Raw genomic sequence first — 57,671 nt, 5'->3', positions numbered from 1 at the left:
TGGAGTTTTTACGGGCAATCCATGCCCTTATGAACCGTGGCAGTTTTTTATTGCTTCTGCCCAACTGCAAAGTCGAATTATCAACGCTATCCATAACAAGGGCGGTAACGCCCTACTGTGTTGCAAACCGCTCGCCTATACTCACGCAACACGCAAATTCCCTACGGGTAATTTGCAGAAGAATAGCAAGCACTGCCTGTGTTCCCTCACAGGCACCATTTCCGCAAGTTTCTACCAAGTGAAAACTTGCAGAAATTGGCTTGCATGGGGCATATCCCCCTGTCCCCCTAAAAGCAAAAAACAACCGCCGGCTACGGCATATTTGAAAATCTTTTATACAAATAAGGAAAGGACTGATACTGCAATGGCAAACCGAGAAAGACAAAATGAACTTAAAATCTATCTCAGCGATGACGAGCAATACATCTTAGATCAGAAATGGAAAGCCTCCGGCATGAAGAGCAAATCCGCATTTATTCGGCATCTGATTTTGTATGGCTATGTCTACGATGTAAACTACGAACACCTGCGGGAATACAACACCACGCTCGCCCGTATCGGCAATAATCTGAACCAGATTGCCAAGCGGATGAATGCTACTGGCAATGTTTATAAAGCCGATGTAAACGAAGTAAAGGAGCTGATGAAACAGGTATGGCAATCACAAAAATCCATGCTATCCAGGCAACCGTCCATAAGGCAGTAAACTATATCTGTAATCCCCAAAAAACAGATGAAAGTATTCTCATTTCTTCCTTCGGATGCAGTCCTGAAACCGCTGCCTTTGACTTCAAATTTGCTCTGTCAAAAACAAATCAGGCAGACCCCAACAAAGCCTTTCATCTGATACAGGCTTTCGCTCCGGGAGAGGTATCTTATAAGGAAGCACATCAGATCGGTGTGGAGCTTGCCAACAAGCTGTTAGAGGGGAAATTTTCTTATATCGTTTCCACTCATATTGATAAAGGTCACGTTCACAACCACATCATTTTCTGTGCCGCAGATAATGTGAATCACGAAAAATATCATGACTGTAAACAGACCTACTACCACATTCGCCGCCTGAATGATGAGCTGTGTTCCAAGCATCAGTTATCCGTCATTTCTCCCACAAACCAGCGTGGTAAAAGTTATAAAGAATGGACATCCGGCAGAAATGGCACCTCGTGGAAAATCAAGCTCAAGCAGGACATTGATGAAGCAATTCAAAACGCTGATACATATGAACAGTGCATGGAGCTGATACGGGCAAAAGGTTATGAAATCAAAGGCGAAACCATTGGAGGAAACGCCTTAAAGTACATTTCCTTCCGCCCCCTTGACCGGGAGCATTTTGTCCGTGGCAGCTTAAAGTCTTTGGGTGCAGAATACACCAAAGAACGGATTAAGGAACGGGTAGAAACAAAGGCTTTAGCACAGACACAAAAACGTGTCCCATTCCCTGCCCGAAAGAAACCTCTTATCAAGGATTATTCTTCCCGAACGCTCATTGACACCTCGGAAGAAAAGTTCACGCAAAGCCCCGGTCTGCAGCATTGGGCAGCGATTGAAAATCTCAAAATCGCTGCCAGCAGTTACAGTAAAGCAGGTTCTATCATCGAGCTTGAAAAACAGATTGAAAGTAAGTCTGTTCTTGCAAAAACCGCACGGAACAGTCTTGTGGAAACAGAACGTCAGCTAAAGGATTTAGGACAGATATTGAAATACGCTGAACAATATCAGAGCAATCATATCTATCACATCCGTTACCGGAAATCGAAAGACCCTGACGCTTATCTCCGCCACCATGAAACAGAACTCCTGCTCCATGACGGTGCAGAAAATATGCTGAAACGCTTTGGAATCAGCTTAAAACATTTTGATATTGATAAGTTTCGTAATGATTACAATGCTCTGTATGCCAAGAAAGAAGCCTTGCAGAAAACCTATAAATCTGCTGAAAAAGACATACAGGCTCTCAACCGAAAACTGGATAATCTGAACCAGTATCTTGACCGGACTCCGGGACAGGAACAGACCACAAACCACAAACCGGAAAAAGACTTTACAACGCTCTGATTTCCCCACAAAAAAGGTGTATCGCGTTGAAGTTTTATACTTCTTTGCGATACACCTTAGTGTGTAATATGCTGCTATCTCAAAACTTTTCACTATTCTTTTTCTATGTATTTTCCCATACTTTACATCCATGTATTACGCTCCATATCTACACTGTATTCTATTGCAATTCACTCGTTTTAATAGGTATTGTAAACTACTATCGAGGTGAATTATAATGCATGACATAAAACAAATTCTTGCCATTGCAGTGCGTGAAGCCCGTACCGAACTCGGACTTTCACAAGAAAAGCTGGCTGAAACTCTTAATATGGATACCCGCACCATACTAAATATTGAAGCCGGACGTGGTAACCCCAAATATGATAAGCTGTATCCTTTGATTACATATCTGAAGATACCCGCCGATAAGATTTTCTACCCAGCCAACGCAAACCAACATCCAAATCTCCAAAAACTCCTGACCCTGCTGAATGACTGCACGGAACAGGAGGCTGCGGATTTATTGCCTATGGTTCGTTATCTGCTTGATCTGCTGCACAAGCAAGACCATCCAACTCTGTAAGAATGCCAATAGACTCCTTGTGACTCTATTGGTTTTCTTATTTTCAAAGCACTTTATTTACAATTTCAATCATCCTGATTCCACTCCTTTTTTTAATTCTTACTTATGTAATATTTGAATTATTACATAAGTAAGATTTCAAGTCAATCTATTTTCTCTTAAATTGACAACTACACAAATAACATCTATAATATTTTTATTACAGCCGTAAGATTTAAGGAGGGATTTGAAATGAGCGATTTACCACAGATTTCTGAAGCTGAATTTGAAGTTATGAAAATCGTATGGAAACATGCGCCGATCAGCACCAATGAAATAACTGATAAATTATTACAGACTACGAGCTGGAGTCCAAAAACAATACAAACTCTAATTAAACGTCTAGTGAACAAGGGCGTTCTGACTTATGAAAAACAAAGTCGGGTGTTTGTTTACACTCCAGTTGTGAAAGAAAGTGAATACATCGGTCAGGAAAGTAACTCTTTTCTAGAACGATACTACGATGGAGACATCACTGCCATGCTGTCTGCATATATAGAAAATGACAGACTGTCCGAAACGGAAATAGACACTCTCCGCTCTCTTCTTTCCAAGAGGTCAAAAAAAGGAGGTAATTAACATGGCTGATTTTATGATACGCTTTTTAATATGCAATGTATTTATCAGCGGTATCATCGGAATTCTTTTGATAGCCAAGCGGATATTCAAAGGCAACCTATCCAGCCGGATGCAGTATAATCTGTGGTTCCTGCTACTTGGATTGTTGGTAGTTCCTTTTATACCGTTCCGTTTAATTGGGTTTCCGCAAATTCTCTCGTGGCTCAGTAGCCTGAAAAGTTCTCCTACTTCTGGCACCAGAACCGCCATAGGAGAAGCTGTTGGGATCAATCCAGCCGGAAATGCAGACTGGATGAATGACTTTGCCCTTTCGGTAAATAGTGAGACTCCATCCAGCATCGGATACATACTATTTGGAATATGGCTTGTAGGCATCCTTGCAATGATTATATTGGTAATCAAGTCCTCTATCCGCTTACAGAACTTGAAAAAATCTGCACTTCCCCTTCAGAACCCGGAAGTCCGAAAACTATATCATCGATGTATGAAAGAAATGGGAATTAACAGAAATCTCCATGTTTACAGTACTGCATTTTTGAAATCTCCGATTATTGTGGGGCTTTTGAAACCTTGTATTTATCTGCCGATTCATCTCATCTCAGATTATAACGAATCGGACATGCGATACATGCTGTTACACGAGCTACAGCACTATAAGCACAAAGATGCTATTGCCAACTATCTAATGAACTTTGCCGGAGTAATATATTGGTTCAATCCTCTTGTCTGGTATGCTCTGAAAGAAATGCGTAATGACAGAGAGGTTGCCTGTGACACCTCTGTTTTAAAGATGCTTGAGGAGGATGATTATGCAGATTATGGTAATACACTGATCAATTTTGCGGAAAAGATTTCACTTACTCCATTTCCGTTTGCCGCCGGTCTTGGTGGAAACATGAAGCAGATGAAACGGAGAATTATCAACATTGCATCTTATGAGAAGCCGACATTTATAAAAAGAGTAAAAGGTATGACTGCATTCATGTTGACTGCTGTCCTTCTCCTTGGATTCGCACCTTTTATTTCTACATACGCAGCAGATGGAAGCCACTACCAATGGGATTCCTCTTCTGAGAATATTTCCTATGTAGACCTCTCCACATACTTCGGAGAATACGAAGGCAGCTTTGTTTTATACGATTTGGAAAACGATGCATGGAGTATACATGACATGGAGCATGCCACCTTACGGGTTGCTCCAAACTCCACCTACAAGATATACGATGCTTTGTTCGGATTGGAAGAAGGCGTCATTACACCGGAAAATTCGTTCATTGCATGGAATGGAGAAACCTATCCATTTGAAGCATGGAACGCAGATCAGACCTTACAGTCTGCAATGAACTCCTCTGTGAATTGGTATTTTCAAGCAGTAGACGAACAGCTTGGAACCTCTGACGTTTACAGCTATGTTCAAGAAATCGGATATGGTAACGAAAACATGAGTGGCGATTTCTCCTCTTATTGGATGGAATCCTCCTTGGAAATCTCTCCAATAGAACAGGTCGAACTTTTAACCAAGCTGCAGAATAACAGTTTCGGCTTCGCCCCTGAAAATATCAATGCAGTAAAAGATGCCATCTGCCTTTCAGCTTCCGATGCCGGAACATTCTACGGAAAGACCGGAACTGGCCGTGTGAATGGACAGGATGTAAACGGATGGTTCATCGGTTATATCGAAACTGCAGATAATACATACTTTTTTGCCACCAACATTAGTGCAGACAGCGATGCTACTGGCGGCAACGCAACTGAAATAACCATGTCTATCTTATCAGACATGAATATCTGGGTATCACAGAAATAACAAAAACGAGTAAAGGTTAACTGTAGAATTAACTTTTACTCGTTTTTTCGAGGCTTATAAATATTAAATGTTTTTCTCCCTTTTCGGAAAAGTGAGTTGTTAAATTACAGCTTTCTGTACATCATCGGGTGCTTTCCCGAATTAATGCCAATCATTTGTTTTCTCATCCGTAATCTCCAATGTCTCAGTATCTATTAGATAGAAATCCACAACCTTGGTGGAAGCTACTTCATTACCGGATTTGTCTTTGAATTTAATTTGATAAACATATTCTCTTGAACCATTTTCAACATAAGATTCATTAATAATAATGTAATGCGTTGCTATAGTTGAAATACCATCTTGCTCGTATACTTGCTCCGCAATATTAACGTAAGGATATCCCTTAGCCGAAATATTATATGCCAGAAACTCGCTGAGTTCATCCCCAGCCTTTACTCCTTGGTATGACTCGGTATTTCTGATATAAGTTGCAACAGCTGTTAGTTCCTTCTTATAGGACTGAAATTCTTCTGTCATAGGATAGCCGTCACTGTCTGTATCTATTGCTGTGTCATCCTCCTTCTTCTGTTGAGAAAATATATTTTCATTATCTATTCTCTCGTCTTCTGAATCATCAGTTATTTCAGTAGTATCATCCATTGCAGCATTTTCTTCTATCATACTATCATATTCGTAACCATCAACAAATGGATCAAATCCGCCTTTTCCAAAGTAATCAGTAAAAAGTACTTCATCACCTGTAATAAGTGGATTTCTGTATTCATAATAATCAACATATACCCGCAGAAAGGCTCTCACATAGGCAACACATTTTATTCCGTCTTTTTCAACTATATGCATCGGTTTATAAGTAAAAGCAAATATTAAAATGCAAATATAAGTCAAAGGTATGAGACAAATGGCTTCAACACATATTGCTACATATTTCACATAGTTCTTTCGTATTTTTAGCAATAATTGAAATATGCCCAACAATATTCCTATTGTTATGATTCCGATTACCGCATAATAAAACCATTCTATAAACTTCAGATGGAAAAGCGATAATATGCCGTGAGCACCTGCAAATAACGTAGCGGCTACAAGTGTATCTAAGAGTATATACTTAGAATAATGCTTTAAAATATCTTTCATCTGAAAGCCTCCTTGTCATGCAGACACAATTACAAATTTATATTTATACATTGATGGAGAGCGGGAACACAATTCCGAAAAGGGACATGTTTTTTCTTTTTTTAATTACTACTTTTTGCAATATTCATAAATATTAAATGGTTCTTCTCTTTTTTCAAATAAGATATCAGCTTCTTTAATAATCTTAATAAGTTCTTCTGTCTCTACACCTACTGTTTTTAGTACAAGTAACTTCTTTTCATTCGTTATGAGAAAGAAAAAACCTTTGTACAAAAAGACTCTATCTATTTCTTTAAGTTCACAGATCTTTTTATCTTCTAATTTTATTCCCTGAATATCAATTTCCACTTTGTTATATCTTGATTTATTCCATACAAATTCATGGACATTATTTTCAAATTTTTTTCCCTTAGATTGAAACCAAATAATCCAAATCAATGCAATAATAGAAATCCCCATTCCCACATAAAACATCGGATAACTCTTTACAAAATAGCAGCCGATTGATAACAAAAATAATACTGGTGTCATTATATAAATAATTTTCCTTCTATTATATTTTGTCTTAAGTAATTGATATGGCATAGCATATTCTAACGAAAGCATATCTGAAATTACACTTTCTATATTATCTGATATGAATATTTATAAATTATAAAAGTAACAATCATATAGATAAGAAAAAACAACATAACTCAATCAGTTTAGTTTAATACGATTCTTTAAATTGATAAAAGGATGGTACACAAAAAGATAAACTGCCCATATTGTGTGGACATCATATAAAAAACATTCTTGTTAAGATAATATTTGAGTTTCCAACGGAGTGGCGATGCCACTCCTGTTTTTCATTGGATGCTTTAGCTTAATAAAACCCCTAGTTCTACTAGGGATAAATAAAATACTTTAGTATATTTTTTTGAATGATAATTACTATGGATTTACGAATTATCAACTAAAGGATATACAATATTTAATTAACATACTGTATTCTCAATTATAGTACCTGTTTACAGGTTGCAGTGCAAACAAATACGATGATATTTTTTCGATGCCCCTTTTAGGGGTTGGCACGTAATATCCCTTCTAGGGGTTGCTCAAACCACTAGTTTACTAGTGGTTTTGATTGGATATACTTATGGTTATAAAAGATGTCTGACAGATATAAAATATCCTGTTATGTATGCATATAAGAAATATCCGTTACCCATTTTCTGTGTCGGCAAATTTCTGGCAACAACCCATATTTCTTCATAATTTGCTGGAATGTTTTCGGAAATCATAATATCTACAGCAAGATATCTCGAAGAAACGATACATCATTGATAATGTATAGCACACTTTGTGTCTATATATAAACTCATATTGCACTTGTACTCTCACATCCATTCTTCTAATCGCAGAAAATTCCGTAAAAGTTCATTTTTCATCTTCAGGCACTCAATTTCTTACTGATATTCTCTGATACTAGCTGGTTCTGTCTGTTTTTAGGACGTCCTCTGTATTTTAGCAGAAGCCCAGCAATAAGACGAGTCTATTCCCGATTATAGTAATTGATTCAGTTTTCAATTTGTCGAATCTCTAATTAAAAGTATTTTACAAGCTTACGGATTGGTTTTTCCTACTTTACACATAGCAATCAGCTTTGGTTCAATTATTTGATATGCGTGTATTTACTTTTTGCTATAATAAAACCTGCTCATATAATCAAGTGTTTTTTGTTGAAACCACAGGCTCCTTATGTGATTCTATTATTTTAAATAAGGGGGCTTTTTGTCATTGTCCGTTTTTATTGGTTCAGTTCACTTTTTATGCTCAGATACAATAGGAAAAATTATTTTAAATTTTGCTTGACTTTTAAATATTACTATTGTAATATTTAAAACGTGCTTCACACAATAGACTTATTGCTATATTTTCTCAACTAAAATTTTATATTGACAAATACATATAGAATTCATTTTATTTATAAAGAGAGGTGACAAAACATTTTCAAAATCTTAATACAAATATGTTGAGAAAAGATAAACTATGTTGGATTATAGTTCGTAAGCACAACTAAAATGAATGGTTTACTAAATTTAACCTAAATAAAGAATTATATATTGTGACAAATACAACTCTCATATCCTTTAAAATGGAAATACTACTATTTTATTATGGATTTGCAATGAAAAACTTGAAAGGTGGAGATAATATATTACAAATGCATAAGTTAGCTATATGAAATGATATAAATGCTTCAAAAATTCAAAATTCTATGTATAATCTATATTTTAGGAGGATAAAGTTATGAAACACAACAAAATTATCATAAGTATTTTAACGATCTTTATCATATTATTATCTGTTGGATGTAGTAATAAACAAGAAAACATTCCTGATAGCAATGAAAATGTTAATGCAGATTATGATTCTCTATTTCAAGAACTGGAAGAAAAATATGATGCTACATTAGGAATTTATGCACTTGATACAGAAACTAATAAAGAAATTTCTTATAATGCAGATGAGAGATTTGCATACTGTTCAACATATAAAGCTTTAGCTGCCGGTGCCATTTTAGAAAAATACTCTATTGAAGAACTTGATAATGTAATATATTTTGAAGAAGAAGATGTTTTATCTTATGCACCAGTTGCAAAAGATAAAGTAGATACTGGAATGACTATTAGAGAAATATGTGATGCTGCAGTTAGACAAAGCGATAATACTGCTGGAAATCTACAATTTACTCTTCTTGATGGACCTAATGGTTTTAAACAATCATTAAGTAAAATTGGTGATACTGTAAGTGAGCCTTCTAGAATAGAAACTGAATTGAATGATGCTGTACCTGGCGATATAAGAGATACTAGTACTCCTAAACAATTGGCTTTCAATTTGAAAGAATATGTAACTGGAGATATATTGTCAGATGATAAAAAAGAGATTTTTATAGATTGGATGTCAAATAATGCAACTGGTGATGAATTAATTCGTGCTGGTGTACCAAGTGATTGGATTGTGGCAGATAAAAGTGGTGCTGGTTCTTATGGAACACGAAATGATATCGCTATTGTAACACCCCCAAATAAAAAACCTATATTTGTAGCTGTACTTTCAAAAAAAGCAGAACAAGATGCAGAATATGACAATAAACTGATAGCAGATGCCACAAAAATCATCTTTGATTTAATATCATAAAAATTGATTCACTCAAAAATAAATTAATATACCAAAATACGATTACAAAAGTTTTATCTTAGAAACTCTCAAAAAGAACCATAGATAAGATTATTTTCAGATAATCATGGATGCAATACTTAGAAGATTTCACCCATATGCTATATATACCATCTAGCTGATGGCATGTCAATAACAAGTGGCTTTCTCACCTGTTTAACTTGTCAAAAACCCCTGAATTTTATCCAAAATTCAGGGGTTTTTTGACAGTCTGATACCACCATTATGGTGGTCAGGGGATCGACAAAACGTAAGCGCTTAAATCTTGGGTAGCTTTACTGTCTACGTTTTTAAACTCATAATGATAGTAAATAGATTTTTACTACACTCCGCTTGATAGGAGATAGAAATTTACTACATTTGGAGGTTTCATTATGAGTAATAAACGTGCTCCAGGGCGTTCCCTGGAAGAATGGATGGAACTGGTAACTGAATGCAGACAAAGCGGTCTGACAGATGCTGCATGGTGTAATGAACATGGGATATCTCCCAGCTGTTTTTACAATGCAGTTACCCGTCTCCGCAAAAAAGCCTGTCAGATACCGGATCCAGCCCCCAAAGCCAGCACTCTTGACCTTACATCCCATAAACAGGATGTAGTCCAGATTGCTATAGAACCGGAGTCTTCTCCGGCAGGATTGCTCCCAGATAATGGAAACAGACCTATGCACCTTGACAATTCACATACGATTGAAATCGAAGCAGACGGATTGCTTATACGAATGAGTAATGAGATCAAACCGTTACTTCTGAAGATGCTTATGGATACGCTTAAGGAGTCGTTATGTTAGCGGACATCTCAAGTGTTGATGCGATCTATATCGTCTGTGGCAGAACAGATATGCGCAAGTCCATTGATGGATTGTGTGCGATCATCCAGGAACAGTTTTCGATGGAGATCGACCATGCACTTTTTCTTTTCTGCGGTCGTAGATGCGACCGTATCAAAGCCATTTTAAAAGAACCTGACGGGATTGTTATGATCTACAAAAGACTGACCGCCCAGGGATCTTACCGGTGGCCCAGGAATAAATCAGAAGTCCGGAATCTTACATGGCGGGAGTTCGACTGGCTGATGTCTGGCATTGATATTGAGCAGCCAAAAGCAATCAAGGCAACGTAAAAAAGATGCACATAAAACGCTTGTTTTTTGCTGTATTTTCGTCACTTTCAAGTCCTGGTAAATCCGTTGTTTTGCTGGGAAAAGCCACTGTTTTCTGGTATAATGGAAACATCAGAAACAGGAGGAAAAAGCAGTGGCAGACAGTTCCAAAGATATCCAGCTCCGTGAGCTGAAGGACATGATAAACGATCTTAAAAAGATGATAAAAACACTTCAGGCAACTGTCGATGCTGCCAATAAACGGGAAGAGGCACTCACCCAGGAGCGGGACAATCTGAAAGAAGAGATAGACCTTCTCCGTAAAAAACTGTTTGGCACCTCTAGCGAAAAAAGGACCTTCGATATTCCGGGTCAGTTAAACTTTTTCAATGAGGCGGAACTGGAACAGGATCCAGAAGCTGCAAAAGCAGAGGATCTTGAAGCACTCCTTCCAGAAAAAACAGCCAAAAAACGAAAAGCAAAAGCTACAGATGCGGAACGTTTTAAGGGAGTTCCTGTTGAAAAAAAGTATCTGGAGCTTTCTGAGAAAGAGAAACTCTGCCCTGTCTGTGGTACCCCGCTGAAAGAAATCGGGGAAGAGTTTGTCCGCCGGGAACTGGTTTTTGTACCGGCAAAACTGAAAGTGTATGAATACTACAGTAAGAGCTATGAGTGCCCGCAATGCAGGCTTCAGGATATTCCGGTTATCAAAAAAGGAAAAGATGGCAGAGCCCATATGCTTTATGGAATGGCTTCTGCCGGAACGGTTGCCTGGGTAATGTACCAGAAGTTTTGTAATGGTCTTCCATACTACCGTCAGGAAAAAGACTGGAAACAGTATGGCGTAGAGATCACCAGAGCTACTATGGCAAACTGGGTGATCCGAAATTCTGAAGCATTTTTTCTTCCTATGTATGAATACTTCCACAGGAAACTTCTGGAACGAGGATTCGCGATGGCAGATGAAACGCCACTTCAGGTTCTGCATGAACCGGAACGCCGTGCACAGACCAAGTCATATATGTGGCTGTTCCGCAGCGGTGAAGACGGAGGACCACCTATTATCCTCTATAAATACTCGGAGACCCGAGCCGGGGATAATGCCGTAGATTTTCTTCACGGCTTCAAGGGTTATCTGATGTGTGACGGCTATAGTGGATACAATAAAGTTCCAGATGCCAAACGCACAGCCTGCTGGGCACACATCAGAAGATATCTGACAGATGCCATTCCCAAGGGAAAGGCTCTGGATTATACCCAGCCATCCGTACAGGGAATGCTGTACATTAACCAGCTCTTCCACCTGGAAGATGTGATCAGATCAAAGTATTCTTCCTTCGATGCTATCAAAAAGGCTCGTCTTGAAAAAGAAAAGCCGGTAGTAGAAGGCTTTTTGTCGTGGCTTGATCAGCAGAACCCTACCCGTGGAAGCAGAATGGATAAAGCTGTCACCTACATTCAGAACCGCCGCTCCTATCTGACTACCTATCTCGAAGACGGGCGCTGCAGTTTTTCTAATAATCTCAGTGAAAATGCGATCCGTCCGTTTACAGTAGGCCGTAAAAACTGGCTGTTCTGTGACACACCAAACGGAGCCCAGGCCAGCGCTATCGTGTACACAATGGCAGAGATGGCAAAAGCCAATGGAGTAAACGTTTATCACTATCTTACTTATCTGCTGGAAAAACTACCTGATGATAGAATGAGTGATGATGAATTAGAACTTCTGGCTCCATGGAACGAAACCGTCAAAGCTGAAATCGAACGTCGTGCAAACGAATCAAATCAATCATATGTGAATTGTCAAGGTGCTCCGGCTACTGAAAAGTAGTCGGGGATTTTTCTATCATACCTAAAAATTAAGCGCTTACGACAAAACTTAAAATTTCATTCATACAATACAAGCCCTTTCGGCAGGAACAAAAATCAATTTTGCCAATATGGTTTTATCATAATTCTAATTTTCTTCTTTTTCTGACTGCATCTCCGTAATACCTAAACCAAAGTATTTTTCAAAAAATGCTTTCAGTTTCTCAATAACACCTTGCTTTTTCTTGGCTCTGCCACTACCGCCAAAACGGGATACCGGAGGCATGAGCTTGTTAATTTCGGTTCCAGTCGTTTTCAATACTCCATCGCGGAACGCATTGGACACAAATTTTCTGGTTTCTTCTGGTTTGAGCTTTTCTGCCATAATAATTTTAGCAAGGTCATTTTCTTCCTGAGTAAGCACAAATCTGCGCCAGTCAGTTGTAACTTGTGTGTCTACATTGACACGATTGATAAAGGCTTCAATCAATTCTTTCTTGCTGCGAAGCTGCATACTGGCATCTACTGCCTTACGGATCGAAGTGAGAATTTCCTTATCCTCACAGTTGCCCTCATGATATTGCTCGACCAACATCAATATGTAGTCGATATTTGGATCTATATTAAATAAGTGGACACGATTTATAAACAGATGTACCATAATACTAGACACCAAAAGGAGGTATCTTTATGGCTAAAAAAATTATTATGATGAGGATTTCAAACGAACTCTTGTTGATCTCTATCATAATGGCAAAACGCAAGCTTCTCTAATCAAAGAGTATGGTGTTTCTCAAACTGCTCTTTCCAGATGGATCAAGCAATACTCCACTGTTGAAACATCTAATGGTGAAATTCTGACCGCTAAACAGATTCAGGAACTTCAGAAAAGAAATGCTCAGCTTGAAGAAGAAAACCTCATCCTAAAAAAAGCGATTGCCATCTTCACGCTACACTCAAACAAAGATTAAGCACAGTTTATAAGCTTCGATTACAGCACAATATCAAAACCCTCTGCCGTGTTCTCAACGTAAACCGCAGTACTTATTACAAACATTTTTATTCTCTGCCTTCTTCCAGAACCATTGAGAATCAGAACATCAAACAAATGATTCTACACATTTACGCTGACTACGATAAACGCATCGGTGCTTATAAAATTACATATATCTTAGGTCGTGACTATGGCATTTTCATCAGCGTCGGTCGAGTGTACCGCCTGATGCATTCCATGCAGCTTCCGCCTATATCCACAATAAAACCAAAATCCATTTCTCGCCCAAAAGAGTTGTCCGGCTGTTATGCTAATCACCTGCATCAAGCCTTTCATCAAAAAGCTCCCAACTTGGTCTGGACAAGTGATTTTACATATCTCAAAGCCGGAGGTAAGTGGTATTACCTTTGTATCATTATGGATCTTTTTCTAGAAAAATTATCTCTTGGAATATATCATCCAGACCCAATGCAGATCTGGTAATCCAGACCTTTCAGAAAGCATATCATACCAGAAATTGTCCTGCTGGACTGATGTTTCACTCTGATAGAGGATCACAGTACATAACCTTTGCATTTCGAAAACTGCTTGATGAACTGAATGTTGTCCAGTCCTTCTCGAAAAAGGCATATCCTTTTGATAACGCCTGCTGCGAAAGTTTCTTCAAATATCTCAAAAAAGAAGAAACCAATAGGCGTAATTTTCGCACCTATCGTGACCTATACCACTCTGTCTTCCAGTATATCAAAGACTTCTATAACTCTCGCAGACCACATGGTTCTTTAGGCTATCTGATACCAGACGAAATGGAAACAACATTCTGGGAACGACAAGGAATCTAGGCATTCCCAGAAAATATATTTAAAAATCGCGTCTTTTTCATTGACTATAGTTCAAAACCCTATATATATCTATCAAATGTTTCATTCTCCTTTTCAATAAGATTTTTTTCTGTATACTATGTAACTGTTAAAGTGAACAGTTCACATTCTCGGCTCACATTGAGCCATACCATAGCTCACGCCGAAGACAGACCTCCCCCTTTGGCGTTTTTCATCGTTTTTTGAGGGGGGGATTTTTTTGTTCTTTTTCAAATTCATTCAATAAAATAGAGATTGCTGCTTTTTCCGCCATTGTCACGAAACCGATTTTCTTTTTTGATGTATGCACTTCTTTCCAATTCTTGAATGGAACGCTTCACTGATGCCAAAGAAAGATGCAGATCTTTCGCTATGGTTTTCATGGAGGGATAGCAGCTTTTTGTTTCTTTACTGGCACGTTCACAAAGATATAAATAAACAGATACGGCTTTACTGGAAAGCTCTGTATCCTGATAGACCTTCATTTTGTCAATCATAACTTTTTTCCACCCCTTTCATGGTTTTCGATATGTTGCATAACGGCTTATCTTGTTCCTGCATTGGGCGTTTGACGGGCTGTTGGAGAGGATTTTGGGGCAGACCGTATTTTTTTGCAATGGCTTCCTCAATGGTCTTTTTATTTGCGTAATGCACCTTTCTCACCACTGCTTGACGCATTGGATATGTTTCATTCAGTTCGATTCCCCACTCAAAAAACAGCTTCAGCTTCGTTTTCATAGGCTTTACGCCTGTTCTTGTGACGATGAACGTATCTTTTGGCATGATTTTAAGCTCATCTGGCGTCATCAGTGGTCTGCCTGTCATTTGAAGTGACTTGGATTTATCTCTGCCTTGTGAGATACTTCCTGTCATAACTGTCCTATCCCCCAGCGTTTTGGACAGTACATTGGCTGCTTCGGAGTTTGGTGCAAAGCCGCCATATATGCAGACCTGACAGTTATCAATGATGATGTCCGCACCTTCTTTGCCATAGTTCTTTTCTAGCTGTGCCAATGATTGTATGATAGGCACAAAGCTGATTCGTCTGGAACGGCTGGCAGAAAACATCATTTCCGCAGATTGTATAGCTGGCAATGTACCGAACTCATCCAGGAAGAACATAACTCTGTTTGGCAGCTTGCCACCCATTTCATCAGCAATGGAAAGCATTTCTCTGTATAACTGCTGTACGATCAAAGAAATGAGGAAATATTTGCTGTCATCTTCCTCCGGCATAATCAAAAACACTGCTGACTTGTTCCTACAAAACTTTTCCGTATTGATTTTCGTTTCAAAGCAGAGCAGCTGTTCAATTTCAGAATCAAGAAAAGCATTCAGTCTGGACAATGCCGTTGACAGCACAGACGCCATTGCCTGGTCTGAAGTATTCAGGGCGGCACCAGACAGCCATCTTGCTTTATGTTCTTCTGGAAGACGTTCCATCAACAGCTTGAACTGACTTTTGCCTTTCACTTCCGATGGTCCCAATAAATCTTGAATCAATTTGAACACACTGATGATATGCCTTTCTTCGCCTTTTTCTTCTTTCTGTTCCTCTGGCTGAAACAAAATCTCTGCTTCAACATCTTTTTGAAGAATGGCTGTCTGTGCTTTTGGCAAAAAATCTATATCTTTGTCAATGCAGGCTTTTCTCATCTGTGCTATTTCCTTTTTTCGCTGCTCCAAAGCTTTCTGTTTTCGTTTTGCCTGTTCCAACGCAAGAGCGTAAGGTGAGCAGAACTCCGCAATCACCAATATCACAGCAGTGATCAAGCCTTCTGCCGAATCATAGAAGAAAGCATTTTGTCCTGCGTTGGCAGAATCAAATCCACCGGAATTCATAACGGTTTTAGATATTATCTTTGCGTACTTCTCTGCTTTTGCCTTTGCCACAAGGGAATCTGTCTGCAAATATTCATCCATGTAATGGTTCACCATATGAAGCATCTCCTCCGTGGAAGATACATCTTCCGTATCTTTCACAAGAGATTCATCCACAATACTATCTTCTTTTCCACAGGCACATACGAAGCATCCAATCAGAAATGCCATACTCAGCAAAATGCTTTTTTTCTTTAATGCCATAATATCATCCTTTCTTTCAAAGCAAATTTAATGTGCTTTTGCTATTGGCGGCAGTTCCAACTCTATTTGTTCTATAGAATTGGAAAGATACCTGAAAGTTCCGTCTTCAAATGGCTGGACCACAACCGTATTCCGAAAAGCGAGATCAGAATTATAATCCGGCCATACTCCATCCACGATAAGTGTAATCGTTCCATCCGCATTTTTTGTATAGTCAACTACTTCTCCGAAAGGTGGGTATGGGCTGGCATAAATCATCTCATATTCATAGCTATTGCTGCCCTCATCATATCCACAATGCTCTCTCAACTGTTCTACCGATACCGGAAAATAAGTAGTCATTATCCTTTCATATTCCTCTGCCGGAATCTTCCAACCCTCAGTTTTCAGATTTTCCCCCGTAGAAATCCTATAAACATCTTCATACATACAAGGCATCAGAATGTCCTCCACATTGCTGCTATCCCAATCTGTAACGAGCAGATTGTAATTCACATAACTTAGTCCTGATATGTATTTCTCCGTTAATTCCTGGCAGTCTTCTGGTAGCGGTTCTATTCTCCAATACTGTCTCAAACTTGCATGTGCAATCACATATTCATATGCGTAGATAAAATATCCTTTTTCGGTCAGTTTAATCTCAGCCACATTACTTACCGAAGTTCCCTGTATTTCTGGCATACCACCTTCTCTCCACCGAATTCCTATGTAATAGGTCTGCAACTCACCTTTCCGATAGATAAAGGTAACTGCTCCAATCAGCCCATCTCTCTGTACTTCAAATACCGTAACCATCGAGTCTTGTCCATCCAGGTAATCTGCATAAAATGCTTCGATTGCTTCATGATTTTGCATAGCAGTATCTTCTTCAACACTTACCAGACCGTTTCTGCCCAATTGCTCCACCACAGCTTTCCTCTGCTCTTTGGTAAATTCACTAATACCGGAAGAGTAGCTTAGTGCATCTGCAATTACAATATCCTTATAGATTTCTCTGACCGATTCTGCTGCTGACAAAACCGTACTCTGCAGTTGCTCCTTCTCCTCTTCTGTAAGGAGATCATCACTGGCTTGCGGAATAAACCAATATGCTGACTCTGTGGAAGTTTCCGCATTCTCGGCTTCTTCTGTTTCTGCTTCGCTATTTTCGATTTCTACAGGTGGCTCCCATACTTCTTCTGCCACCTTTTGCTTTTCTGTATGCAGTTCTCCCCAACAGACCACTCCGGCTATTACGAAAATCAACAGCAGCAAAATCGGAAGACCACATTTTCTAAGCAGCCATTTCACATCTTCCATTATTCGCCTCCGTATAATTCTTCCCATTCTTCTAACGTCAACCGTGGCGTATGCCATGTTTCCTCAGAATTATCCTCGGAGGGTATAATTCGATTGGATACATATTGTACCCCGCCATCCTCCAAAGGACGAACCACAACCTCGTGGGCATATACTTTGGAATTTCCCGAATATGGAAATACCACATTAGCAGTAAGTGTAATTGTTCCATCACTGTTCTCCGTATACCCGATTACTTCTGAATATGGGTATTCCGGATACTCTACTTCTTCGAAGCCTCTCGGTTTGTATTCATAGGTCGAATCCTCCGAATCATAGACAGTTTTGGATTGCAGCGTTTCACTATCAATATTGAAATATTTCATAATAACGCTTTCAAATTCCTCTTTTGGAATCCGATAAACTGCACTGACTGACAAATTGTCATCTGCAACATAAGGAACATACTGACCATTCACTTTTGGATAAAGAATGTCATACATATCATAGAAATTCAAATCCCCAAAATCTTCTTCACTCCAATCCACAATAAACATATTATTCTGTTCAAAGCTGATTGGAAGAAGATATTTCCGACTCAGTTCCCTATATGTTTCATCCAATGGCTGTACTCGTAATGCGGTATGCTCCTCTGCTCCACTCAATGTAAGAACGTATAATTCTTCTGAAAACCAGACACCAGAAAACATCAGGTAACCTTCTTCTGTATAATTCCAATACTCTGCTTGATACCTCCCAGTAACTTCTTTCTGTATTTCTCCATTTTCGTATCCATAATAGCTTCTGACCACATCTACATTTCCGTCTTTTGTGTGCAAATCGTATTTTACAAATCCGCCCAAATAGCCGACTTCAAGAATCGTTATATCTGCTTCTTCCTGTGTATCCACCTTTTCACAAAATTCCAGTACCTGCTCCGCTTCCGTCATATTCACTTGATTTCTGCTGTCAACAGCAGGATACTCGTTTTCTCCAAGACGATTTACAATACTCCGAATTATTTCCAAATCATCTAACTTATTTTCCTCTGCTGCCTTGTCATAAAGATCTATGCAGATGTTTATAATTTCTTCTTCATTCTCCTGTTCTTCTTCTGAAACGTCCTGAACATCAATTACTGTTTCCGAAACTGTATCTTCTTCCGGTGGTGTATCGCTACACCCCGAAATACTAAACATCAGTACAAAACTAATGACTGCTAAACCACTCTTCCAGAACCAGGCTGTCTTTCTTAACAACATATCCGCTTCCTCCTCTTCCTTTCACATCTTCTACCATACTGATAATCAATATAGGACATTCCGTATCTTCTGCTGTAAAAATTGCAAACCATCCTAATTCTGTACCCGAAGTATCATCCTTCGATGCCTTTATTTCTGCCGTACCTGTTTTTCCTGCTAAAAGAATGTCATCTCGATGGGCTGCATATCCAGTTCCATTAGAATCATTCACAACCTTCTTTGTTCCTTCCAATACACGACTTGCTGTCTCGTTAGAAAAGGCACCCGGAATCCAATACTCAGCTTCCGCTTCATTCTGATATACCAAATAAGGCTTTATTACATTTCCCTCATTACAGAAAGCAGAATAAATACATGCCATATGCAACGGGTTCACTAAAATCTGTCCTTGTCCGTAACCGCTGTCAGCTAACTGTATTTCAGTTTCAATGCCTTCTGTATTGGAATACTGAGATTCTGCCATCTTAATCTCAAATGGTAGTTCCTCATTGAAACCAAGCCGTATCAAAGAATTCTCCAACTCATCCGATCCAATCTTTAATGCTGCTTTTGCGAAATAAATATTATCAGAATAAATCAAGGCTTTCTCTAAAATGACTGGTTCATACGCATGAAGCGTTGTTACATGATATGAACCCCACGATGCATCTTTTTGCCAACTTAATCCTACGTTCCCGTAATCTTCCATTGGATCGATTGCTCCTGATTGTAAACCAATCGCAGCTATAATTGGTTTGAAGGTAGATCCCGGACACCACACTTGCCGGAACCGATTATACATTGGCTTATTCTCATCCTCGTTAAGTACAGTCCACTGCTCACTCGATAATCCCATAATAAAATCGTTATTGTCATAGGCCGGTGTGCTGACCAAAGCCAATACCTCTCCGGTATAATGATTTATGGCTACTGAGCAGCTTTTATCTTCCTTAAACTGTTCGTACAAGGAAACCTGCAAATCAGTATCTATCGTAAGCCGGATGTCCTGCCCATGCTGTACCAGGATACAAGCCAGTTCCTCCTTCTCTTTATCTTCCGAATTTACAATGTAAATCCTGCAACCGTTCTGGCCTTTCAGTTCTTTCTCGAACAAGCCCTCCATTCCGCTTCTGCCGATTACACTATTGGCTGTATAACCTTCTCCTGCATGTTCCTCTAAATCTTCCGCAGTAACGCTTTGAACATACCCGACCAAATGCGCAGCGGCTTCCCCTAATGGGTATTCACGCACTTCAACATCAGATATCATCACTCCGGGAATCTCCAGCAACTTATCATGCCTTTCTTTCTCCTTTAAAACTTCTTCCTCTGGACTGATAGACATTAACTCAATTTCTTCCACTCTTGGAATCGTTTTAATAGGTACAAAAGAATCATCCTTTACCCACTTTGCAGACAGGTTCTTTTCTATCACTTCCGTTGTGATTTCCAATAGTCCTGCAATCTGTGCGATTGCTTCCTCTCTGTTTTCCAACTTGCCCGGAACAATTCCAACTGAAGATGCTGTACCTTTTCCTGCAAGGACACGTCCGTTCCTATCCAGAATTTCTCCTCGCTCTGCCTGTGTAGTGGAAACTCTTACTTTATCTGCAGAAGTCAGATTAGGAAAAATCATGGAATCATCCCAAACCAATTTATATCCTTCTTCTCCATTTATAAAAAATGCCTCATTCTCAAAGCTGATAGTTCCTGCCACTGTATCAAACGAAGTCAAATATGTTACTTTTTTATCTTCCTCCACATACTCGACATTTTTTATCGACATGTTTTGCATTTCAATTCCCTCATAAATAGTGGAATTTCTCTTCAGAAAATCTTCCTTACTGATATATCCAGATGACTCCAAATCAATCATTGCATACATTTCTTCGTATTCTTGTTTTGGAATATGCATCATATACTCTACTAAGGTAGTATCTGGTGTTTTACACGCATTTTTTCTTTTATATAATACTGTTGCACTCACAACTACTCCAATCAAAGTAATTGTTAACATCAACACTATAATGCCCAACATTTTTCTATATCTTTGTATTCTTTTGGTTCTATGTTTTGCCTTCATCGTTACCTCCATTTCTTATTCATATCAATGTACTACGCTTATATATTACAAGTGTAAGATTTTAAGGTAAAAAAATTTACTCCCTTTCGCTATAAATATTACACCCGTAATATTTATCAGTCAAGTTCTTATTCAAAAAGACAGAACACAGCCACCAAAAGCCATGTTCTGCCTTACGTTTGATGTTACTCTGCCGCTACAAACTCCATCTTCATAAATTCATGATCCGTCAATTCCTTTAATTTTGCAAGGACACATAATGACAATTCAACCATCTCATCATCCTCCAGATGTTTCAGAGTCTTATTGATACCATTTATGACATTTTTTCTGCCTCCCACATCTAAATCTATACCTTCTTCCATAAAAATACTGATTAAATTACTCTCTTCTACGGTAAATCTCTTATTCATCACTTACATCTCCCTCTGACTTTTCTTTTCATTTTCTTGAACATCATGTTCTTTCGATTGCCCTTCTACCTGTGACTTTTTCTCCGCAAGACGGGATTTTAAGGAAATCCTTACTGTAGGCTTCTCCTCCATTCTCTTATTTTCTTCCCTTTGGGCTTTCTCCCCAACACCATTATTCAGCACATTATCAATCATATTATAATTCTGTTCTTCTGCCTCCTCAATCTTGGCAAGCGGCTTATACTCTGTCAGTTTTTCCAGAAGCTCCGTTGCTCGTTTTATTTCCTCTGGTACAGCTCCCTCCGAAATAATGTCTGCAAGCCACGTTGTTAAATGTCCGGTATCGCCCTGTTTTATGGATTCTGCAAGCTCTGATACATTCTCGGTCATATTTCTTGTACTATCGTGATACAGTACAGTATCATAATCGTAGCAAAGTCGGTCAAGTTCTACTGCAAGCTGTTCCTCCTGTGGCAAGTCCGGCATACGCAGTTCCCACACTCTTGCTTCCATTTCTTCACTCATCACGCCATCTATCTCCATATCGGGCAATTTAGCCACCAGTTCCGTAATGACTTCCATTGCCTGCGGATTGTTTTTAATATCAGGAACATAGTCCAAAACCCCAAGGTCAATCCTCTTTCCAGATAAAACATCAATCTCGTAATCCTCGAAGGGTTCCGCCCCTCTCTCTATGATATTGATTCCAATTGCCGGAATACCATTCATCCTCTCCGATGGTATCTGCTTCCAGATTGCTATGGCTTCATCCACCGTAGGAATATTCTCATAGCATTCACCAAGATTATGAAATTCGCCACATTCCGAAACAGTTAAAGTTACTTCTGCCTTCTCCTTTTCCTGCTCTCTTGCCTGTCTGACACCCTCCAAATATTCCTCCACCTGTGGCAGATAGGTTTCCAGTGTACCTGTTCGCTGTGCTGTAATAGGGTTGATGTCAACTTTTACTTCTCCGATATGAAGTCCGCCCTCATTAAAGGCATTAAACAAATCGTCCTCCCGTTCCGCCGTGGAAAGTTCCACAACCACATCAAGGTCAGAACTTTCATGCTCCAATCCCCTGCACCTGCTTCCGGTCACAGCAACATCCACAATCGTTGCATCAATGTTATACTCATCAATCTTTGCCTGCACATGGCATTTCACAGTTTCCTCGATTTCTTCCGGATTCATTTCACTAATATCATGGAATAATTCCCCGGTCTTTGCCCTAAAATCAGCCACCACACTGCTTGGTGTACTCTCCGGAATAATACGATTTGCTTCCTCTGCTTTTTCCATCAGTCCATCATAATCCATCGGTATCAGTTCATCTTCTCTTTGGATATTTCCTTTTGCACCATTGTAATCCGGCTGTGACTTCAAATCCTCTAAAATATCATGTAAGGCTTCCCTTATCGTCACATCAGGATTATCATAAATTCCTCCGTCAATCTCCTTATAATCAGCTCCCATAATGGAATAGTCATAACCGCCCTCTACTTCCTGAATGCTGATAAAACGGTCTGCAATAGAAAATGCCAGTTCTGTTTCCTGTTCACTTTCCAAAGTTTTTTTCATTTCCGCAAGCACCTGTTCCGTTTCATCGCCAAGATCAATGATTTCATCTCCATCTATTTCCGGTTCTGTCTTTTGGACATTGTGTCCAGAAGTGTCCTGCATTTCTTCCTTTTCCGGTGTCTGCTCCCGTAAAAAATCCGGTATTTCCGTATATCCAAAAAAATCCACAAAATGAGCCGTATTCTGTCCGTTCTGATGAAGCACCACTATATCGCTGACAGATAGCGAATGTCCTCTGAAATCTTCTGGGTGGTCAAGGTTGAATTTTTCAAAGATTGCCTCTAAAGTTGCCCCCTGCGTCTCTTTTTGCAGTTCAGATAATTCGCCCACATATAAAAGTGTATAATTCTCTGGTTTAATTGCATCAAAATTATCTTTTGTAATGCCCATACGCTTTAAGGATTCCGTCCCCTCAAAACGTAAGGAATCTAATTCCAGATTAGGCTTTAATTGATAAATTCCATATTTATCAGTACTAGCATATAGGAGCTGCTCTTTTCTTGCCATTTCAGGTGTAATAACAGATCCGTCCTCATAGTTAATAGATTCCACCCATGTGATACCTAATTCTTTTTCTATTTCAAATTCCAAATCAGTTCCATAAAAAGCATTATGAATTTCTGCCACATCAGTATCTGAAATAGGCTCTGAGGTCTTGAATACCGCAGTTCTATCCCCACCCATTTCTTCTATATCGACAGCCACAACTGGATACGGGTATGTATATTCTCGCTCCTGTTCGTCCATTAAGATAAGTGTAATCTTAGTCTGCTGTTTCAATGCTTTATTCCATGTTTCCTTTTCAACCCCAAAGATACCTTCATGCTCTTCTATACGCTCCCTGCTTTCTGCCAATGATTCCGTACCGTCAGTATGAAGCAAATATACATGCAAATCATGTTCAAATAATTCCAATGCTTTCTCTTGTGTTAATGGCAGCATTTCATTCCATTGATAGCCATATTCCCTCATTTCCGACAAACCAATCATCGGATCAGGCAGGGCATCAATCTCCGCCTTTGCATCAATTATGGTCAATGCCACATCCTGTTGGACATACTGCTCCCTATATGCCAGTTTCTCTGCAAGTTCCCTTGTTTTATTCATATCATCAAGTTTATAGGCATAATTTACAATCAGATTTCGCTCCTCAGACGTGAAAATATTTTTTTCTGCCTCCAACTGATTGATAAGTTGTTCTGCCTGCCCCATGACAGATAAATTGGTATCAATGGGTTGTTCCACTCTTTCCTTTACATCAATAAGCTCGTCTGTATCCATGTTATAGCGGACATCAATATGATATTCCTCCGCTTCTTCCGTCTGCTCGTCAGCAAGTTCGGTAGTCCATGCTCCTTTGCTTTCAAGATAAGATGATATATTCGATTTATCCTCTTCATTCATGGTAGAAAGAGCGGATATAAGTTCTGCACTGTCCATTCCACGGACACTGACAAGATTGTATTCTGAAAAATCCTCGTTATGTACCAGCAGAATGCTTTCCTTTCCATGTTCCTGCTCCATCTCCCGGTTAAGCTGAAGCTCCTGCATTGCCCCCTCAATGCCTGTAATCAGTTCTGAAGCTGTCTTTCGGATTGTATCAAGGGAAGATTTCAGCTCTTTCATATTCCTACCGCTGCTCCAGCCTGCGATATATCCAAAGGAATAATCGGATGTATCTATACCGAAATGCTGGCACACTGTAAAAGCCACACTCTCCGCTTCCACTTCCTTTGTATTCCTGTCCTTTACCGGAATATCCATGCTCTGATTAACTTCTTTATCATGCAGCATGGAATGAGCCACCTCATGCACCATTGTTTTCAAAGTCTGGCTTTCGCTCATATTTTCCTGAACAGCAATCCGTTTTTCTGCTGTACTGAAATACCCTTTGGAATCGCCGGGAATATCTTCAAATGCAATCGGAACAGGAGAAATATTCATAAGCGCCTGGACAAAATCCTCATATCCCTCCACCGTAGATAACAGCTCATTCACTTCCAGTTCCGGAATAGGCTTGCCATCCGTCTGCGATACATCAAAAACAGATACCGCACGAAAGGCAGGAATGGTAACCTCTGTTTCCTCTTTCTGCGGCATACCGTTTTCATCAAACATCATTTCTCCCGTTACAGGGTCTAACTTATCACGTTCCTCTTTGATTTTATAAGGAGCTGGTGCAAGAATACGGATTGCCTTTTCTCCTTTATTGACGTGCCGCTCAAAGTTCTTCTGCCACGCCTGATAGCCTGCCACCAGCGTAGCTTCCGGCTTCTGCATGGCAATCAGCAGCGTATTGTTAAAACTGTAATTATGAAATTTTGACATGGTGCTGAGATAGCTTTTATATTTTTCACTTTCAAAAAGCTCTTTCAAGCCAGCTTCCAGCTTATCCGTGATCTCTTTGACTTTTTGTTTTTCACTCATGTAAACTGTATTTTTATCTGCCATAATTCGATTATCCTTTCTTTTTTCCACGCAAAAAAGACAACCATCTCTGATTGTCTTTTTCGATATGCCTATTCAATTTGCATCTTTTTTAGATTGCTTTTTTATTACTCTTCTTTCTTTTCTGTATCCTTCTCTAAAATATTGTTCACTAATTTTTGGAGTTCATTGCGATTTGGCAGATACAATTCATATTTTGAAACAAATAAATTGCTGTCCATACCGTAAGTTGCATATTCTACAAGCAGTTCATCTTTGTTATGACTCAGGATAATGCCAATCGGTGGGTTATCATCTGCCATATTTTCTTCTTTTGCGAAATACCCCATATACATATTCATCTGACCGATGTCTATATGCTGGACGGAATTTTTCTTTAAATCAATCAGCACAAAGCATTTCAAAATTCTGTGGTAAAATACCAAGTCCACATGGTAATGAATATTGTTTACAGTTAAGGGATACTGCCTGCCCACAAAGGTAAATCCTTTTCCTAATTCCAACAAGAATTTTTGGAGATTATCTATTATTTTCTGCTCCAAGTCTTCCTCACTATAACGCTCTTTCTCCGGAAGTCCCAAAAATTCTAATGTGTAAGTATCCTTGATAACATCCTCTGGCTTGTCATAAGTAATTCCCTCTCTGGCAAGTGCCAGAATTCCTTCTTTATCTCTGCTTGTAGCTAATCTAAGAAACAAAGCGGAATCCATCTGTCGCCTGAGTGTTCTTACATCCCACTTTTCCTTATAACATTCTTTTTCGTAAAAACTTCTTTCTAATTCATCATCAATCTTTATCAGCTCACAAATATGCGACCATGTCAATTTGTCAGACACCGTCTGACAATTCTCATAACAAAGATAAAACTTCCGCATATTGTTGAGGTTTGGGCGGCTGTATCCTCGTCCCAATCGCAAAGTTAATTGATGCGAGAGTGTTGTTAATAATTTTGAACCGTATGCTGCTTTAACATTTCCATCCTGCTCAAACTCAACAATATATTTTCCGATTTTCCAATACGTCTCTGTAATTACACTGTTTACTTTTTCAGCTATCTCTTTTTTGGCATTTGAAACTGCTGTTTCAATCTCATCCACCAATGGCTGAAGCATATTTGTCTGCTCTAAATCATTCATAATATATCCTTTCCGAATTTGTCAGACAGTGTCTGACAAATTCAATTTCCATTTTTATGTATTACGTTGTCTCCATTTCTCTTTAGCTTTTTCCAAATCGCTCTATCACTATATTTCCCTTGAACTAATATTATATTTCATATTTGCATAAAAAGAAATATAATAATTACAAATACTCCTCCTTCCCCTTATCTCTTTGCACGGAATTTTCTATATTATTCCCCGCAGCCTTTACTTTCATAGTCTCAAGCTTTTCTTTCAAGGATACCCTCTGTGCCGGCTTATCCGCCATCGCTGCTGTGAGCCTCATTCCCTGCGGATTTCCATTCTCCACAGCATAATTATGTCGGGTATTTTCTATGGGATACGGTTTTCTGGTATCTGCCACCTGCTCAGTACCCAGTTCCGATTTATCATCTTCCATACCTATTCCGTCATCTCCCTTTTCGTCCATATTGAGCAGGGCATTTAAGGCAGAAAGGCGGTCTAACTTCTCTGAAAGCTCTGCTTCCTGTGCAAATGGCTTTGTAACCTCTACCTTCGCTGTTTCAAGCTGACGCTCCACATTCTCCAGCTTTGTGGATGCTTCTGCCAGTTCCTTTGTCATGGCTTCCAACGCATGGTTGATACGGGAAATGTTACCCAGCGGGTCAACACCAATCTCCAGATTATGACTGAGCTGTCCTTTGATGTTCATAACGAATTTATGGTTAAAGGAATCAAAGGACACCGCCATTTTAAAGCCTGCATACTCTCCAATGACTGCCGGAGCATTAACGCTCTTGATTTCTTTGCACATCTCCACAAGTGCAGTTCCGGCTTCTTTTTTATCCGTATAGACCTTATTCCCGACCCTCATAGAGAAAAACTCCTTATCTGCTGGGAGATTGGTTTTTGCAGTCTGAATATCTGCCTGCAAGCCACTGATACGCTCCTTCAGAATGGTTATCTGCTGTGGATAATGCTTTGCAATGTTGTCCTCCAGACGGTATTTCTGACTGGTGTGGTTGGCTTTCATCAGTTTCAGCTTGCTGACCTGAATATCCAAATCCATCTTTTCTTTTATATAGGGATTCCCCGTTGCCAGAGCCTTAACCTCTGCATAAGAAAGTGCTGCTTCGTCCACATCCTCACAACTTCGCACCGGAGATTTGCTTGTCATAATCTGACCGATAAATTTCTGCTTATTCTCGATAAGCTGCCATGAGTAGCTGTCAAATGTTCCCTCTGTCACATACCGGAAAATCTTAACCTTTGGATTCCTGTTGCCCTGCCGCAAAATACGCCCCTCCTGCTGTTCAATATCAGACGGACGCCACGGTACATCGAGGTGGTGCAGAGCAATCAGTCTGTCCTGCACGTTTGTCCCGGCTCCCATTTTTGCAGTAGAACCCAATAAAAAACGAACCTGTCCGCTTCTTACCTTACTGAACAGCTCCGCTTTCCTAAGCTCCGTATTTGCCTGATGTATAAAGGCGATTTCTTCTGCGGGAACACCTTTTTCCATCAGTTTATTTCTTATATCCTCATAGACATTAAATGTACCATCTCCTTTCGGTGTCGATAAATCACAGAAAATAAGCTGTGCTGATTTCTCCCCTTTGGTATCTTCCCAAATCTCAAATGCCTTATCCACACAGGTTTTTGCTTTGGAATGTTCCTCATCGGGGAGCATATCGTTGATCAGACGCTGGTCGAGTGCCAGTTTTCTTCCATCGTTGGTAATCTTGAGCATATTATCCTGATGCGGCTCTACCAGTCTGTTACGCACTGTCTCCGCCCGATCTGCCAGCGATGTTACCATCTCTTTCTGATATTCGCTGGGTTTCAGCACCACGTTCTCATATTCTGCTTCCGGCACAGGCAGCTTTAACATATCCGGTGTCTGGATATCCGCACTCTCCTTGAAAAGTGCAATCAGCTCCGGCAGATTGAAGAATTTTGCAAATCTTGTCTTTGCCCGGTATCCTGTTCCCTCCGGTGCCAGCTCAATGGCGGTCTGTGTTTCTCCAAAAGAAGCTGCCCAACTGTCAAAATGCCCTAATCCCATCTTCTGAAGCGTACCATACTGAAGATACCGCATATTGGTGTAAAGCTCCGTCATACTGTTGCTGAGCGGCGTACCCGTAGCAAACGTAATGCCCTTTCCGCCAGTCAGCTCATCAAGGTACTGGCACTTAGCAAACATATCGGAGGACTTCTGTGCTTCCGTCTGTGCAATGCCCGCCACATTCCGCATTTTCGTGTATAGAAAAAGGTTCTTATAATTGTGACTTTCATCTACAAACAGCCTGTCCACACCTAACTGCTCAAAGGTTACAACATTATCTTTCCGGGAAGTATCGTTGAGTTTTTCCAGTCTTGTCATAAGGGATTTTCTGGACTTTTCCATCTGCTTAATGGTGTAACGCTCCCCGTTATCTGCTTTCGCCTGCTCTATGGCAAGCTCAATCTCATCAATCTGTCTTTCGATAATGCCTATCTGTCTTTCCTGCGACAACGGGATTTTTTCAAACTGGCTATGCCCGATAATGACAGCATCATAATCTCCGGTGGCGATTCTGGAACAGAATTTCTTCCGGTTGGCTGGCTCAAAATCTTTCTTCGTTGCCGCTAAAATATTTGCTCCGGGATATAACCGCAAAAAGTCACTCGCCCACTGTTCCGTCAAATGATTGGGAACAACGAACAGGCTCTTTTGGCATAACCCTAACCGCTTGCTTTCCATTGCTGCAGCAATCATTTCAAAAGTCTTTCCTGCTCCCACACAATGAGCAAGCAGGGTATTGTCCCCGTAAAGCTGGTGTGCCACCGCATTTAACTGGTGCGGTCTAAGGTCGATGTCCGGTGTCATGCCAGGGAATTTCAAATGGGAACCGTCATATTCTCTTGGTCTGGTAGAATTAAAGAGCTTGTTATATTTCGCCACCAAGTCCTGTCTACGTTCCTGATCTTCAAATACCCAGTTCTTAAAGGCTTCCCGGACTGCCTCCTGTTTCTGACTGGCAATCATGGTTTCCTTTTTATTCAGGACTCTCGTTTCCTTTCCGTCCTCTATCACGGTATCGTACACCCGGCTGTCCTTTAAATTCAGAGAATCCTCTAAAATCTGATAAGCATTTCTCCGGTTTGTACCATAAGTCATATTTACAAGACTGTTTCCGTAATCCGCACTTTTTCCTTTTACATTCCACTGTCCTGTCACATCGGAATACTGAATCCCCATTGTATTCCGGTTGAAGAGATGCTGCGGTGTTTCAAAAACATCACGCATGAAATCTTCAATATATTTCGGTTCAACCCATGTGGCACCGATACGCACCTCAATCTCGCTGGCATCCAGTTCTGTGGGCTGCACCTGTGTAAGTGCCTGCACATTTATGTTGTATTCCGGGTGGTTTTCGGCGTAAATCTTCGCTGTTTGCAACTTATCCCGGACATTGCCGCTTAAATACTCGTCCGCTGCTTCCCACCTGTCTGTGACCGGATTCTGAAAGATAATGCCCGTCAGTTCTTCTTTGATTGTATCAATCTCTTTTCCGGTCAGCTCCGCCATATAAGAAAGGTCAACTTTTGCTTTTTCTGATAAAGATACTGCCAGAGCTTCCGTTGCTGTATCCACGCTTGTAACCACTTCCGCTTTCTTAATGGTACGTTTCGTGAACATATCCGCTTTGCCTTTGAAATTTCCCTCGTCATCCAGCTTTTCCAGAGAACATAACAGACAATAGCTGCTGTCCTGATTAAAGGCTCTTTTGTTGGTCTGGGAATTGATTAAACCGTATTTTCTGCTGAACGTATCATAAAGGGTATTCAATTCTTTCTGCTTTTCCTTAATCACAGTATCCGGATATTCTTCCAACTGCAAATTGATAAGCTCTTGCGTACAGTTTCGGATTCCTACCATGCCTTTTATGCGTTCCTGCATGGATTCTGACATATCCACAGGCTTCATAATGGAATTTTCACGGTAATATACCTTATCTTCCACCAGTGTGTAGCTGTAATTCTTTACGTCCGGGTCTGCCGGAATGGTGGCATCTGCCAGCTCATTCGCAAGCTCGTCCGTCTCCACTGCTTCGATTTCCCCGTCAATCCGGCTGACCGCATCCATTAACTGCTCTGCAAACAGTCTTGTAGCATCCGGTTGGCAGGTGCTTTCCATGCCATAGGGACCGCTGACCATTTCCATCTTCCCAACAATCATTTCCGGGTGTTCCGCAAAGTAGGTATTCATGGCGATACCGTTTGCATCTTCTGATAAATGTACCCAATCCGGTTCTATGTCCATCACACGGTCACGCTTCTTAAAAAACAAAATATCCGAAGTGACTTCTGTCCCTGCATTTTCCTTAAATGCTGTATTCGGAAGTCTGACCGCCCCCATAAGCTCCGCTCGCTGAGCCAGATACTTTCTGACCTCCGGACTTTTTTTATCCATTGTTCCCTTACTGGTAACAAAAGCAACCACACCGCCGGGACGGACTTTATCTAATGTCTTTGCAAAGAAATAATCATGAATCAGGAAATTATTTTTATCATATTGTTTATCCGCTACCTTATACTGTCCGAATGGCACGTTGCCGACTGCTACATCAAAAAAATCATTCGGATAGTCTGTTTTTTCAAAACCGGATATTTTAATATCCGCTTTCGGATAGAGCTGTCTTGCAATCCTGCCCGTAATACCATCCAGCTCCACACCATAAAGTCGGCTTTCCTGCATCTTCTCCGGCAGCATTCCGAAGAAATTTCCGATACCCATTGCAGGCTCTAATACATTCCCCTTTTCAAATCCCATACGGTCTAAGGTATCATAAATACTGCGGATAATGGCAGGACTGGTATAGTGGGCATTTAAGGTGCTTTCCCTTGCAGAAGCGTACTCCTGCGACGATAACAATTCCTTTAACTGCTGATATTCTCCCGCCCATGCAGATTTGCTTTCATCAAAGGCATCGGCAAGCCCGCCCCAGCCAACATACTGTGATAAAATCTGCTGTTCCGACCGTGTGGCGATACGGTTCTCGCTCTCCACCTTTTCCAAAGTACGGATTGCTTCTATATTTCGTCGGAATTTCTCTTTCGCACTGCCTGCTCCTAACGCATCGTCTGTAATGTGGAAATTGACCGCATTGGATTTATCAATCTTTGGTGCAGGCTGCTTCACAGGCTTTTCTATGGCAGGTTCTTCCACTGACTTTTGGACATCGTGTCCAGAAGTGTCCGGTTCCATGCTTTGCAGATAGTGTTCCGCTTCCTCTTTTGTTTCAAAGGTGGGAATTGTACCGTCCTCTTTTATATAATAATCTTCCCTGCCATGATCCCATACTGCAAAATCCTGTCCCGGCTCAAAGGCATCGCTGGTTTCCTCAACTGAGAATCGTGATTCTGTTTCCGCTACATCTTCCGTTCCTTCAATGCGTGAAAATACCTCCGCTTCGTGTCGGTCTATATCTTCCATTGCAATGAGATTCAAATAATCGTTTTCAATTTCTTCCCTGCTCGGTTTGTAATCATATTCAAAATGGACATTTTCGTTTATGAGTACGTAAAAGAACGCATTGTCCTGCATGGAATTTCCAAGCACATAGTTATTTTCTTCCGACTTCCATTCATCAATCTTTAAACACAACTGCCCGTCAATGGTAATCTGCTGTGCCGCAATCTCCTTTTCCTGCTCCATATACCGTCTTGTCTGATTGATAAATCCATTTAAGACCGCCGGATGGGAAGAAACAATCAAATCACGGTTCTCATACTTGGCATACGGTTCTATTTCTTTTGCCCATGCCTTATTGTCGGGAGAAAATCTGCCATCGTGCGTCAGGTGCATGACAGTATTGGCAAGTACATAGCTGACACGCTCGCTACCATATTTTCGGATTACTTCATCCGGTGTATCTTTCGGCAGACGATACCCGTCAAATTTTTCCGAAATCGTCCGTTCAATGGCTTCTTTACAGGCAACCTTCGTTTTCCGTTCTATTACCGCCTGTGCTTTTTCCAGCGCTTTCTGTGCTTCTTCCTCTTTGTACCGGGCATAGGCTTCTTTCCCTGCCGGAGATAAATACTTATCTTCCGCCACCAGCTTTCGGATACGCTTTTCGACTACTTTCCAAGACAGCAGCACTTTCGCATAAGGTTCGCAGATATTTCCCTTTTTTAATTCAATCCCTTTAAAGTTGTGGTCTTGCCAGCTATGGTCTGCTCCGGCAAGTGCATGAGAGCCGCCTCCAATGCCATATTCTTTTTTCAGAAATTCCGCTGCTTCTTTGCTGTCATGCTTTTCCTGAAAATAATCATAGATGCGGAAAGAACCATGTGAATATCCACTTCCCCTGCCAAGATTATGGTCTATCTCGTCCTGAGTAATAAAATCCTCCCTTTTTATTTCCACATGGTCTGCGGTTGGAAAGATTTGTTTTTCTATCAGCAGATTGTCAAGTTCCTCCCGCAGCTCCTCTTTTGGCATAACTGAACGGAAACGTAGCTTTTTCTCTCCGGTTTCAAGCTGATGAAGTGCCTGATCCATGTGGGAAGCCACAAGCTCAACTCCTTCTTTTGTAGAAAGGTATTCTATCATTCTTGCATGAGCCTCCGGATAATTTCCTGCTTTTAGCCCAAGCTCCTCCGGCAGTTCTCCCATGCCATCCCGGAAAAAGAAAAAGAGATGCCCTGCAATCCGGTCACGTTCTGCTTCGTCAGTCAGATAAGCTTCATTTGCTCCCATATAGGTACCGTTTACTACCTGTGAGCGGATTTTTGCTTCCACCTCCTGCCAGTTCATCTGAAGCACCGGACGCTCTGTCGATGTGCCATATCCGACACGCATCCCATCCTCATTGAACCATACCGCTAACTGCTTTCCGTCAAATTCAAAGCCCTTTCCGGTTGTTCCATACTCTTTCTGTAAGAAAGCAGCCATCTCCTCCGGTGTCTTTCCCTGCTGATATTTGGTGTAGATACGCTTTCTGCTGTTATCCCTGCCTCCGCCGCTCCGCAGAATATCCGCTATCTGCTCCGGCGGTATCTTTGTTTCTGACCGTATCGGTGTCACTGTTTCCGCCTGTTTCATGGCAAGATTGCCAGCCTGCTCCGTAAACATGGAAAATAAGTCAAGCTGCTGGTACATTCCCGCTGTTTCAATCCGCTCTGCGGTTTCTCCTGGAAGAAGATATACTCCGTCCTCCATATAGGAATTGACAAGAAAACGTGCTTCCTCCCATGACAGCCTGCTTTCCGCTTCACGGGTCAGATAATTGCCTTTCCATAAGGTAATACCGTCCTCATCGGCACGGTAGCCGCCCCGCATTTCCCCGATATTGAACTCGGTGTATTCTTCCATGCGGAACGAATTTCTCAGATAATCCGCCTGAATCTTTGCATCCTGCTCTATCTGAAAATACCCAGCTATTTCCGGTCTTTTATGCTTCAGGAACTCATCACTGCATAAAATACCACGCTGTAAGTCCTCCCCCTGCTCTGTTTCAGACAGCTTCGGAAAAAAAGAACCGGATAATGAATGTTCTCCACTATCCGGTTCTGGTATTTCTTCTTCCTGTATGTCATTTTCTAACTGTAAATCAGTTCCGTCAGCACGATCTCCTCCGCTGAATGTCTGATGTTGTTCATCTTCGCTACCCACTTCATCTGATCGGCTGCTTTCAGTTCCTCGTTCACTCCCTCTGCTTTCGCCATCTGTTCGCTCAGGGCTTCCATTCTCTGCTCTGCCTGCTCCTGTATCTCCAGACAGTGTGCTTTCAGCTCGCCCGCCAGTATCATGCCCTGATAAATCCCTTTCCGGTGTTCCTGTAAGAAGTTCTTCCGCATCATACCGTACTTCGTCAGCGTTCCCTCCGGTTCCTCGTTCGCTGTCAGGTTCGGAATCAGATAATCCCCGTTCTTTTCGTATGTCAGTTTCATGTGCCGCATCCTCCTTTTTGCTCTGTATTTCTATCTCCTGATTGTTTTGTAGCTCCTTTTCACTTTCACGCTTTAAAGCATTATAGTCTGTATCTGCTTCATTTGCAAGCACTTTCTCCGTATTTTCCAAAGAAGTTTGTGTGCGTCCTGCATTAGCTTTTTCCTGTGCCTTCCTGCGGGCAATCTGGCGGTCATACGCTCCTATGGTTCTGCCTATCTCCATTAAAAGCGGCTTGCACATATCTGTGGTGGCTGTACCAACAACAGACAGGGTTTTCATCGTATTAAAGTCGCTGATATATTCAAATCCCTGCTCGTCTTTCCACAGTTCCATATCTGCACCGCATCGTGACAGTATGGTGTAAGCAATACTGGAAGAAAGCGTATCACGAAGCCTGACACCTACATTTAACTCGTCCAGTTCCTCTAAAAAGCTGCCCTCTTTCACATATTCGATTTCCGGCAGAAGTTCTTCATAATAATCCAAAGCAATCCGATTGGATATTTCCATTATCCGCTGTTCAAAGGAGCTGTTTTTATCCGTTTCTCCGTATGTCTTTTCAAGCTGTGCCAGGACTGTTTCTTTATGCTCCTCACGCAACTCCCACAAATTCGGATCACGTCCTATCCGCCTTGCCTTATGTACGTCGGACACATCGAAAACATATTTCAATCTTGTATAGGAATTTTCCGTATCCAGCAGGGCAATTCCCTTTGCTCCACGGTTTACCCAGCAATTCATCTTCTCATTCCATAGTTCAAGGGACGCACAGGCTGTTGCATCCGGTCGTTGTGCAAAAATAAGTATCTGTTCATTGAACGGATATTTATAAAGCCTTGCAGCGGTAGTCAGATACCTTGTCCACTCCTGCCCGTTTTTCGCTATCTCTTTTGCGGTATCCTCCGCCAGATAGGAAATCATCTGATATTTTGTTACCATAAGCATTCCTCCAAAATGACGGAGGGGATAACCCCCGCCGCCTTATTCATAAAAACCGTGTTCTTCGATACCGTTTTCCAGAATTGTGCCAATCAGCTCCTCCAATTCCATCTCCTTCAGCTCGCTGATCACAATGAGCTTTGCAAGGATATCTTTTTCCACCGGAACGACATAGCTTTCTTCATCAGGGCAAAGCTCCCGTACACAAATCTCCAGTCCGTCTGCAATTTTGCAGAGCGTACTTATATCTGCTTCCCGGATACCTGCCAGAATATCCATCAATACATCTTCCCTGACACCGCACCGCAAAGAAAGTTCTGGAATATCCATATCCTGCTCTTTCATAATGTTTAAAATTTTATCTCCGGTGCTGTAAACAACGGTCTTTTTCATTTCTGTATTCATTTTTCTGTCTCCTTTTCACTTGCTTTTTCTCGGTGGAAATTCCATCTTGAATTTGTACTGCGAACCTTTGATTTCCTTTCCGTCTTTGATATAAGAATAATCCTCAATTCCCTCCGGAATCAGGTACGCATCGTAGCTTCCCTTTTTCCCTTTTAATCCTCTCACAAGGGTCTTTTTCCCTTCAAGCAGACTTTTCATCTGTGTATCGGAAAACGTTGCTCCCATTGCCCTACCCACATTCATGCCGCATTTTTGTTTGCAGTAAGCACCGAATTTTCCTTTTACTACATCGCTGCCGCATTTCGGGCATTTTCCAAGCACTTCCTGCATCGTTCCAAACAAAGACTTCTGATCGTCACTGATACTGTGGTAGGTTTGCACCAGCTCCCGCACCATATCTTCAATGCCATCCATGAACTCCTGCATGGTGTATTCGCCTTTTTCAACCAAAGTCAGCGTATTCTCCCAATCTGCTGTAAGCTTCGGGGATTTTACCATATCCGGCAGAACAGTAATGAGCTTCATCCCGTCCTCGGTGGGAAGCATCTGCTTTTTCTCCCGTTTCACAAAACCGTCTTTGACCAGCTTTTCAATAATGTCAGCTCTGGTGGCAGGTGTGCCAAGTCCTTTGCGTTCCACCTCATCGCCCATATCCTCTGCTCCGGCACGTTCCATCGCAGAAAGCAGGCTGTCCTCGGTAAAATGTTTGGGAGGCTGCGTGAATTGCTCTGTTACCTTTGTCTGGATAACTGGAAACGTCATGCCTTCAGAAAGCTCCGGCAGTTTCTTCTCTTCCTTATCCTCATCTGTTTTTTCTACCCGGTAGGTACGTTTCAATGCTGCTTCAAATTCTTTCCACCCGTTCTGCAGAACCGTTTTTCCGGATACATGAAAGCTGTAACCACCGCAGGAAAACTCTGCTTTTACCGTTTCATACAACTGCTTTTTCCCGGTTGCACATAACAGACGATTAGCGACAAGGGATAAGATTTTCATTTCTCCCTCCGGCACAGCGGAAAGGTCTGTCTTTGTAATTTCTATGGTGGGAATAATTGCATGGTGGTCGGTCACTTTTTTACTGTTCAACACTCTTTTTATATCCGGCTCTGCTCCGGTCTGTTCCTCAAAGAGAATCGCCTGATAAACTGCCCCGATTACCGCTTTTGCAGTTTCTTCCATATCATCGGATAAATACTGGCTGTCCGTTCTCGGATAAGTGACCAGCTTTTTCTCATAAAGGCTCTGGGTGTACTCCAATGTCTGCTTTGCAGTAAAACCAAAGATACGGTTGGCATCCCGCTGAAGCGTGGTAAGGTCATAAAGTTTTGGTGGTGCAACGCTTTTATTTTCCTTTATAACGGAACGAACCACTCCACTCTGACTTTCACACGCTGCAGCAATACTTTCTGCCCTTGCCTTATCGTCAATCCGTTCTGTCATGGCATCTATCCCATCCATCAGAATATGAGCCATGTAATACTGCTCTTTTTCAAAATTCATAATCTTCACTTCACGGTCTACCAGCATGGCAAGGGTGGGCGTCTGTACTCTGCCCACCTTTAATACCTTTCCGCCATACAGTACAGTAAATAATCTCGTACCATTTAATCCCACCAGCCAGTCTGCCTGCTGTCTGCAAAGTGCAGACTGGTACAGGCTGTCATAATCGCTTCCCGGCTTTAAGTTTTCAAACCCGTCACGGATTGCACTCTCCTCCATTGATGAAATCCACAGGCGTTTCATTGGTTTCCGGCAGCCTGCCTGTTCATATACCAGACGGAAGATAAGTTCTCCCTCCCGTCCGGCATCGGTGGCACACACCACACTTTCAACTCTTGTATCGTGCATCAGATTTTTCAAGATTTTATACTGCGTTGCTGTTTCCTTTTTCACTTCATGCTGCCACTGCTCCGGTATCATGGGCAGGCTCTCATAGCTCCATTTTTTCCATGCTTCTGAATACATCTCCGGCTGTGCCAGCTCTACCAGATGTCCTACACACCATGAAACGAGAAATCCGTTTCCCTCCATGTAACCGTCTTTTCTCTCTTTCGCCCCGATCACATGGGAAATTGCCTGTGCTACGCTGGGCTTCTCTGTAACCACCAACTGCATACCTTATTCCTCCTGTTCGTCAAAGAAATCTTCTTCCGTATCTTCCTCCGATTCCTCATCTTCGTTTTCATACTCCTCGTTATCTTCCTCATCTTCATCTTCGTCCTCGATAAAGTCCTCTTTTTTCTTGCGGACAACCTTAAAATAATAAGCAGCTCCGATAACGATTAAGGCAAGACTACCAATCAGCACATACGAAATCATCGGATTCGGTGCTTCTTTCACTTCCGGCTCCGGTTCGGTTTCCTCTGTATTTCCCGTACTCTCTGCACCTTCCGTACCTTTTTCTGTTTCCGTTTCCTTTCCCTCTGTATCTGCCTGCTCTCCGTTGTTGTTTGGCAATGCACTCTCCCCATTCGGAATTGCAGATTCCAACGCAGCGGAATTTTTCGGCAAGGTTTCACTGTTATCGGAAGTTGCATTTAACAGGTCATTTTCCGTAACCTCAGTCAAAAAATATACCATTTCTTCCTCTCCGTCCCGGTCAATAATCAGATAGAAAACTTTCTCCGTGGCGGTCTGAATAGTATAAAACTCCTTGCCCTGACCGGATTTTTCCGTACTTTCTGTTTTCCCGCTTTCTGCCTCCGCAGCTTCTTTCATTGCCTGCTTTTTCTGTTCGGCAGGACTTGTCTGTGATGTGGTATTTCCGTTACTGTCTGTTTTGGTATGCTCCGTCACGGTTCCCGTAGCACTCCCCGGTTTCGTCGGGGTCGCACTCTCCGGGAGCTGCTCCGCCGGATTCCCATCACTGGTATCGGCAGGGTCTTTATAGTACGGATTTTTCGTTTTATAAACCTCAGACATATTTCCGGCATTGTCCATTGCAGAAATGGTAAAATACTCATACCCTGCGTCAAACTGCTGGAGGCGGATATTTAACGTACCGCCCGTCAGATCTGTAAACTCATATCCATTGACATATACCGCCTTTGCACCGGAATCCGTATCATGTACCTGTATGCTTAAAAGCCCGTCACTGACTGCCGCATTTAAGGTCGGCTTTACGGTATCAAAGCACTTTATGGCACGGTTCTTCTCATAGGTATTGCCTTTCTGGTCTGTGACAAGCACATACACGGTACAGTTCTCGGAAATCCTTAATTTCTTTTCCTCCGTCACATCTGTCCAGCTTCCATTCTGCCCTACCTTTGCCTCTATCTTTGCGATTTCAAAATTCCCCGTATCTGCGGTATCTTTTACACTGAAAGAAACGGAAACAATGTCATTATGCCACTCCTCCGGCTGTCTGATTTTGATACTCACATTCGGTTTTTTATAGGTACAGAGCTTATAATCTGTGACGCAGACGGGACAGTTTTTGTCATACTCATACGCACCGCATTGATCTTCGCAATTACATACCGGCTCCGGTTTATCATTTCCCGATACAGTGCCATCCCCGGTGCTTTCATCGGTACTGCCTTCTGTATTCTCTTCGGTGCCGCCTTCGGTGCTTCCCTCCGTGCTGCCCTCCGTAGTTTCTTCCGTGCTTCCCTCGGTACTGTTTTCTGTATTTTCCTCCGTACTGACATCAGTTTCACTTTCGCCGGGTGTCTGCTCCGTACTTTCCTCCGGTTTGGATTCTTCGGTTTCTTTTGTTTCTTCGGCAAAAGCACTGATTGCGTAGTTCCCATTTACAGAAAACGCTACCGCAGGCATGGTAAATAGCACAGCGGACAATATCAGTGATATAACTGCCTTAGATGATAACTTCCTGTTCTTCATGGCTGTAAGCCTCCCTTTCTTCTGATTGTGCTGCTTCTTTCTGCTCTTTTTCTTTCAGCAGACGCATAATTTCTTCTTCGCTGACCTTGTTTAACAGAATCAGCCGATCCAGAGAGATTTTATTCTTTTCAATGAATTTCATCTTCTCCGCATCCTCTGCCATCTGAAGCTGTTCCGCCAAATCCCTCTCCCTCGCCTGCAATCCCGCAAGCTGTTCCCGGACTTTGGAAAGCTCCTTTACAATTCTCTCTTTCGTCATCGTTCCTCACTTCCTGTTATTTTAATTTCCTGATAATCTTCCAAACGCATAAAAATGGCTCTGCCAATAGGACGAATTGATTGAAGCGTAACTGATTGGATCTCCGCAATGAATCATGACCCCGTTTCCGCAGTAAATCCCCACATGGCTGACTGGTACGCCCGAATTGTATGTACCTGTAAAAAAGATAATATCCCCCGCCTTTGCATCTGCCGCCGACACAGGCGTACACTGGTTATAAATGCCCTGTGCTGTGGTTCGTGGCAGGTTATGGACACCGCTGTTTGTAAATACCCAGCAGACAAAACCGGAACAGTCAAAGCTGGTGGACGGACTGGAGCCTCCCCATACATAGGGATAGTCTAAATATCTCGCCGCTTCTTCCATAAGTGCCTGCACGGTTGCATCGTCATAGGAATCCGGCGGTATCACATTTCCTCCGCCGCTTCCGCTGCCCGGCGTTTCGCCATACAGCGTATCCGTGCCTGCTTCAAAATAAAAAAGAGGGTTATAATATTCCCCCTGATACAGACATTCGATATGTAAATGACTTCCGGTACTGCTTCCCGTATTCCCTGTTGTTCCGATCACATTTCCATGCGTCACGCTCTGTCCTGCCCGGACATTTAAGGTATCCATGTGGGCATATTTTGTGCAGTAGCCTTTTTCATCTTCAATCACTACATAATTTCCGTAATAGCTGTCATAAGTTGCGGTAGTTACTGTCCCGTCCATCGCCGCATATACGGTTGTTCCGGTAGGTACTGCAATATCTACGCCCCGATGTAACTGTTCCTGCCCTGTGACCGGATTGATACGCCAGCCATAATAACTGCTCACATAGTTGTACCAATATAAATCAAGGGGCTTATAAAACTGCTGTGTCAGCCCGTGGGTCTGGTTATAAAAAGCATAGATTTCTCTCTGCTCCTCATTCATGCGTCCGGCAACTACTACGTTTAAATCTTTTGCTGTCAGGGTCACTTCCAGAATGGTTACGGTATATTCCTCTTCCACTTCATACTCGTATTCCTCTTCTGTTGTTTCCCCCGTAACCGGGTCTGTTACCGTATGAGTGCCTGTTTTTGTTACCGTCCTTGTCCTCGTTTCCTCTGTAGGATTTAGTGTCAACTCATACATTTCATCAAACAGATATTCTATTTCTGCCTGTACCTCACTTGCAGTAAATTCCGTATGGACTGCCGACAGATAGCTGATCAGTGCAAATGGGTCATGCCCGATAGATGCCAGATTATAACGGTACTCATCATAATCCGGATAAGTGGTTTCTATGGCATCAATCTCTGCCTGCAATTCTTTTTCCAGTTCAGAAAAAGCTAAATCTGCCGCATCTATTTCTGCCGGAACGCTCATATAACTTCCTGCCAGCGTGGTACTGATTCCTCCGGCAAACATCGCCCCACAGGAAGATACTGCTGTCATAATCATCACAAGAAGCACCGAAAAGGCTCCTATGGCAAGCAGAAGCGAAACATTTTTTGATGCAATCTCCTGTATCTTTCTGGCTGCCGCTGTAAAAAGATTCCCGGACTTCGCCGCTGTTTCCTTTGCGGCTTTCGCTGTCTGTCCCGCCCGTCTTGCTTTTGCATATTCCCGTTTGATACGCTGCTTTTGCAGTCTTTTCTGCAACTGCTTCTGAATGGTCTTTTCCTGCATTTCCGGATTTTCTTCCAAGAACTTCTGATAACGGAAATTGACCTCTTTCTGCATCTGCTTTTTCTCCAGCTTTGCAGCTTTCGCTCTCCGTCTTTCCGTTTTCCCTTTGTAATGCCCTTTGAAAAAGCGGTAAACATCTTCCCCGCTCTGCTCTGTCTTGTGGGCAGCCTCCACACCGGAATTTTCTTTCTCCACTTCGGCAACCTTACTATGGGCAAAATTAGAAGATTCCATTCCCACCCTGCCAGCCGCTCTTTTTACCGGACTGTCCGGTTTGAATGGTTTCTCTTTTTTTACAGAAGTCAATACATACTTTGTTCTGCCCGTCTTTTCATCAAAAACACGCTCCAGAGAATACTCCGTTTTCTTTGGAATCTTCTTTCTTGCAGCTTCCGTCTTTTTTCTGGCTTTCTCCGCTTTCTTTTGCAGTCGGTCTAACTTTTTGCTTCCATGAAATTCCGGTTCTGCCTCTTCGGTAAAGGTAGTGTCCTTTGTCTGGAAATCCTGTTCAAAATCAAATTGCTTTACTCGCTCCCGGCTCTTTATCTCCCGCCTTTGATACCTGCCCTTTTTCTGTGACGAATGATAGGTGTCCCTGTGGCGGTAGTCATCGCTGGCAATTTTTCTACCCTGCTCCTCTCCGGCTTCCTCCGTAAAAGTGCTGTCCGGCTGCATAAAATCGCTTTTAGACTTCTCTCCGGCTTCTGCTCCCTCGGACTTTTGGACATTCTGTCCAGAAGCATCTGCTTTCTGATACTTCTTTGTATTTTTCGACCTCTGGACATCGTGTCCAGAAGTGGTATCTGCATCTCTCGGCTGATATGCTGCGGATTTTTTACCTTTACCCTCGTTTGCTTTCTTTGGAATTTCTCCGGTAAAGGTTTTTTTCTCCTGTGCAAATGCAGCCGGTTTCTGTTTCTTTTTCTCCGCCACTACTCATTTACCTCCTGCCTTACACTTTCCTCTGGTTTGGTATTCATAACCGCAAAGGTCTTGGTATCTACCGGATATTTATCTACGAACGGAATAACCACGTTGTCAAACAGAATCAGTCCGCACCCCGGCTCGGAATTGGTTACATGGGCAAGCTGTTTTTCTGACAATCCCAGCTTATCTGCAAGGATTGCCTGATCCTTTGCATTTTGATTCAGGAGATATACAAAATCGGAATTGCCGAGGATTCCCTCGATTTCCTCCGACTTCAAAAAATCGCCTACGTTCTGCGTCAGCCCCGTAGGAATACCGCCCCACTTACGGAAACGCTTCCAGATTTCCACCGAATAGATAGCGGTCTGCTTCTCCTTCAGCAAAAGGTGGAACTCATCACAATAATAGCGGGTGGCAATCTTACGCTCCCGGTTCTGCGATACCCTGTTCCAGACCGCATCCTGTACGATTAACATTCCAAGCTCTTTCAACTGGTTTCCCAAGTCCCTGATGTCAAAGCACATGATACGGTTCTGACTGTCTACATTCGTCCTGTGGTTAAAATAATTCTGCGAACCATGCACATATAGCACAAGGGAGTTTGCAATCCGTTCTGCCTTTTTGTTCTTATGCTCTAACAGGGCATTATACAAATCCTCAAGGATAGGCATATTCTCCGGTACGGGATTTTCAAAATAAGCATCGTAAATATGACGGATACATTCGTCAATGATACCTTTCTCATCATTTTCCAGACCGTTCTTTCCTCCGGCAATCAAGTCACACAGAGTAATGATAAAATCGGATTTCAGCTTTAAGGCTTCCTTATCCCCTTTATGGGAAAGCTGAATGTCCATCGGATTTAAATAATCTTTGGAATTGGTTGCCAGCCTTACCACCTGTCCGTGCAATGCTCCCACAAGGGCAAAATACTCGCCCTCCGGATCGCAGACCACAATATCGTCCTTTGTCATCAGGAAACAGGAAAGAATCTCACGCTTTGCACTAAAAGACTTACCACTTCCCGGTGTACCAAGAATCACACCGTTTGGTGTACGAAGCCGTTTCCGGTCTGCCATAATCATGTTGTTGGAAAGGGCATTTAAACCATAATAAATAGCCGGAGCTGGCATAAATAATTCCTGCGTACAGAACGGTACTAAGATAGCGGTACTCTTTGTTGTCAAATCCCGTTCAATTCCCGTATCGTTGCACCCGATTGGTGCCGATGCCATCAGTCCCTGCTCCTGTAAATACTGCATACATCTGAGGTTGCAGTTCGCCTGTTGGATAATGCCGGATACCCTCTGCGTGATATTTTCCAGTTCCCGCTTGTTTCTGCCATAGCAGGTCAGAAGAAATGTCATCTTTACCATTTTCTGATTGCTGCTGTTTAAATCGTCCAAAAGGTCAAGGGTATCTTTTTCATAAGTGATAATGTCCGTTGGAAGAATGTCCATGTCATAACCTGACCTTACCGCCTTTTTCTGCTCTTCAATCTTCATCTTCTGAATATTCGTCAAAGCACCTTTTAGCATCTTAATCGCCTTGACCGGATCCATTGTCTGCATATGCATGGTAATAGTCAGGTTCGCATCCAGATCAAGAAGCTTTTTCAACAACTCATCATCAAACTTCGGGGCAATAATATCCAGATAATGCACACTGCCATACATTTTTCCCGCCTTAAAACGACTCGGATAGCGAAAATCAAATCCCGGCGGAGCGATGTAATCTTTCACACTTTTTCCCGACTCCGCCAGTTCCTTAAAAGAAAAACGGAAAGGCTCCATAGTATCCTGGTTAAAATACTCATGCAGGATACGCAGACGTTCCTTTCCGTCAAGGCTCTTAGCGTGTGTGCCCAGATTAGTCAAATTTTTAATCACATCTGCTTCAATGCTGACAAGTTTTGCCCTTGCCTCCTTAAAGCCTTTACTCTCAATTCCAAAAATCAGATACTTTGATTTGATAATACCGTTATTTCCCTTTGCAGCCTGTTTCTTTAACATCTGCGTGTATTCCTCACGAATATCATCAAAATCATCTGCCTGCAATGGAATGTCAAACTGGTCAATTAAGGTCTGCTCGTTAACCTGTCGGTTGAACAGGAACAGCTCAAATTTAATAGACGGGTCAAAATAATTGATAAGCCTGCTGTATTCCTCCAGTATTTCCCCCTTATCCTCGATTTCCAGCAGGTCATAATTTATATCGTAAAACTCCACCATTTTCGTATAAAAGCCAGAAGTGACCTGACAGATACCGTCCCGGTACATCTTCTGAAAGGTAATGGTCTTCTGTGCTGTGGTGGGCTTTTCTGCGTTTTTATTCGTTCCGGCAAGCATGTGTTTTAACTCCGCAAGCCTTCTCCGCTCCACAAAGGTCAGCCCCGGCTTCGTTTTTCCTTTTTTCTTATGTCTGTCCGGCTTTTCTGCCGCCTGCTTTTTCTTCAAGTTTACGCACCTCCTCTTTTATACGCTCTGTTTCTTCTAATCTTCTGTAAATATTTTCTGATTTGTAGGGACGAATCCCCGGTGTGAGGAATTTCTGCCTTATCATAAAATACAGAATCTTCTCTGCCGGAAATCCGTCCTTCTCATACATTGCCAGAAAGAAAAAAGGCAGCATGACCGCTACCATCAAAAGTGCCGATGCCTGTGTGCCGATAAACCCTTTTGTAAAAATGTAAAAGGGAATCCCTACCGCACCTGCACCGCTGAAGCAAATAAGCTGGCGTTTCGTCAGATTTAACGCTACTTTTGTCTTTATGCCGCTTAAATTCTTTGGCACTGCTACGGATATTGCCATAACATCACAGCCGGAGCTGATACTGCAAGCCCCGGCTGTTCCCTCCTTTCTTTGAAATGTGTTCTAATGAGCATTCCAGATTGATTTCGCAAGGGAACCTGTCTTGAACAGGCTGAAACACAGAACAACGGTATAAGCTGCCACCGACCACAGTGCTGTGTGCAGATTGTCCGCAACCGCAATGCCGGATACCAGCACCGCATAGATTGCCACGCATACCATAATGAAAAATCCCTGAAACGCCAGTGAACACAGTCCCTTGATATAATTGTTGCCGATACCGCCCCATTCCCGGTTACTGAATGTGGCAAAGGGAACCGGAGCTACTGAAATATAAAGGTAGATTTCAATCATTCTCCCGAAAAGCATGACGGTAATAAGCAGGGAGATGATTTTCATACATAAGCTGACAATCATAGTTTCGATACCAAGCCCGATCAGCTCGCCGATGCCCATTGTATCAATCTGACTGTCAAACATGGTTTTTAGGGTATCCGTCACATCAATGGTAGTGGAACCCGAAACAATACCGCCTGCTCTGGTCACGATATGGTTTCCCACATCAAAAATCGCCATTGTGATGTCAAAGGTGTAGCTGAGAAGCAGCACAGCGATACAGGCTTTGATAAGGTAACGGAAAAAGAACTCGCTTCCTACTTCATGCATATTGTTCTTATCCATGACCATTGTAATCAGCTCATAGCAGAGTATCGCACTGATGATCATGCCCGCTATGGGTATCATCACATTTTCCGAAAGGTTCTCTATCATAGAAAACACTCCGCTGTTCCATGAACTGGGTGTCCTGCCGACTTCCCCTGCGATTGTTCCGACCTTATCATTCACATCTGTAAACATCGTAGTAAGGTTGTCCATGACCCACCCTTGCAGTATTTCCTTTATAAATTCAGTTATCTTGTCGAGAATCGCTCCCATGACTTAGGAAAACAGGCTTGTAAGCTGCGGAATTACCGTCTGTGCCACAATTACAATACCGCCACCCGCCATGAGCTGCTTGACCCCTTGTGATTTTGCCCCTGGGTTATCATTTCCGTATCCCTCAAGAAGATTGATAACGCCCCATACTGCCACGCCTGCTCCGATTGCGGTTACAACGGTCTTTAATCCTGTTACTGCTGATGTAAAAAATGCCATATTCAGTTACCTCGTTCTTTCCGAAAATTTATTTTTTGCAAAAAATAAGGAGCATTGCTTTCTATCCGCAAAACTCCTGTACCTCTGGACATCGTGTCCAAATGTTCCTATTCAGTTGTATCCGGGGAAATCTCCCCGCATTCAAAGGCTTCATCTACCTTTGTCTTTTCTGTGACCTTCAAGTGGTGCAGATGTTTCACATACTGTTCCATATCAAAGGCATTTTTCTTGTCATAATCGGACAGCTCTTTGTACCGCTTGTGCTTCGTTATATCGAATTTATCCGAGAAAAATGGTCTGACACCTCTAAGCTGCATAATACATTTCCCGCCATCCATGACAGCAATCTCATCTTGGCTCATCAGTTCCTTTCCGGTCTTTTGGTAATTCAGACCGTAGGACTGGCTCGTCCCCCTCGTATCCGAGGTGTTGTACAGGTCAATGGTTTCTTTCCCCAATACCTCTGCTAATTCCTTTAGGGTGGTCTTTTCCTTTCCTCCGAGAAACAGCGTAGTGTCGCAGTTGCCCTCTATGGTATCGGCATTGTCCCTGTAAATCGCTTTGAGCTGTGATTTTGACTGCAAAATAATAGAAGCTGATATTTCCCTGCTTCGGATCGTAGCAATCAGCTTCTCAAACTGTGGAATCTGCCCGATGTTCGCAAACTCATCAAGGAGCATACGCACATGAACCGGGAGCCTTCCGTTATAAACATCGTCTGCCTTGTCGCAAAGCAAATTAAAGAGCTGGGAATACATGATAGACACCACAAAGTTAAACGTAGCATCTGTATCAGAAATAATAACGAACAACGCTTTTTTTTCCTCTCCCAGCGTGTCAAGCTCCAGTTCATCATATTCCATCAGGTCACGCAGCTCTTTTATATCAAATGGTGCTAACCTCGCACCGCAGCTAATCAGAATCGACTTCGCTGTTTTTCCTGCCGCAAGCTTATATTTCTTATACTGCCTTACAGCAAAATGGTTCGGGTCTTTTTCCTCCAGCTCCTCAAAGAGCAGATCAACAGCATTTTTGAAGTTTTCATCGTCCTCTCTTGCTTCACTTGCATCAATCATATCAATCAGCATGGCGAAATTCTGTTCTTCCTCCGGTGCTTCGTACCAGATGTATGCAATCAATGCTGTATAATAGAGTTTTTCTGCTTTGACCCAAAAGTCCTCACCGGATTGCTGCCCCTCTCCTTTTGTGTTGACTATGATTGTGTTGACGAGTTTCAAAATGTCCTTTTCGCTCCGCAGATAAGCAAATGGATTATAATGCATGGATTTTGCAAAGTTTATGGTGTTGAGGACTTTAATCTTATACTTGCCCCGCTTCAGCATCTTCCCACATTCCACTAAGATTGTGCCTTTCGGGTCAGTGACGCAATAGGACGAGTGCATCTGCATCAGGTTCGGCTTCACGAAAAATCTTGTTTTACCGGAGCCGGAACCGCCAATCACAAGAATATTTTTATTTCTTGCATACTTCGGTTCTTTCGGTCTGCCGGACATCATCAGACGCTCCGTAGCGGTCAGAAGAATATTATTTTCAAATACAGAATCCATATATGGCTCTATATCTTTGGCATTCCCCCACCGTGCAGAACCGTATTCCACACCCTGCCGGAATTTCTTGGCATTCTTCGCCTTATAATAAACAATGAATTTTAAGGCAACGCCTCCGGCGATTCCAATCAGCAAATCACTCAGAAAAAAACTGGGGAACGGATTGGAAAACATCCTGTCCATTTGGCTCATTACTACCATCATCTTGTCAGACGCATTACTGCCCTCTGCCACTCTCCATAAAAATGCTGCCTTATTACAGAAGTACCCGGCAAGCACATAGGGAAGATTCAGCAGTATCAGCTTTTTAACATCTGCACTTTTTGCTTTTTCCTTCAGCTTTTTGGGGACAGCTTTTAAATCTTTGGTAATGCCTGCTATGATATTAGTCATAGGCTCTGCCCCCTGTCCTTATTCTTTTCCCGGCTCCGTTCTTTGTTCTGATCCTTTGATACCACATCCCGGAAATGCTTTAATTTCTGCCTTACAGAAGTCCTACTGTTCTTTTTCTCATTTCCATAAACAAATTCCTTAAATGCCTGTGCCACAGCATCGGCATCCCTGCCCTTGAAAAATACCAGATACTTCGGTGGCTCGGTGGTCTTATCCTTTTTCACAGCAAAATCAACATTGTATTTACGAGCTACCCGCTCAAAGGATTTGATATTGCCATCTGTGATTTCAATGGATGAAGCACCTGCACCCTCGCCCACCAGTTCCTTAACCGACACTTTCCCATGCGTTTTCTGTGCCTGTTTTCTGCAATGATTCAGATACATTCTCATGGCAGATTTCAGGATATTGGCATCCAGCTTTGCAGCCTTAATCACAAGGGCGATTGTTTTCTGCGTTACTTCTTCCTGCATCTGTACCTCCTTCTTTCCTTTTTACTGCTGTTCCTTCAGGGCGGAACAAGCAGCCGATGTAGTAAATATTTCATGTTCTCTCCTTTCCGCTTCTGGACATCGTGTCCAAAAATTCTGATTTACAGGCAGCCTGCTCTGATACAGTCCTCGTACTCCCTTAATGCTTCCTCTGTATCTGCATCCACAGATAACTGGATACGAACAAAATCATGCAGCGTTCCCGCTAAAAGAAAATCCTTATAAAGCCGCCCAAAATCCTCAACAAACTTCTTTATCAAATGTTCCGGATCATCTCCAGCATGATATTGTACATAAATCTGACTTCTGCCTGTGTTTCCCAGCATATCCGTCAACTGATACGTCAGCTCTCCTGTCTGCTTGACCGAAATCTGAATCAGATTGTAATTCTTTCTCAATTTAAAATAGCTACTATGATACTCCGACGTTATTGTGATGTTTGGATTTTCTTCCAGTTCCATCACAACATCTGCCAGTTTTCCCAATAACGCTGCGGCTGCTTTTTTCTGAAATTCTCTCTTTTTCATTTCATCTGACCTCCATCCGGCTTCTGGACATCGTGTCCAAAAGCAATAAAAAAGGGCAGCTACAAATCTTTCGACTCATAACTGCCCTGACGCTGTTTTCTGTTTTTCCATGCCCTATTCCTTATATCGAATGACAGGGCACTGTTTTTGTTTATTTCCTATTTTTCTCCGCTCCAAGGCAAACACCATATCTCCGGTTCGCTCAAAAAAGCCGATGTCCTTTTTCCAGCTCATTCCACATTTGCAATGCTGCAAACCAATAAACTGCTGTTTCATTCTCCTGCCGCATACCGGACACCGCTTATTACTGCTTCCCTTTTTCTTTTTCGGCACATCCTCCTTTTTCTCCTTCGGCGGCTTTTCTTCCGGTATCCCATTTTCCGCAATACGAAGCTCATATCGTGGCAATTTTAAAAGATATGCTCGGTAAACCTCTTCATACGGAACCCAGATTGCAAGAGATTTCAGTTTTTCATAAATCCGGTCAATAATCTGCTTTGCTACCTCCTCATTTGGTATCTCTCCATTTTCCTTATAGAAAATGCAGGTTTCCCGAAACATCCAGTCTGCTATTTTCATCTTCTGCTTCTGTTTTAAATCCTTATAGGTCTTATTCGGCTGTTTCTGCTGTTTATATGCCAGTGAATGATGATTTGGTTTCATACAATCCCTCTTTCGGACAAATTCTGTTCAAAGCCATTATAACAAAATTTATGCCTGTATCAAATATTTCCGGTACATTTATTTCAACAGCATAACCGTACACATCTGTGCATGGAACAGACCATTCTCCACCGTAACATTATCAAGCAGCAATGCCTGAAACAACACATTCCTCACATTTTCAAGACTGACGATTTTCTGTTCATTCTCCGGCAGATGTACAAACTCCACACCGTCCTCCACAGCAGATTTTCTTGCGGCTTCACAATGAGTAAAAAGTCCCAGAATATACTTATTTGACATGGCAAAAGCATAGGTTTTCTGTCCATCATATACAATCTGGTACTTCTCCGCTGCTCCTTCCGGCAGACTGAAAACGCACTGCACTATTTCTAAACAAACCTTACCTGCATAGTCCGGTTTCAGTTTATTTTTATAGCGTTGTATTTTCCACTGGATTTCACTACGCTCCACAGGGGAATGGGTACGCTTAAACTGAATTTTCCGGCACAACATATCCAAATCCATATACACGTTATTTCCTACAAGATGCTCCGTATATCCTCTATATTCCCCCAACCGCAACAAATACGAAAGCACCTCATTCAGCTTTTCCTCTGATTCTATGAACTGAAACGGTTTTTCTCCAAATTCCAGATATTCAAACTGTAATGGGCAGCTCCCTTTCTCTATCTCCCGTTCCATAACTCTTTTTACATCTCGTAATGATTCCATTTTGCTCCTTTCCGCTTCTGGACATCGTGTCCAAAAGCAATAAAAAAAGGGCAGCTACAAATCTTTCAATTCATAACTGCCCTGACGCTGTTTTATTTCAGTTCTATTTCTGCCATTTTTGCAAATACTGCTTTTTGCTCTAAAAGCTCTTTCTGTTTTTCCTCCGGCAGACATTTGAAGATTTCCTCATATCCCATTTCCAGCATCGGCGTTCCCTTTGCGAAGAGATAGAGCCGGGTATCAAGCCATTCCTGCCATAAGTCCTCAAACATACTCTCACTGTCTGTATAGGTTATAACATCATTAAATCCATACTCCGGTGTGTAATATTGCAGCTTCACAAAACCGTACCGTCCTACATCCAATACCAAAATGCTTTCCAGCTCATACAGTTCTGCATAGGCTGCGGCAACCTTTTTGCACCGTTCCCGTTCTATGTCTGTAATGTAACTTTTCTCCACAGTTGCAAACCTCCTGTTTCGAGGCATCGTGCTGCCTCTTATTCAATCTTCCGTGTTTCTATTTCAAAAACACTTCCGTCCCTTGTTTTTATTGTAAAAATATTTGCGGCATCAGAGGTATCTATATCCTCAATCCCTAAAGCCACATCATTTTCATCTAATACTTCGTATAGCTGATCCTTAAACTCATTATGTTCCATAACTTTTTTACTCTCCTTGTATGTTTTATGGTGCGTACACGCACCATATTATTATATGTTTCATGCACTTAGAATACAAGTGTGGAAAGGAGCTTTCAGTATGATTAAATACGATCCGCTTTGGCGTACGCTAAAGGAAAAAGGAATCAGCCAGTACCAGCTTATCAAAGATTATGGCATTGATAAAGCACAGCTTCAGCGGCTTCGGCAGAACCTTGTTGTAAAAACGCTTATTTTAAACAGGCTTTGCCAGATACTTAACTGCCGGATTGAAGAGATTATGGAATACGTCCCGGATGATAATTAAAGGTGTTGTTCTGATTGATGAACAATGCCTTTTTCATTTTCGCTTTTCATCTGCACCTTTGGACATCGTGTCCAGAAGTATCACTGATTATCTTTATTATCTCCATCAGCACCATAACCATTCTCAGAATTACAACCACACCGCCAATCAGACCACCTACAATACAGTTCAGTGCCAGTATTCCTATACTTCCTGCAATTCCGAAATTTTTTGGTATGAGAATCATACACATTTTTCTGATCCCATAAGGACAGCCGACCAGTACCCAATACAGGAAAAAATCAAATCCTTCTGCTTTTCTGCAAATCGGATAACAGGTTATCATCCAAACTGCCAGCAACGATACCGGAAGCACAATTTTAACCAATATTCTTTTCATTCCAGCCACCTCCGTACATATCATGCTGTACCTCCTGCTGATAATAATGATTCATCGTTGAGGGTGCATTATAAAGAGCTGTTACCATATATGCCTTGATATTTGCAATTTTCGTAGTTGTTTCCTGCATACATCCTATCACATATTCCAAATGGGAGCTATTCAGTTTGAGGAACTTTGATTTTACAAGCTCATATGGATAATCATTTCCACCGATTTTAACAGTCTTATGCTTCACACATACAATCTCGCAGATTACCTCATACAATTCCTCATACAGCCCTTTGTCCTGCCATCTGCCATATTTCATGTGATGTTCGTACTCAATATTCTCTTTGATGATTTCCATGTAAGCATTGACATCTTCCATCACATCAATCTCCCCTTCCAACTCACTGCCGGATTGATTGATAGGATTGATATAATTCCTATCAATATTACTCTGGTTAGTATGATTATAGTTAGTATAATTAGGGTCTGCTTTTTGAACTTCCGCAAGTTCAGATATTGTACTTCTTGAAGTAAAATTTTTAGACTTCTGGAAGTCTGCTTTTTGAACCTCTTGAAGTTCAGTTTCTGAACTTCTGGAAGTATAACTTTTAGAACTCTTGAGGTTCAAATCCTGAACTTCTGTGGAAACATCAGCATTTGCAGGCGTTTCTTCTTCTGCTTCTCCTATTGTGGCAAAATTCTTTACATAAATAATATCCGGTTTTCCAAGTCCCCTGCGTTTCTTTTCGATCAATCCTATCCCATTATCACTGTCCAACTCTTTCATAATCTTAACACAGGTTGCTTTTGCACATCCCAAATCCTCCATGACAGTATCAAGAGTATAAATGATATAGGCTCTGTTTTCTTCATCCAACCAGCCATTTTTCATAGACAGTGACATACGGTCAAGCATCAGACCGTACAGGAGCTTGGCATCGCTGCTAAGCCCCTTGAAACGCTCGTCTTTAATCAGCAACCGAGGAACACGATAAAAGGAAAACTGTTCTGCTTCAATCCCATAGTAATAATCAAACTGTATCTGTTTACCCATTTTACCGCACCCCCTTTACTGTTTCTTCTGCCATTCCTCCAATAATTGCAGGATAATCCCCTCAATCTCTTCGCTGGAGTATTCCTCTGAAAAAAACTGGCTGATTTTTTCAGACTTGATTGTAACTTTCCTCTCTTTCGGCTTTTCCTCGGTCAGTATCAGACGCACCATCGGCAGCGTCAGTTCGCCGCTTTTCCCATATTCCTTCAGCTTGGCAGACTGTACTGTGGAAATATTTGCTCCGCTTTCCTCAAGGATTACCAGCACCCACTGTTGTGCATCTTCCGACAGAAAGGAAATGTCAACACCCTGTACCAGACCGATTTTCTTTCTGTCAACCAACTCTAGCAGCTCATCGGACAGCCTTGCAAGCCAGATATACCGTTGCACCGTCTTTCCGCTTTCTCCGGCAGCTTCTCCTACCTCGTCAAGCGTATTTCCGTTTCCTTTTCTGCCCTGATGCTTCATAGCCTCGTATTTCATGGCATAAGCTTTCGCCTTCTCACTTGGCAGAATGTCCTCACGCTGAATGTTGGAATCCACCATGATAATCGTAGCTTCATCGTCTGTATAATTGCGGACTATCACAGGCATATCCTCTTTTCCTGCCCGTTCTGAACCTCGTTTTCTGCGGTGTCCGGCTATGATTTCATAGCCACCCTCTGCCCTCGGTCTTGCAATTCCCGGTACGAGCACCCCATACTTACTGATGCTTTCCGTTGTTTCTTCCATTTTTTCATCGTCCAGTACACGGAACGGATGATTTCTAAACTCATGCAAATCCGTGAGCTTGGCTCTGATAATCTGCTCTTCGCTCCCTGTCTTTTCTTCTGCATTTCCAAATAAATCATCATAACTGCTTAATTTTACCTTTGCGGCACTTCCTGCTTTACTCATTCCCAAGCACCTCCTCCGTCAAAGACTGATAAGCAGCGGCTACTTTGCCTTTCGGATCATGTTCGTAGATACTGACACCCTCTGCGGAAATCTCTGCCGCACGGACGGAAATGGGAATACTGTTTTCAAATATCCGCACCTTGCTACCGTAATTCTCCACCAGTAATGCAGTAATGTCCTTTGCATAATTGGTTCGAGCATCCACCATTGTCAGCAGAATCCCCTCAATCATCAGCTTCGGGTTAATCTGTCTCCTGACCTTTCCTATGGTCTTAATAAGCTGCTGCAACCCTTTTGCCGGAAGATATGCCGCCTGCACTGGAATCAGAATACTGTCCGCACAGGCAAAAGCGTTTATAGTAATCATGCCGAGAGAGGGCATACAGTCAATCAGAATATAATCATAATTATCCTTTACCAGCTCTATGTAGGAACGCATCACAAGCTCTCTGCTCATCACATTTACAAGTGATACTTCCAGACCGGAAAGCTCAATGTTTCCCGGCATCAGGTCAATTCCCTCTTTGTGTTTCAGGATACCATAATCCGCTTCCATATCTTCATCATTGATGATATTGCCAAGTGCTGTTGCAAGTGTTTCCTCTAGCTTGTCCGGCTCTGTGAAGCCAAGACTGTCTGTCAGACTGCCCTGTGCATCGGCATCAATCAGCAGGACTTTCTTGCCCTGTTTTGCCAATCCTATGCCTAAATTACTGGTTGTGGTGGTCTTGCCCACACCACCTTTTTGGTTTGCGATTGCGATTATTTTACACATGATAGATTCTCCTTTGTTTTCTGCTATTTTTCTGCTACGTTTCTTTTCTTTACTTCTACATACGCCCTGTAAAATTTCTTCGTTCCCTTATTCGGATACATCTCGGAAAACTCCGTTACTTCCACTTTCGGATTCCTCTGCAAAATCTTTCCGAACCACTTAATATCATTCTTTGTTCCCATCAATCTGACTTTTAACATTAGTCTGTTCCTCCCAATAAGGCATACAGCTTATGGTTGTATGTGGCATATTCCGGATACCGAATCTGAATTGCCTGCCAGAAATATGGTGCATAAGCACAGCAGAATATTTCCTCCACCGTGTACTGCCTGCACTCGTCCACCTGTTCTTCTGCATCTTCATAATCGGAAACACTTGGTGTTCCATTGCAATACAGATTGAATGCCATTCTGATCACTCTCACACTTCCACTGGTCTGCCAGCCTTCGTGTAAACACTCTGTTATTACGCATCCTGTTTTGAAATCATAAATTCTGTAAACATTTCTTCTGGTATCATCGCTGATCCCAAGACAATAGCAGAGTGCCTTGTGGTAAACATCCTGATACCGGACTTCCTTTAACTTCTCGTAGTAGAATTTCTCATGTGCATCGCTGATAAAAATAATCTTTTCTTCCTTTTTGGTTTCTGCTCCTAACGCTGTACTTGTCATAATAGAACCCTCCTTGTGTTATTTTGATTTTGTTTTGACCATAACAACAGAAAAAGGACACTCTCCGTTTTATTGGAAAATGTCCTTTTAATAGCATTCAACTATTAAGTTTTGAAAGGTTCTGATTTCTAAAACATCCCTTTTCAGTCCATATTAGTCCACCGAATGACACAAATTTGATGTCAATTTGATGTCAAACACTCGATAAACTCATAAAAGTCTATGGATTTTCTGATTCTTAGTACAACTTCGCACCTGCCGGAATCCGGTCATTCACCATGAGAAGATTTAATCCCTCATGTCCATCTTCCTCGTGTACTGCTGAAATCAGCATACCCTCGGAATCAATGCCCATCATCTTTCTCGGAGGCAAATTTACGATTGCAATCGCTGTCTTGCCAATCAGATCTTCTGGCTCGTAATACTCGTGAATACCGCTTAAAATCGTGCGTTTCCGGTCTGTTCCGTCATCCAGAGTGAACTTTAAAAGCTTCTTTGACTTCGGTACTGCTTCACATTCCAGAATCTTTACTGCACGGAAATCAGCCTTTGCAAAGGTATCGAAATCAATCATTTCTTCAAACAATGGTTCGATTTTTACGTTGGAGAAATCAATCTTTTCTGCAACCTTTTCCTCTGCCACAGCAGCATTTTCTACTGCCTTTTCAGCCTTCCCTTCGCCCTTCTTAGCGTCTAAGGACTTCATTGTCGGGACTTTCTCCGACGCAATTCCGAAGCCACTCATATTCCTGAGCAACTCCCTACTTTGCTTTTTTCAATCAGATAAAAAGCCTTGTTTACCTTTAAAATTGATTACTTTCCGCATAAGCAGTTGTATTATTTGATGTATTTGATGTAAATCCCGATTGAGAGAATGGGTTCTTCAATCGGATTGCTTACTAAATTATAATCTTTATTATTGAATAAGTCAATCAGACCAAAAAAAGCAGCGTACCAATTTTCATTTTAAAGTACGCCACTTTTTCCTACGCTATTGAATTATTAAAGTATTTATCCAGTCCATCAAACTCAGTTCTTTTTAGTTCCTTTGTTACATCAGTATAGATATTTAAGGTTGTTGTTATATCCTTATGTCCGAGTGTATCCTGAATAACTTTTATATTTACACCTGCTTCACACATTCTTGTTGTAAATGTATGTCTGAGCGAATGACAACTAAAATGTGGTAAAAGCACTTCTGGGTTTTCTGTTTTCAAAAACTGCTCATCGTTGCAATCACGGATTATGCGTCGGATTGCCTTATTCAAAGTCGATTGATGTTGTGGCTGTCCGAAGCGATTGAGAAATATAAAATCTGTATATCCATCTATGGTCGCTTCGCAGTGAACTCCTAGCAGTTCTTGTCTTTCTTTTTCCATAACAAATGCTTCTTTAACAAAATCGAGCATCGGAACTTGTCTATTTCCTGCTTCTGTCTTTGGAGTATTCACATTGAAATAGCAGCCCTTTTTTCCTTCAGAAGTTCTGTGGTCATAATAAACCAACGTGTGATTAACATCTATAATCCCATCTTCCAAATCAATATCGCACCATCTGAGTCCAGTAACTTCTCCAACTCTTAACCCCGTTCCAAGCATTACTGCAAACACCGGATACCAATACACTGCTGTATTAGAGTTCTTCAGATAATCCATAAACAATTCCTGCTCAGGTCTAGTAAGTCCCCTGCGTTTTTCTGTCTTGAAGCAATGAGCTTTTTTCAATTCCCTTAAAACATTATTTGTCGGATTGTTTCTGATATAGTTATCATCAACCGCCATATCAAATATCTGATGAAGAATGTTGTGGACACCATCAACCGTTGCAGGCTTCAAGCCTCGCTCATCAACCAGATAATTGTAAAATCTCTTAATATCTGATTTCAAAAATGTTGAAACTCTCTTAGAACCGATTTGCCGACGTACAAAGGTTTCATAAATATATTTGTAATTCTCAAAAGTGTTGTTTTTCAATCCTCTCTTCAGGTCTTTCCACAACTCATATAAATCATCGAGTGTAACATATCGTGCTTCCGCTTTTATGCCATCACTTTTGTCTTTCTCAATCGCTTCCTCTTTAATCCTGAGTGCTTCAAGCGTTTTTGAATAGACATATCTTCTTTTATGGTTTTCATCAGTCCAACTGTACTGATAACTTCCATCACTTCTTTGAAG

The 57,671-nt window shown here is 41.7% G+C and carries 43 protein-coding genes and 4 pseudogenes (1 of these 47 only partly in view); 11 read left to right on the top strand and 36 right to left on the bottom strand.

Going from position 1 to position 57,671, the window contains the following annotated elements; genetic code table 11:
- The first annotated feature begins 364 nt into the window (after positions 1-364).
- The 5 genes from LIZ87_RS03015 (at position 365) to LIZ87_RS02995 (ending at position 5,048) form a co-directional block, all read left to right on the top strand.
- A complete protein-coding gene (locus LIZ87_RS03015; RefSeq protein ID WP_002596375.1) occupies positions 365-706 on the top strand; it encodes a MobC family plasmid mobilization relaxosome protein in 342 nt (113 codons plus the stop codon).
- Entirely contained in the window at positions 655-2,058 is a 1,404-nt protein-coding gene (locus LIZ87_RS03010; RefSeq protein ID WP_002596374.1) for a relaxase/mobilization nuclease domain-containing protein, read from the top strand. Before LIZ87_RS03015 ends, LIZ87_RS03010 begins: the two co-directional genes overlap by 52 nt.
- 217 nt (positions 2,059-2,275) lie before the next feature.
- Positions 2,276-2,623, top strand: coding sequence for a helix-turn-helix domain-containing protein (locus tag LIZ87_RS03005; RefSeq protein WP_002596373.1), 348 nt, complete (start codon positions 2,276-2,278; stop codon positions 2,621-2,623).
- A 231-nt stretch (positions 2,624-2,854) separates the two neighbouring features.
- On the top strand, positions 2,855-3,241 hold the full coding sequence (locus LIZ87_RS03000) for a BlaI/MecI/CopY family transcriptional regulator (RefSeq protein ID WP_002596372.1): 387 nt from the start codon (positions 2,855-2,857) through the stop codon (positions 3,239-3,241).
- A 1-nt stretch (position 3,242) separates the two neighbouring features.
- The gene (locus LIZ87_RS02995; protein WP_002596371.1) at positions 3,243-5,048 is read left to right on the top strand and encodes a BlaR1 family beta-lactam sensor/signal transducer; all 1,806 of its coding nucleotides are present in this window, start codon (positions 3,243-3,245) and stop codon (positions 5,046-5,048) included.
- Between the two features lie 141 nt (positions 5,049-5,189).
- Here LIZ87_RS02995 and LIZ87_RS02990 read toward each other — a convergent pair whose 3' ends face one another.
- Positions 5,190-6,185, bottom strand: a complete 996-nt coding sequence (locus tag LIZ87_RS02990) for a hypothetical protein (protein WP_002596370.1) — start codon at positions 6,183-6,185, stop codon at positions 5,190-5,192.
- Between the two features lie 108 nt (positions 6,186-6,293).
- Positions 6,294-6,716, bottom strand: coding sequence for a hypothetical protein (locus LIZ87_RS02985; RefSeq protein WP_002596369.1), 423 nt, complete (start codon positions 6,714-6,716; stop codon positions 6,294-6,296).
- A 1,761-nt stretch (positions 6,717-8,477) separates the two neighbouring features.
- On the opposite strand from LIZ87_RS02985, the gene bla reads away from it, so the two are divergent.
- The 4 genes from bla to tnpC all read left to right on the top strand — a co-directional run bounded on the left by bla (position 8,478) and on the right by tnpC (position 12,343).
- Positions 8,478-9,371: a class A beta-lactamase gene (bla, locus tag LIZ87_RS02980; RefSeq protein ID WP_002567442.1), complete on the top strand. Its 894-nt coding sequence runs from the start codon at positions 8,478-8,480 to the stop codon at positions 9,369-9,371.
- A gap of 413 nt (positions 9,372-9,784) precedes the next feature.
- Positions 9,785-10,201 carry an IS66 family insertion sequence element accessory protein TnpA gene (gene tnpA / locus LIZ87_RS02975; protein ID WP_227145199.1) on the top strand — a complete coding sequence of 139 codons (417 nt, stop codon included), beginning with the start codon at positions 9,785-9,787 and terminating at the stop codon, positions 10,199-10,201.
- Entirely contained in the window at positions 10,195-10,533 is a 339-nt protein-coding gene (gene tnpB, locus LIZ87_RS02970; RefSeq protein WP_055058750.1) for an IS66 family insertion sequence element accessory protein TnpB, read from the top strand. Before tnpA ends, tnpB begins: the two co-directional genes overlap by 7 nt.
- A 133-nt stretch (positions 10,534-10,666) precedes the next feature.
- A complete protein-coding gene (gene tnpC, locus LIZ87_RS02965) occupies positions 10,667-12,343 on the top strand; it encodes an IS66 family transposase (RefSeq protein ID WP_227145197.1) in 1,677 nt (558 codons plus the stop codon).
- A gap of 126 nt (positions 12,344-12,469) precedes the next feature.
- Here tnpC and LIZ87_RS02960 read toward each other — a convergent pair whose 3' ends face one another.
- Positions 12,470-12,982 carry a type I restriction endonuclease subunit R, EcoR124 family gene (locus LIZ87_RS02960; RefSeq protein WP_002567441.1) on the bottom strand — a complete coding sequence of 171 codons (513 nt, stop codon included), beginning with the start codon at positions 12,980-12,982 and terminating at the stop codon, positions 12,470-12,472.
- Positions 12,983-13,028: 46 nt separating this feature from the next.
- On the opposite strand from LIZ87_RS02960, the pseudogene LIZ87_RS02955 reads away from it, so the two are divergent.
- Positions 13,029-14,157: pseudogene (locus LIZ87_RS02955) on the top strand (IS3 family transposase); the annotation flags it as partial.
- 254 nt (positions 14,158-14,411) lie between these two features.
- Here the strand turns inward: LIZ87_RS02955 and LIZ87_RS02950 are convergent.
- The 25 genes and pseudogenes from LIZ87_RS02950 to LIZ87_RS02825 form a co-directional block, all read right to left on the bottom strand.
- Positions 14,412-14,672 (bottom strand): helix-turn-helix domain-containing protein, encoded by a 261-nt coding sequence (locus LIZ87_RS02950; protein WP_002567440.1) that lies wholly within the window; start codon positions 14,670-14,672, stop codon positions 14,412-14,414.
- Positions 14,665-16,122: pseudogene (locus LIZ87_RS02945) on the bottom strand (type IV secretory system conjugative DNA transfer family protein); the annotation flags it as partial. The pseudogene LIZ87_RS02945 and the gene LIZ87_RS02950, both read right to left, overlap by 8 nt.
- A 165-nt stretch (positions 16,123-16,287) precedes the next feature.
- Positions 16,288-17,559 (bottom strand): DUF6070 family protein, encoded by a 1,272-nt coding sequence (locus tag LIZ87_RS02940; RefSeq protein WP_002596367.1) that lies wholly within the window; start codon positions 17,557-17,559, stop codon positions 16,288-16,290.
- On the bottom strand, positions 17,559-18,800 hold the full coding sequence (locus LIZ87_RS02935) for a DUF6070 family protein (protein WP_002596366.1): 1,242 nt from the start codon (positions 18,798-18,800) through the stop codon (positions 17,559-17,561). The genes LIZ87_RS02940 and LIZ87_RS02935 overlap by 1 nt, the downstream gene beginning before the upstream one ends.
- The gene (locus LIZ87_RS02930; RefSeq protein WP_002596365.1) at positions 18,748-20,862 is read right to left on the bottom strand and encodes a penicillin-binding transpeptidase domain-containing protein; all 2,115 of its coding nucleotides are present in this window, start codon (positions 20,860-20,862) and stop codon (positions 18,748-18,750) included. Before LIZ87_RS02930 ends, LIZ87_RS02935 begins: the two co-directional genes overlap by 53 nt.
- Before the next feature lie 185 nt (positions 20,863-21,047).
- Positions 21,048-21,275: a transposon-transfer assisting family protein gene (locus LIZ87_RS02925; protein WP_002596364.1), complete on the bottom strand. Its 228-nt coding sequence runs from the start codon at positions 21,273-21,275 to the stop codon at positions 21,048-21,050.
- Between the two features lie 3 nt (positions 21,276-21,278).
- Positions 21,279-25,307 (bottom strand): YodL domain-containing protein, encoded by a 4,029-nt coding sequence (locus LIZ87_RS02920; protein WP_002596363.1) that lies wholly within the window; start codon positions 25,305-25,307, stop codon positions 21,279-21,281.
- A 104-nt stretch (positions 25,308-25,411) separates the two neighbouring features.
- Positions 25,412-26,440, bottom strand: coding sequence for a PDDEXK nuclease domain-containing protein (locus LIZ87_RS02915; protein WP_002596362.1), 1,029 nt, complete (start codon positions 26,438-26,440; stop codon positions 25,412-25,414).
- A 166-nt stretch (positions 26,441-26,606) separates the two neighbouring features.
- Positions 26,607-35,306: a DUF3849 domain-containing protein gene (locus LIZ87_RS02910; protein ID WP_002596361.1), complete on the bottom strand. Its 8,700-nt coding sequence runs from the start codon at positions 35,304-35,306 to the stop codon at positions 26,607-26,609.
- Positions 35,307-35,348: 42 nt separating this feature from the next.
- Positions 35,349-35,711: a helix-turn-helix domain-containing protein gene (locus tag LIZ87_RS02900; protein WP_002596360.1), complete on the bottom strand. Its 363-nt coding sequence runs from the start codon at positions 35,709-35,711 to the stop codon at positions 35,349-35,351.
- Between the two features lie 15 nt (positions 35,712-35,726).
- On the bottom strand, positions 35,727-37,826 hold the full coding sequence (locus LIZ87_RS02895; RefSeq protein ID WP_002596359.1) for a type IA DNA topoisomerase: 2,100 nt from the start codon (positions 37,824-37,826) through the stop codon (positions 35,727-35,729).
- Between the two features lie 3 nt (positions 37,827-37,829).
- Positions 37,830-39,554 carry a CD1107 family mobile element protein gene (locus LIZ87_RS02890; protein ID WP_002596358.1) on the bottom strand — a complete coding sequence of 575 codons (1,725 nt, stop codon included), beginning with the start codon at positions 39,552-39,554 and terminating at the stop codon, positions 37,830-37,832.
- Entirely contained in the window at positions 39,529-39,813 is a 285-nt protein-coding gene (locus LIZ87_RS02885) for a hypothetical protein (protein ID WP_002596357.1), read from the bottom strand. Before LIZ87_RS02885 ends, LIZ87_RS02890 begins: the two co-directional genes overlap by 26 nt.
- A gap of 21 nt (positions 39,814-39,834) precedes the next feature.
- Complete coding sequence (locus LIZ87_RS02880; protein ID WP_002596356.1) at positions 39,835-42,423, bottom strand: CD1108 family mobile element protein; 2,589 nt, start codon at positions 42,421-42,423, stop codon at positions 39,835-39,837.
- A complete protein-coding gene (locus LIZ87_RS02875; RefSeq protein ID WP_418536083.1) occupies positions 42,423-44,765 on the bottom strand; it encodes a VirB4-like conjugal transfer ATPase, CD1110 family in 2,343 nt (780 codons plus the stop codon). The genes LIZ87_RS02880 and LIZ87_RS02875 overlap by 1 nt, the downstream gene beginning before the upstream one ends.
- 67 nt (positions 44,766-44,832) lie before the next feature.
- On the bottom strand, positions 44,833-45,228 hold the full coding sequence (locus LIZ87_RS02870) for a PrgI family protein (protein ID WP_002596354.1): 396 nt from the start codon (positions 45,226-45,228) through the stop codon (positions 44,833-44,835).
- Between the two features lie 63 nt (positions 45,229-45,291).
- Positions 45,292-46,164: a VirB6/TrbL-like conjugal transfer protein, CD1112 family gene (locus LIZ87_RS02865; RefSeq protein WP_038259682.1), complete on the bottom strand. Its 873-nt coding sequence runs from the start codon at positions 46,162-46,164 to the stop codon at positions 45,292-45,294.
- A gap of 3 nt (positions 46,165-46,167) precedes the next feature.
- On the bottom strand, positions 46,168-46,383 hold the full coding sequence (locus tag LIZ87_RS02860; RefSeq protein WP_071144656.1) for a Maff2 family mobile element protein: 216 nt from the start codon (positions 46,381-46,383) through the stop codon (positions 46,168-46,170).
- A gap of 107 nt (positions 46,384-46,490) precedes the next feature.
- Positions 46,491-48,122: pseudogene (locus tag LIZ87_RS02855) on the bottom strand (VirD4-like conjugal transfer protein, CD1115 family); the annotation flags it as partial.
- Positions 48,123-48,340: 218 nt separating this feature from the next.
- Positions 48,341-48,817 (bottom strand): PcfB family protein, encoded by a 477-nt coding sequence (locus LIZ87_RS02850; RefSeq protein WP_002596311.1) that lies wholly within the window; start codon positions 48,815-48,817, stop codon positions 48,341-48,343.
- 119 nt (positions 48,818-48,936) lie between these two features.
- Positions 48,937-49,362: a hypothetical protein gene (locus tag LIZ87_RS02845; protein ID WP_002596310.1), complete on the bottom strand. Its 426-nt coding sequence runs from the start codon at positions 49,360-49,362 to the stop codon at positions 48,937-48,939.
- 114 nt (positions 49,363-49,476) lie between these two features.
- Entirely contained in the window at positions 49,477-50,025 is a 549-nt protein-coding gene (locus LIZ87_RS02840; protein WP_002596309.1) for a hypothetical protein, read from the bottom strand.
- Positions 50,026-50,103: 78 nt separating this feature from the next.
- On the bottom strand, positions 50,104-50,760 hold the full coding sequence (locus tag LIZ87_RS02835; protein ID WP_002596308.1) for a hypothetical protein: 657 nt from the start codon (positions 50,758-50,760) through the stop codon (positions 50,104-50,106).
- 92 nt (positions 50,761-50,852) lie between these two features.
- Positions 50,853-51,221 (bottom strand): hypothetical protein, encoded by a 369-nt coding sequence (locus LIZ87_RS02830; protein WP_014081156.1) that lies wholly within the window; start codon positions 51,219-51,221, stop codon positions 50,853-50,855.
- Positions 51,222-51,259: 38 nt separating this feature from the next.
- Positions 51,260-51,421, bottom strand: a complete 162-nt coding sequence (locus tag LIZ87_RS02825) for a hypothetical protein (protein WP_002596306.1) — start codon at positions 51,419-51,421, stop codon at positions 51,260-51,262.
- A gap of 100 nt (positions 51,422-51,521) precedes the next feature.
- Here LIZ87_RS02825 and LIZ87_RS02820 point away from each other — a divergent pair, with 100 nt between their 5' ends.
- Positions 51,522-51,728, top strand: a complete 207-nt coding sequence (locus LIZ87_RS02820; RefSeq protein ID WP_002596305.1) for a helix-turn-helix domain-containing protein — start codon at positions 51,522-51,524, stop codon at positions 51,726-51,728.
- 46 nt (positions 51,729-51,774) lie between these two features.
- Here the strand turns inward: LIZ87_RS02820 and LIZ87_RS02815 are convergent, their stop codons facing one another.
- From LIZ87_RS02815 to LIZ87_RS02780, 8 genes and pseudogenes are all read right to left on the bottom strand, one after another.
- Entirely contained in the window at positions 51,775-52,107 is a 333-nt protein-coding gene (locus LIZ87_RS02815; RefSeq protein WP_038259775.1) for a DUF6050 family protein, read from the bottom strand.
- Positions 52,088-53,152, bottom strand: coding sequence for a DUF6017 domain-containing protein (locus tag LIZ87_RS02810; RefSeq protein ID WP_002596303.1), 1,065 nt, complete (start codon positions 53,150-53,152; stop codon positions 52,088-52,090). Before LIZ87_RS02810 ends, LIZ87_RS02815 begins: the two co-directional genes overlap by 20 nt.
- Positions 53,153-53,167: 15 nt before the next feature.
- Positions 53,168-54,049 carry a ParB/RepB/Spo0J family partition protein gene (locus LIZ87_RS02805; RefSeq protein WP_002596302.1) on the bottom strand — a complete coding sequence of 294 codons (882 nt, stop codon included), beginning with the start codon at positions 54,047-54,049 and terminating at the stop codon, positions 53,168-53,170.
- Entirely contained in the window at positions 54,042-54,824 is a 783-nt protein-coding gene (locus LIZ87_RS02800; RefSeq protein ID WP_002596301.1) for a ParA family protein, read from the bottom strand. The genes LIZ87_RS02805 and LIZ87_RS02800 overlap by 8 nt, the downstream gene beginning before the upstream one ends.
- 23 nt (positions 54,825-54,847) lie before the next feature.
- Entirely contained in the window at positions 54,848-55,024 is a 177-nt protein-coding gene (locus tag LIZ87_RS02795) for a hypothetical protein (protein WP_002596300.1), read from the bottom strand.
- Complete coding sequence (locus LIZ87_RS02790) at positions 55,024-55,497, bottom strand: DUF6075 family protein (RefSeq protein ID WP_002596299.1); 474 nt, start codon at positions 55,495-55,497, stop codon at positions 55,024-55,026. The genes LIZ87_RS02795 and LIZ87_RS02790 overlap by 1 nt, the downstream gene beginning before the upstream one ends.
- Positions 55,498-55,735: 238 nt before the next feature.
- Positions 55,736-56,209, bottom strand: a pseudogene (gene metG, locus LIZ87_RS02785) (methionine--tRNA ligase subunit beta); the annotation flags it as partial.
- Positions 56,210-56,483: 274 nt separating this feature from the next.
- Positions 56,484-57,671, bottom strand: the 3' portion of a protein-coding gene (locus LIZ87_RS02780) for a tyrosine-type recombinase/integrase (protein WP_022146408.1). Its footprint extends 54 nt past the window's final position; 1,188 of the gene's 1,242 nt are visible here — the last part of the coding sequence; the start codon falls outside the window, past its right edge; its stop codon occupies positions 56,484-56,486.

Source organism: Lacrimispora sp. 210928-DFI.3.58, assembly GCF_020554865.1.
Lineage (GTDB): Bacteria > Bacillota > Clostridia > Lachnospirales > Lachnospiraceae > Enterocloster.
This window is presented reverse-complemented; position numbering and strand designations above follow the sequence as displayed.

Coding starts and splice junctions, on each gene's coding strand:
- LIZ87_RS03005 (WP_002596373.1), top strand. CDS start 2,276: ATGCATGACATAAAACAAATTCTTGCCATTGCAGTGCGTGAAGCCCGT.
- LIZ87_RS02960 (WP_002567441.1), bottom strand. CDS start 12,982: ATGGTACATCTGTTTATAAATCGTGTCCACTTATTTAATATAGATCCA.
- LIZ87_RS02865 (WP_038259682.1), bottom strand. CDS start 46,164: ATGGGAGCGATTCTCGACAAGATAACTGAATTTATAAAGGAAATACTG.
- LIZ87_RS02860 (WP_071144656.1), bottom strand. CDS start 46,383: ATGGCATTTTTTACATCAGCAGTAACAGGATTAAAGACCGTTGTAACC.
- LIZ87_RS02885 (WP_002596357.1), bottom strand. CDS start 39,813: ATGACGAAAGAGAGAATTGTAAAGGAGCTTTCCAAAGTCCGGGAACAG.
- LIZ87_RS02800 (WP_002596301.1), bottom strand. CDS start 54,824: ATGTGTAAAATAATCGCAATCGCAAACCAAAAAGGTGGTGTGGGCAAG.
- LIZ87_RS03015 (WP_002596375.1), top strand. CDS start 365: ATGGCAAACCGAGAAAGACAAAATGAACTTAAAATCTATCTCAGCGAT.
- LIZ87_RS02820 (WP_002596305.1), top strand. CDS start 51,522: ATGATTAAATACGATCCGCTTTGGCGTACGCTAAAGGAAAAAGGAATC.
- LIZ87_RS02995 (WP_002596371.1), top strand. CDS start 3,243: ATGGCTGATTTTATGATACGCTTTTTAATATGCAATGTATTTATCAGC.
- LIZ87_RS02930 (WP_002596365.1), bottom strand. CDS start 20,862: ATGAAGGCAAAACATAGAACCAAAAGAATACAAAGATATAGAAAAATG.
- LIZ87_RS02890 (WP_002596358.1), bottom strand. CDS start 39,554: ATGAAGAACAGGAAGTTATCATCTAAGGCAGTTATATCACTGATATTG.
- LIZ87_RS02795 (WP_002596300.1), bottom strand. CDS start 55,024: ATGTTAAAAGTCAGATTGATGGGAACAAAGAATGATATTAAGTGGTTC.
- LIZ87_RS02810 (WP_002596303.1), bottom strand. CDS start 53,152: ATGGGTAAACAGATACAGTTTGATTATTACTATGGGATTGAAGCAGAA.
- LIZ87_RS02915 (WP_002596362.1), bottom strand. CDS start 26,440: ATGAATGATTTAGAGCAGACAAATATGCTTCAGCCATTGGTGGATGAG.
- LIZ87_RS02935 (WP_002596366.1), bottom strand. CDS start 18,800: ATGTTGTTAAGAAAGACAGCCTGGTTCTGGAAGAGTGGTTTAGCAGTC.
- LIZ87_RS02900 (WP_002596360.1), bottom strand. CDS start 35,711: ATGAATACAGAAATGAAAAAGACCGTTGTTTACAGCACCGGAGATAAA.
- LIZ87_RS02925 (WP_002596364.1), bottom strand. CDS start 21,275: ATGAATAAGAGATTTACCGTAGAAGAGAGTAATTTAATCAGTATTTTT.
- LIZ87_RS03000 (WP_002596372.1), top strand. CDS start 2,855: ATGAGCGATTTACCACAGATTTCTGAAGCTGAATTTGAAGTTATGAAA.
- LIZ87_RS02840 (WP_002596309.1), bottom strand. CDS start 50,025: ATGAAACCAAATCATCATTCACTGGCATATAAACAGCAGAAACAGCCG.
- LIZ87_RS02920 (WP_002596363.1), bottom strand. CDS start 25,307: ATGGCAGATAAAAATACAGTTTACATGAGTGAAAAACAAAAAGTCAAA.
- LIZ87_RS02815 (WP_038259775.1), bottom strand. CDS start 52,107: ATGAAAAGAATATTGGTTAAAATTGTGCTTCCGGTATCGTTGCTGGCA.
- LIZ87_RS02990 (WP_002596370.1), bottom strand. CDS start 6,185: ATGAAAGATATTTTAAAGCATTATTCTAAGTATATACTCTTAGATACA.
- LIZ87_RS02950 (WP_002567440.1), bottom strand. CDS start 14,672: ATGATTGACAAAATGAAGGTCTATCAGGATACAGAGCTTTCCAGTAAA.
- LIZ87_RS02870 (WP_002596354.1), bottom strand. CDS start 45,228: ATGGCAATATCCGTAGCAGTGCCAAAGAATTTAAGCGGCATAAAGACA.
- tnpB (WP_055058750.1), top strand. CDS start 10,195: ATGTTAGCGGACATCTCAAGTGTTGATGCGATCTATATCGTCTGTGGC.
- LIZ87_RS02835 (WP_002596308.1), bottom strand. CDS start 50,760: ATGGAATCATTACGAGATGTAAAAAGAGTTATGGAACGGGAGATAGAG.
- bla (WP_002567442.1), top strand. CDS start 8,478: ATGAAACACAACAAAATTATCATAAGTATTTTAACGATCTTTATCATA.
- LIZ87_RS02845 (WP_002596310.1), bottom strand. CDS start 49,362: ATGAAAAAGAGAGAATTTCAGAAAAAAGCAGCCGCAGCGTTATTGGGA.
- LIZ87_RS02850 (WP_002596311.1), bottom strand. CDS start 48,817: ATGCAGGAAGAAGTAACGCAGAAAACAATCGCCCTTGTGATTAAGGCT.
- tnpA (WP_227145199.1), top strand. CDS start 9,785: ATGAGTAATAAACGTGCTCCAGGGCGTTCCCTGGAAGAATGGATGGAA.
- LIZ87_RS02940 (WP_002596367.1), bottom strand. CDS start 17,559: ATGGAAGATGTGAAATGGCTGCTTAGAAAATGTGGTCTTCCGATTTTG.
- LIZ87_RS02825 (WP_002596306.1), bottom strand. CDS start 51,421: ATGGAACATAATGAGTTTAAGGATCAGCTATACGAAGTATTAGATGAA.
- LIZ87_RS02875 (WP_418536083.1), bottom strand. CDS start 44,765: ATGCTTGCCGGAACGAATAAAAACGCAGAAAAGCCCACCACAGCACAG.
- LIZ87_RS02910 (WP_002596361.1), bottom strand. CDS start 35,306: ATGGTAACAAAATATCAGATGATTTCCTATCTGGCGGAGGATACCGCA.
- LIZ87_RS02895 (WP_002596359.1), bottom strand. CDS start 37,826: ATGCAGTTGGTGGTTACAGAGAAGCCCAGCGTAGCACAGGCAATTTCC.
- LIZ87_RS02805 (WP_002596302.1), bottom strand. CDS start 54,049: ATGAGTAAAGCAGGAAGTGCCGCAAAGGTAAAATTAAGCAGTTATGAT.
- LIZ87_RS03010 (WP_002596374.1), top strand. CDS start 655: ATGGCAATCACAAAAATCCATGCTATCCAGGCAACCGTCCATAAGGCA.
- LIZ87_RS02790 (WP_002596299.1), bottom strand. CDS start 55,497: ATGACAAGTACAGCGTTAGGAGCAGAAACCAAAAAGGAAGAAAAGATT.
- LIZ87_RS02985 (WP_002596369.1), bottom strand. CDS start 6,716: ATGACACCAGTATTATTTTTGTTATCAATCGGCTGCTATTTTGTAAAG.